56 protein-coding genes (2 of these 56 running past the window's edge) are annotated in these 54905 nt (G+C 62.1%); 29 read left to right on the top strand and 27 right to left on the bottom strand.

The annotated features are described in order from the left end of the window. From B5M07_RS13630 to B5M07_RS13620, 3 genes are all read left to right on the top strand, one after another. Positions 1-254 carry the 3' portion of an Hsp20 family protein gene (locus B5M07_RS13630; RefSeq protein WP_067267324.1) on the top strand. Its footprint begins 160 nt before the window's first position, so only the last 254 of its 414 coding nucleotides appear in the window; the start codon falls outside the window, past its left edge; its stop codon occupies positions 252-254. A gap of 4 nt (positions 255-258) precedes the next feature. Then, positions 259-477, top strand: a complete 219-nt coding sequence (locus B5M07_RS13625) for a DUF1150 family protein (protein WP_007119022.1) — start codon at positions 259-261, stop codon at positions 475-477. A gap of 79 nt (positions 478-556) precedes the next feature. Continuing rightward, positions 557-1435: a PhzF family phenazine biosynthesis protein gene (locus B5M07_RS13620; RefSeq protein ID WP_120351713.1), complete on the top strand. Its 879-nt coding sequence runs from the start codon at positions 557-559 to the stop codon at positions 1433-1435. Positions 1436-1494: 59 nt separating this feature from the next. Here the strand turns inward: B5M07_RS13620 and B5M07_RS13615 are convergent, their stop codons facing one another. Further along, a complete protein-coding gene (locus tag B5M07_RS13615; protein WP_120351712.1) occupies positions 1495-3207 on the bottom strand; it encodes a bifunctional sulfate adenylyltransferase/adenylylsulfate kinase in 1713 nt (570 codons plus the stop codon). A gap of 193 nt (positions 3208-3400) precedes the next feature. Next, positions 3401-4405 (bottom strand): thioredoxin-disulfide reductase, encoded by a 1005-nt coding sequence (gene trxB / locus B5M07_RS13610; RefSeq protein ID WP_120351711.1) that lies wholly within the window; start codon positions 4403-4405, stop codon positions 3401-3403. Between the two features lie 216 nt (positions 4406-4621). On the opposite strand from trxB, the gene B5M07_RS13605 reads away from it, so the two are divergent. Further along, positions 4622-5122 (top strand): Lrp/AsnC family transcriptional regulator, encoded by a 501-nt coding sequence (locus tag B5M07_RS13605; RefSeq protein ID WP_040700523.1) that lies wholly within the window; start codon positions 4622-4624, stop codon positions 5120-5122. A gap of 1 nt (position 5123) precedes the next feature. Here B5M07_RS13605 and B5M07_RS13600 read toward each other — a convergent pair whose 3' ends face one another. The 5 genes from B5M07_RS13600 to lgt form a co-directional block, all read right to left on the bottom strand. Next, positions 5124-5843, bottom strand: a complete 720-nt coding sequence (locus tag B5M07_RS13600) for a Hint domain-containing protein (protein WP_120351710.1) — start codon at positions 5841-5843, stop codon at positions 5124-5126. A 272-nt stretch (positions 5844-6115) separates the two neighbouring features. Continuing rightward, positions 6116-6259 carry a hypothetical protein gene (locus tag B5M07_RS19485; protein ID WP_162931872.1) on the bottom strand — a complete coding sequence of 48 codons (144 nt, stop codon included), beginning with the start codon at positions 6257-6259 and terminating at the stop codon, positions 6116-6118. A 270-nt stretch (positions 6260-6529) separates the two neighbouring features. Beyond that, entirely contained in the window at positions 6530-7285 is a 756-nt protein-coding gene (gene pgeF, locus B5M07_RS13595) for a peptidoglycan editing factor PgeF (protein WP_120351709.1), read from the bottom strand. After that, positions 7282-8340, bottom strand: a complete 1059-nt coding sequence (locus B5M07_RS13590; RefSeq protein WP_120351708.1) for a class I SAM-dependent methyltransferase — start codon at positions 8338-8340, stop codon at positions 7282-7284. The genes pgeF and B5M07_RS13590 overlap by 4 nt, the downstream gene beginning before the upstream one ends. Further along, positions 8337-9221: a prolipoprotein diacylglyceryl transferase gene (gene lgt, locus B5M07_RS13585; RefSeq protein ID WP_120351707.1), complete on the bottom strand. Its 885-nt coding sequence runs from the start codon at positions 9219-9221 to the stop codon at positions 8337-8339. Before lgt ends, B5M07_RS13590 begins: the two co-directional genes overlap by 4 nt. Before the next feature lie 94 nt (positions 9222-9315). On the opposite strand from lgt, the gene B5M07_RS13580 reads away from it, so the two are divergent. From B5M07_RS13580 to B5M07_RS13560, 5 genes are all read left to right on the top strand, one after another. Continuing rightward, positions 9316-9558 (top strand): accessory factor UbiK family protein, encoded by a 243-nt coding sequence (locus B5M07_RS13580; protein WP_067622764.1) that lies wholly within the window; start codon positions 9316-9318, stop codon positions 9556-9558. Between the two features lie 311 nt (positions 9559-9869). Next, on the top strand, positions 9870-10370 hold the full coding sequence (locus tag B5M07_RS13575) for a YbjN domain-containing protein (protein ID WP_120351706.1): 501 nt from the start codon (positions 9870-9872) through the stop codon (positions 10368-10370). A gap of 31 nt (positions 10371-10401) precedes the next feature. After that, positions 10402-11217: a pyrroline-5-carboxylate reductase gene (proC, locus tag B5M07_RS13570; protein ID WP_120351705.1), complete on the top strand. Its 816-nt coding sequence runs from the start codon at positions 10402-10404 to the stop codon at positions 11215-11217. Next, a complete protein-coding gene (locus tag B5M07_RS13565) occupies positions 11210-11548 on the top strand; it encodes a tRNA-binding protein (RefSeq protein WP_067935119.1) in 339 nt (112 codons plus the stop codon). Before proC ends, B5M07_RS13565 begins: the two co-directional genes overlap by 8 nt. Then, positions 11545-12495, top strand: coding sequence for a 2-hydroxyacid dehydrogenase (locus B5M07_RS13560; RefSeq protein WP_120351704.1), 951 nt, complete (start codon positions 11545-11547; stop codon positions 12493-12495). Before B5M07_RS13565 ends, B5M07_RS13560 begins: the two co-directional genes overlap by 4 nt. Here B5M07_RS13560 and B5M07_RS13555 read toward each other — a convergent pair. Further along, entirely contained in the window at positions 12492-13073 is a 582-nt protein-coding gene (locus tag B5M07_RS13555; protein ID WP_120351703.1) for a thymidine kinase, read from the bottom strand. The two genes, B5M07_RS13560 and B5M07_RS13555, sit on opposite strands and share 4 nt — an antisense overlap. A gap of 87 nt (positions 13074-13160) precedes the next feature. Then, positions 13161-14285: a beta-ketoacyl-ACP synthase III gene (locus B5M07_RS13550; protein ID WP_120351702.1), complete on the bottom strand. Its 1125-nt coding sequence runs from the start codon at positions 14283-14285 to the stop codon at positions 13161-13163. 418 nt (positions 14286-14703) lie between these two features. Here B5M07_RS13550 and B5M07_RS13545 point away from each other — a divergent pair, with 418 nt between their 5' ends. From B5M07_RS13545 to B5M07_RS13535, 3 genes are read left to right on the top strand one after another with little or no spacing between them, the layout of a single operon-like run. Continuing rightward, on the top strand, positions 14704-16407 hold the full coding sequence (locus tag B5M07_RS13545) for a TadE/TadG family type IV pilus assembly protein (RefSeq protein ID WP_120351701.1): 1704 nt from the start codon (positions 14704-14706) through the stop codon (positions 16405-16407). Then, positions 16404-16934, top strand: coding sequence for a TadE/TadG family type IV pilus assembly protein (locus B5M07_RS13540; RefSeq protein ID WP_120351700.1), 531 nt, complete (start codon positions 16404-16406; stop codon positions 16932-16934). The genes B5M07_RS13545 and B5M07_RS13540 overlap by 4 nt, the downstream gene beginning before the upstream one ends. Further along, positions 16931-17494, top strand: coding sequence for a hypothetical protein (locus tag B5M07_RS13535; protein WP_120351699.1), 564 nt, complete (start codon positions 16931-16933; stop codon positions 17492-17494). Before B5M07_RS13540 ends, B5M07_RS13535 begins: the two co-directional genes overlap by 4 nt. 54 nt (positions 17495-17548) lie before the next feature. On the opposite strand, the gene carB is transcribed toward B5M07_RS13535, so the two are convergent. Then, the gene (gene carB / locus B5M07_RS13530) at positions 17549-20908 is read right to left on the bottom strand and encodes a carbamoyl-phosphate synthase large subunit (RefSeq protein WP_120351698.1); all 3360 of its coding nucleotides are present in this window, start codon (positions 20906-20908) and stop codon (positions 17549-17551) included. A gap of 168 nt (positions 20909-21076) precedes the next feature. Next, positions 21077-21853: an alpha/beta fold hydrolase gene (locus tag B5M07_RS13525; RefSeq protein ID WP_120351697.1), complete on the bottom strand. Its 777-nt coding sequence runs from the start codon at positions 21851-21853 to the stop codon at positions 21077-21079. Positions 21854-21906: 53 nt separating this feature from the next. Between B5M07_RS13525 and B5M07_RS13520 the strand changes: the two genes are divergently transcribed. Further along, positions 21907-22281, top strand: coding sequence for a hypothetical protein (locus B5M07_RS13520; protein ID WP_120351696.1), 375 nt, complete (start codon positions 21907-21909; stop codon positions 22279-22281). An 18-nt stretch (positions 22282-22299) separates the two neighbouring features. Here B5M07_RS13520 and B5M07_RS13515 read toward each other — a convergent pair whose 3' ends face one another. After that, on the bottom strand, positions 22300-22698 hold the full coding sequence (locus tag B5M07_RS13515) for a (R)-mandelonitrile lyase (protein ID WP_067916484.1): 399 nt from the start codon (positions 22696-22698) through the stop codon (positions 22300-22302). A 176-nt stretch (positions 22699-22874) separates the two neighbouring features. After that, positions 22875-24152: a serine hydroxymethyltransferase gene (gene glyA, locus B5M07_RS13510; RefSeq protein WP_067940144.1), complete on the bottom strand. Its 1278-nt coding sequence runs from the start codon at positions 24150-24152 to the stop codon at positions 22875-22877. A 181-nt stretch (positions 24153-24333) separates the two neighbouring features. On the opposite strand from glyA, the gene B5M07_RS13505 reads away from it, so the two are divergent. Continuing rightward, positions 24334-25095, top strand: coding sequence for an NAD kinase (locus tag B5M07_RS13505; RefSeq protein WP_120351695.1), 762 nt, complete (start codon positions 24334-24336; stop codon positions 25093-25095). A 142-nt stretch (positions 25096-25237) separates the two neighbouring features. Beyond that, a complete protein-coding gene (locus B5M07_RS13500) occupies positions 25238-25435 on the top strand; it encodes a CsbD family protein (RefSeq protein WP_067937510.1) in 198 nt (65 codons plus the stop codon). Positions 25436-25501: 66 nt separating this feature from the next. On the opposite strand, the gene B5M07_RS13495 is transcribed toward B5M07_RS13500, so the two are convergent. The 3 genes from B5M07_RS13495 to B5M07_RS13485 form a co-directional block, all read right to left on the bottom strand. Continuing rightward, positions 25502-26743 carry a saccharopine dehydrogenase family protein gene (locus B5M07_RS13495; protein ID WP_120351694.1) on the bottom strand — a complete coding sequence of 414 codons (1242 nt, stop codon included), beginning with the start codon at positions 26741-26743 and terminating at the stop codon, positions 25502-25504. A 19-nt stretch (positions 26744-26762) separates the two neighbouring features. Next, on the bottom strand, positions 26763-27857 hold the full coding sequence (locus B5M07_RS13490) for a carboxynorspermidine decarboxylase (protein ID WP_120351693.1): 1095 nt from the start codon (positions 27855-27857) through the stop codon (positions 26763-26765). 227 nt (positions 27858-28084) lie between these two features. After that, positions 28085-29977 (bottom strand): propionyl-CoA synthetase, encoded by a 1893-nt coding sequence (locus B5M07_RS13485; RefSeq protein WP_120351692.1) that lies wholly within the window; start codon positions 29975-29977, stop codon positions 28085-28087. A gap of 189 nt (positions 29978-30166) precedes the next feature. On the opposite strand from B5M07_RS13485, the gene B5M07_RS13480 reads away from it, so the two are divergent. Together B5M07_RS13480 and B5M07_RS13475 are read left to right on the top strand one after the other, a co-directional pair. Further along, on the top strand, positions 30167-30928 hold the full coding sequence (locus B5M07_RS13480; protein ID WP_120351691.1) for a MipA/OmpV family protein: 762 nt from the start codon (positions 30167-30169) through the stop codon (positions 30926-30928). Between the two features lie 142 nt (positions 30929-31070). Further along, complete coding sequence (locus B5M07_RS13475; RefSeq protein ID WP_120351690.1) at positions 31071-31181, top strand: malic enzyme; 111 nt, start codon at positions 31071-31073, stop codon at positions 31179-31181. Between the two features lie 58 nt (positions 31182-31239). Here B5M07_RS13475 and B5M07_RS13470 read toward each other — a convergent pair whose 3' ends face one another. After that, positions 31240-33513 carry an NADP-dependent malic enzyme gene (locus B5M07_RS13470; RefSeq protein WP_067940135.1) on the bottom strand — a complete coding sequence of 758 codons (2274 nt, stop codon included), beginning with the start codon at positions 33511-33513 and terminating at the stop codon, positions 31240-31242. A 221-nt stretch (positions 33514-33734) separates the two neighbouring features. Between B5M07_RS13470 and B5M07_RS13465 the strand changes: the two genes are divergently transcribed. From B5M07_RS13465 to B5M07_RS13445, 5 genes are all read left to right on the top strand, one after another. Beyond that, entirely contained in the window at positions 33735-34127 is a 393-nt protein-coding gene (locus B5M07_RS13465) for a cytidine deaminase (protein WP_120351689.1), read from the top strand. A 4-nt stretch (positions 34128-34131) separates the two neighbouring features. Beyond that, positions 34132-35436: a thymidine phosphorylase gene (locus tag B5M07_RS13460; RefSeq protein WP_120351688.1), complete on the top strand. Its 1305-nt coding sequence runs from the start codon at positions 34132-34134 to the stop codon at positions 35434-35436. After that, positions 35436-36626: a phosphopentomutase gene (locus tag B5M07_RS13455; RefSeq protein ID WP_120351687.1), complete on the top strand. Its 1191-nt coding sequence runs from the start codon at positions 35436-35438 to the stop codon at positions 36624-36626. The genes B5M07_RS13460 and B5M07_RS13455 overlap by 1 nt, the downstream gene beginning before the upstream one ends. Before the next feature lie 70 nt (positions 36627-36696). Beyond that, positions 36697-37338 (top strand): uracil phosphoribosyltransferase, encoded by a 642-nt coding sequence (upp, locus tag B5M07_RS13450; RefSeq protein ID WP_067626049.1) that lies wholly within the window; start codon positions 36697-36699, stop codon positions 37336-37338. Positions 37339-37425: 87 nt separating this feature from the next. After that, on the top strand, positions 37426-38892 hold the full coding sequence (locus B5M07_RS13445) for an SPOR domain-containing protein (protein ID WP_120351686.1): 1467 nt from the start codon (positions 37426-37428) through the stop codon (positions 38890-38892). Between the two features lie 76 nt (positions 38893-38968). Here B5M07_RS13445 and B5M07_RS13440 read toward each other — a convergent pair whose 3' ends face one another. Then, positions 38969-39982 carry a hypothetical protein gene (locus tag B5M07_RS13440; protein WP_120351685.1) on the bottom strand — a complete coding sequence of 338 codons (1014 nt, stop codon included), beginning with the start codon at positions 39980-39982 and terminating at the stop codon, positions 38969-38971. Positions 39983-40066: 84 nt separating this feature from the next. Beyond that, complete coding sequence (locus B5M07_RS13435; protein ID WP_120351684.1) at positions 40067-41692, bottom strand: AMP-binding protein; 1626 nt, start codon at positions 41690-41692, stop codon at positions 40067-40069. A 94-nt stretch (positions 41693-41786) separates the two neighbouring features. Between B5M07_RS13435 and B5M07_RS13430 the strand changes: the two genes are divergently transcribed. After that, positions 41787-42719 carry a DMT family transporter gene (locus B5M07_RS13430; RefSeq protein ID WP_120351683.1) on the top strand — a complete coding sequence of 311 codons (933 nt, stop codon included), beginning with the start codon at positions 41787-41789 and terminating at the stop codon, positions 42717-42719. Then, complete coding sequence (locus B5M07_RS13425; RefSeq protein ID WP_120351682.1) at positions 42716-43357, top strand: sulfotransferase family 2 domain-containing protein; 642 nt, start codon at positions 42716-42718, stop codon at positions 43355-43357. The genes B5M07_RS13430 and B5M07_RS13425 overlap by 4 nt, the downstream gene beginning before the upstream one ends. 201 nt (positions 43358-43558) lie before the next feature. Here B5M07_RS13425 and B5M07_RS13420 read toward each other — a convergent pair whose 3' ends face one another. The 7 genes from B5M07_RS13420 to B5M07_RS13390 form a co-directional block, all read right to left on the bottom strand. After that, positions 43559-45763: a 3-hydroxyacyl-CoA dehydrogenase NAD-binding domain-containing protein gene (locus tag B5M07_RS13420; protein WP_120351681.1), complete on the bottom strand. Its 2205-nt coding sequence runs from the start codon at positions 45761-45763 to the stop codon at positions 43559-43561. A gap of 21 nt (positions 45764-45784) precedes the next feature. Then, positions 45785-46999 carry an acetyl-CoA C-acetyltransferase gene (locus B5M07_RS13415; RefSeq protein WP_120351680.1) on the bottom strand — a complete coding sequence of 405 codons (1215 nt, stop codon included), beginning with the start codon at positions 46997-46999 and terminating at the stop codon, positions 45785-45787. An 18-nt stretch (positions 47000-47017) separates the two neighbouring features. Further along, positions 47018-47656, bottom strand: a complete 639-nt coding sequence (locus B5M07_RS13410; RefSeq protein ID WP_067940122.1) for a glutathione S-transferase family protein — start codon at positions 47654-47656, stop codon at positions 47018-47020. 138 nt (positions 47657-47794) lie between these two features. After that, positions 47795-48946 carry an acyl-CoA dehydrogenase family protein gene (locus B5M07_RS13405; RefSeq protein WP_120351679.1) on the bottom strand — a complete coding sequence of 384 codons (1152 nt, stop codon included), beginning with the start codon at positions 48944-48946 and terminating at the stop codon, positions 47795-47797. A gap of 17 nt (positions 48947-48963) precedes the next feature. After that, positions 48964-49176, bottom strand: coding sequence for a hypothetical protein (locus B5M07_RS13400; protein WP_067630099.1), 213 nt, complete (start codon positions 49174-49176; stop codon positions 48964-48966). Positions 49177-49226: 50 nt separating this feature from the next. Next, positions 49227-51008: an acyl-CoA dehydrogenase C-terminal domain-containing protein gene (locus tag B5M07_RS13395; RefSeq protein ID WP_120351678.1), complete on the bottom strand. Its 1782-nt coding sequence runs from the start codon at positions 51006-51008 to the stop codon at positions 49227-49229. Positions 51009-51077: 69 nt separating this feature from the next. Continuing rightward, positions 51078-51479 (bottom strand): MerR family transcriptional regulator, encoded by a 402-nt coding sequence (locus B5M07_RS13390; RefSeq protein ID WP_067630105.1) that lies wholly within the window; start codon positions 51477-51479, stop codon positions 51078-51080. 183 nt (positions 51480-51662) lie between these two features. On the opposite strand from B5M07_RS13390, the gene B5M07_RS13385 reads away from it, so the two are divergent. Both B5M07_RS13385 and B5M07_RS13380 read left to right on the top strand, forming a co-directional pair. Further along, positions 51663-52424, top strand: a complete 762-nt coding sequence (locus B5M07_RS13385; RefSeq protein ID WP_120351677.1) for a helix-turn-helix transcriptional regulator — start codon at positions 51663-51665, stop codon at positions 52422-52424. A 100-nt stretch (positions 52425-52524) separates the two neighbouring features. Then, positions 52525-52749: a hypothetical protein gene (locus tag B5M07_RS13380; RefSeq protein WP_120351676.1), complete on the top strand. Its 225-nt coding sequence runs from the start codon at positions 52525-52527 to the stop codon at positions 52747-52749. A 9-nt stretch (positions 52750-52758) separates the two neighbouring features. Here B5M07_RS13380 and B5M07_RS13375 read toward each other — a convergent pair whose 3' ends face one another. Then, positions 52759-53139 (bottom strand): MerR family transcriptional regulator, encoded by a 381-nt coding sequence (locus B5M07_RS13375; RefSeq protein ID WP_067630178.1) that lies wholly within the window; start codon positions 53137-53139, stop codon positions 52759-52761. A 118-nt stretch (positions 53140-53257) separates the two neighbouring features. Between B5M07_RS13375 and B5M07_RS13370 the strand changes: the two genes are divergently transcribed. The 3 genes in view from B5M07_RS13370 to B5M07_RS13360 are tightly spaced (at most 37 nt apart) and all read left to right on the top strand, a layout consistent with a single transcriptional unit that may run on beyond the window. After that, positions 53258-53680, top strand: a complete 423-nt coding sequence (locus B5M07_RS13370; RefSeq protein WP_067938691.1) for a PaaI family thioesterase — start codon at positions 53258-53260, stop codon at positions 53678-53680. Next, positions 53677-54189, top strand: a complete 513-nt coding sequence (locus tag B5M07_RS13365) for a PaaI family thioesterase (RefSeq protein ID WP_067938682.1) — start codon at positions 53677-53679, stop codon at positions 54187-54189. Before B5M07_RS13370 ends, B5M07_RS13365 begins: the two co-directional genes overlap by 4 nt. A 37-nt stretch (positions 54190-54226) precedes the next feature. Further along, a protein-coding gene (locus tag B5M07_RS13360; RefSeq protein ID WP_205570933.1) for an MATE family efflux transporter crosses the window boundary here: on the top strand, positions 54227-54905 show its 5' portion. 659 nt of this gene lie beyond the right edge of the window; the window shows 679 of its 1338 coding nt (coding positions 1-679); the start codon lies at positions 54227-54229; its stop codon lies beyond the right edge, outside the window.

Genomic DNA, 54905 nt, shown 5'->3' with positions numbered 1-54905 from the left:
GTTTTTCGGAACAGGATCTCTCGATAACAGTTGAGGATAGACAGCTCGTGATCCGTGGGCGTCAGTCTGACGATGGCGAAGACCGGGTGTTCTTGCACCGTGGGATCGCTGCGCGACAGTTTCAGCGCTCGTTCGTACTGGCCGATGGGGTCGATGTGGGCGAAGCCGTTATGGAGAATGGTCTGCTGCATGTCGACCTGACCCGCGCCAAGCCTGAAACAGTGGTTCAAACCATCAAGATCAAGAAGGGGTAACATCATGCAAGACGCAATCACCCACGGAAATGACCGTATGGTCTATGTCAAAACCATCGCTGTCGCTGATCTGCCGCGCGAAGTGCGTGATCAAGCCGAGGGGCTTGAACTTCTCTATGCGGTCCATGATGCCGAAGGGCAGCAATTGGCGCTGGTTGGCGATCAGAAGCTCGCATTTTCGCTGGCACGTGAACACGACTACCGCCCGGTTATGGTGCATTGACGCCGACATTCACGACGATACGCTAAGTCCGATGCAAGGCCGCAGTCCGCTGCGGCCTTTTGTTATTGGGAGCGGGCGTATGGATTTCGATTTCGACTGGGTGGATGCTTTCACCGATCAGGTCTTTGGGGGCAACGGCTGTGCCGTGGTGCATGGCGGGGCGGTGCTGCCTGATGCCATTTGCACGGCCTATGTGCGTGAGACATCTTTGGTAGAATGCACCTTTACAGGGCCGTCCGAGATCGCAGACTTCAAGGTGAAATACTACCTCGCCAGCCGAGAGATACCCTTTGCCGGCCATCCGACCATCGCCACCGTCGCGGCCCTGCGCCATCGCGGGCTGATCGGTGAAGGGCCGCTGCGGCTGGAGACGGGCGCGGGTATCGTGGAGATAGAGGTCCGCGGTGCCCAGATCGCAATGACCCAGATCGCGCCGGTTTTCGGGGTCGAAGTGCCTGTTGATCTCGTCGCAGACGTGGGCGGTTTGGAACCGGCCGATATCATCGGGCAGCCGCAGGTGGTCTCTACCGGGTTGCCCTTTTGCATCACGGTCTTGCGCAGCCGCAGGGCGCTGGAAAGGCTGAAACTCGATCCCCGGGCGCTGGCGGATTACAACACCCATCTGGGGCAAGACAGCGATATGATGGAGCCTTTTTGGGTAACACTCGACGGCGCAACTTCGGCGGGCGATACCTATGCGCGGCTGCTATTGGCCCCGCCCAGCCCCGCCGAAGACCCTTTCACCGGATCGGCAACAGGCGCGATGGCGGCCTATCTCTGGGCGCGGGGGCTGATCGATAGCCCCCGATTTGTCGCCGAACAGGGGCACCTCATGGGCCGTCCGGGGCGGGCAGAGGTCGAAGTGCTGGGCCCCCGCGATGCGATCTCCGGGGTGCGCGTCGCGGGGCAGGGGCGTGTGGTGATGTCGGGGCAGGTCTTCATGCCGGAAACGGCCTGACCCAAACGCAAAACGCAGCCCCGAGGGGCTGCGTTTCCATTCTAGGAAGGCCGAGCGGTTTAACCCGCGATCAGCCCCATGTTTTCGAGCTTCAGCAACACCTGATGCGCGCAGTTGTCGACCTCGACGTTCTCGGTTTCCAACACCAGTTCGGCGTTCTGCGGCACGTCGTAGGGGTCAGAAATGCCGGTGAACTCTTTGATCTTGCCTTCGCGCGCCAGCTTGTAGAGCCCCTTGCGGTCGCGGCGCTCGCACTCTTCGATGGAGGTCGCGACATGGACCTCTACGAAGGCGCCGAAGTTCTCCACATCCTCACGCACCGCGCGACGGGTGGTGGCATAGGGCGCGATCGGCGCACAGATGGCGATGCCGCCGTTCTTGGTGATCTCTGACGCGACATAGCCGATGCGGCGGATGTTCAGATCGCGGTGCTCTTTGGAGAAGCCCAACTCAGAGGAAAGGTTTTTCCGCACGATGTCACCGTCCAGCAGCGTCACAGGGCGGCCGCCCATCTCCATCAGCTTGACCATCAGCGCGTTGGCGATGGTGGATTTGCCCGAGCCGGAGAAACCGGTGAAGAAGACGGTGAACCCCTGTTTGGAGCGCGGCGGCGAGGTGCGGCGCAGTTCCTTGACGACCTCGGGGAAGGAGAACCATTCGGGGATCTCCAGCCCTTCGCGCAGGCGGCGGCGCAACTCGGTGCCTGAGATGTTCAGGATGGTGACATCGTCTTTGTCCTTGATCTCATCCATGGCCTCATATTGGGCGCGTTCCTGCACCCAGACCATATGTTTGAAATCGACCATTTCGATGCCCATTTCCTCCTGATGCGCGCGGAACAGATCCTGCGCATCATAGGGGCCATAGAAATCTTCGCCGGCGGAGTTCTTGCCGGGGCCAGCGTGGTCGCGGCCGACGATGAAGTGTGTACAGCCGTGGTTCTTGCGGATCAGCCCGTGCCAGACGGCCTCACGCGGGCCAGCCATGCGCATGGCGAGGTTCAAGAGGCTCATCGAGGTGGTGGCGGCAGGGTATTTATCGAGCACCGCCTCATAGCAGCGCACGCGGGTGAAGTGATCGACGTCGCCGGGCTTGGTCATGCCGACGACCGGATGGATCAGCAGGTTGGCCTGCGCCTCACGGGCGGCACGGAAGGTGAGTTCCTGATGCGCGCGGTGCAGCGGGTTGCGGGTTTGGAAGGCCACGACGCGGCGCCAGCCCAGCTTGCGGAAATAGGCGCGCAGCTCGTTAGGCGTGTCGCGGCGCGCGCGGAAATCATAGTGCACGGGCTGCTGGATGCCGGTCACCGGGCCGCCGAGATAGACGTTACCGGCCTGATTGTGCAGGTAGTTCACCGCCGGATGCGCATCGTCATCCGCGCCAAAGACCTTCTCGGCCTCGCGTGCCTTATTGGGGGTCCAACGGTCGGTGATGGTCATGGTCGCAAGGATCACGCCCTCTTGGTCGCGCAGGGCGATGTCCTGACCCAGTTCCAGCTTTTCGGCGAAGGCTTCGCTGACGTCGAGGTTGATCGGCATGGGCCAAAGCGCGCCATCCGCCAGGCGCATATTCTCGACCACGCCGTCATAGTCTTCCTCGGTCAGGAAACCTTTGAGCGGGTTGAAGCCGCCGTTCATCAAAAGCTCCAGATCGCAGATCTGACGCGGGGTGAGATCAAGGCTCACCAGATTGCCGGCTTCGATCTTCAGTTTCTGCGCAGACTCGTAAGAGACATAGAGTTCGGGGATCGGCGTCAGGTTGCTAGGCATCATAACTATCACTTTTCTTCAGGGGGCAGGCGGCTTCGGTATTGGCTGCCATAGCTGCAAAAGGCGTAAAAAGTCTATAGTTCTAGGGGGAATCGTATCGTTAAAGGCTGTTATCCCGCGATCTCGGGATGGCCTGCAATTCGGGTGTGCAAGGGCGGCGGAAACCAGAATTATCTCCGCCGCGCCTTCGGTTGACTTAAACGTCTTCCTTCACTTCGGCCCCATAGCCAAGCGGAAGGGAGGTGTCTTTGCCCTCAACATCGCCCACTTCGGCCAGAAAACGCTCAGCTTCCAGCGCGGCCATGCAGCCCATGCCAGCGCTTGTCACCGCTTGGCGATACTTGTGGTCCGTCAGATCGCCCGCGGCAAAGACGCCGGGAATAGAGGTTTCGGTGCTGTCCGGTTTGGTCACGACATAGCCGCCCATGTGGGTTTCCAACGTGTCCTTAACCAACTCATTCGAGGGCGCGTGACCGATGGCCACAAAGACACCTTTGGCCGGGATATCAGTGATTTCGCCGGTCTTAACGTGTTTAACCTTCACACCTTCGACGCCCAGCGGGCTGTCGGTGCCATAGACTTCCTCAAGCTCGTGGAACCACAGCGGCTCGATCTTGGGGTTCTTCATCAGCCGGTCGATCAGGATTTTCTCAGCGCGCAGCTCATCACGGCGGTGGATCAACGTGACCTTGGAGGCGAAGTTGGTCAGAAACAGCGCCTCTTCCACGGCGGTGTTGCCGCCGCCGATCACCACAATCTCTTGGCCCCGGTAGAAAAAGCCGTCACAAGTGGCGCAGGCCGAGACGCCGAACCCTTTGAACTTTTCCTCGCTCTCCAGCCCCAGCCATTTGGCCCGCGCACCGGTGGCAAGGATCACAGCGTCGGCGACATAGGTCGTGCCGCTGTCGCCTTTGGCGTGGAACGGGCGGCTTGAGAGGTCAAGATCGGTGATGATGTCGCCGATGATCTCGGTGCCCATCGCCTTGGCGTGGTCCTGCATGCGGATCATCAGGTCGGGGCCTTGCACCTCGCTGTCGCCGGGCCAGTTCTCGACCTCGGTGGTGGTGGTCAGCTGGCCGCCGGGCTCAATCCCTTGAACGAGGATCGGCTCCAGCATGGCGCGGCTCGCGTAGACCCCGGCGGTGTAGCCCGCAGGGCCGGAGCCGATGATCAGTACCTTGGTTTTACGTGTCTCGGCCATCTGGCGCCCCCGGGCTGTCATTGATATTGCCCGCCTCATATAGCGATAGCGGGGAAGCCGTTAAACCCCCACCGTCACCGCCCTGCCATTACGCTTGCGTGAGCAGGCGGCTGGATCGGCTGGATGGTGTGAGACAAAGAATATTGCGCCTGCGTGAAACTTTATTGCGCGTACCACGCAGGCTGCTATAAGAATCGAAAATTCACTGAGGATGATATGGCGGGTACACGACTAGATCCGATCGACCGGATGATCTTGGCCGAATTGCAATCGGATGGCCGGATGACGAATGTCGAACTGGCCAAGCGCGTGGGCATCTCTGCGCCGCCCTGTTTGCGCCGGGTCCGCACCTTGGAAGAACAAGGCTACATCAAAGGCTATCACGCCGATGTTGATGCGCGCGAACTGGGCTTTGAGGTGCAGGTTTTCGCCATGGTCGGACTTGCCAGTCAGGCCGAGGCCGATCTGAGCGCTTTTGAAGAGAAATGTCGCGGTTGGCCGTTGGTGCGCGAGTGCCATATGCTCAACGGTGAGGTTGATTTCATCCTGAAATGCGTGGCGCCGGACCTGTCGAGTTTTCAAAGCTTCCTCACGGGGCAATTGCTGACGACGCCGAATGTGGAAAGCGTAAAGACGAGCCTTGTGATCCGTGGGGCCAAGGATGATCCCGGCGTGCCCTTCGACGTGCTGGAAGCGCGGCTGTCGACCGCGCCCTGAATCAGTCCTTTGGGCTGTCTTCTGTGGTTTCAGGCGCGCGGGGATGGGCGAGGGGGCCGAAATCCGTCGCATGCGCGATCTGCGGAAACATTGACAGAAACCGATCCCGAAGGTTGGGCGCGGCGTCGCGCAGAGCCTGTGCACCGGGGTGAAAGGTCTCCATCTCCAACCCGCCTGCCTTGATCGCCGCATGGCGCGACAGGCAGATATGGAACAGGCGCACCGGGGTCGGCGGGGCGACCTCAATCACGTTGACCCCATCCAAAAACGCGCGAACCGGGGTCAGCATACGGGTGCTGCCCGCCTCTGCCCGCAGGTGAGGCGGCGTTTGTAGCACCCGTGCGGCGGGACCAAGGGTGAGGAACGAGCTGGGGCGCCCCTCTCCGAAACTGTCGGGCATGATGCGGAGCAGCGAAAGCCGCCGCCCGCTGTCCGCCGGGATGAAGCTGCTGGACCCGATCCAGATCAATCGCGCCGGTTCCCCCGATGAGGTATTGATCATGTCGCCGGGCTGAAGGTCCTCAATGGCGATGTCGCCCTGCACCGTCTGGATCAGCGTCCCACGGGCGAAGGCCGCAAAGGCGGATTCGAAAAGCGGCGCGGCGGGCGCAGTGTCTTGCCCGATATAGAGCGAACCATCGGCGCGCAGGGCGGCAACTTCATAGCTGCGCATTGGCGCAGGCGGCGGAACTTCAAGATCGGTGGCGGCGGTCTGTGTCATGCAAAACCCCTTATCTACCCGGCGCAGCGGGGCGGAACGCGGCCCTTTTGGGCGCGGACTGACAGGTAATTCGCCATGTTCTGCCGGAATTGTCAAAATATCCGGGATATTCACAGCCCATCCCGCGCCAATTTCCGCTAAAACCGCGGTATGTTTCTTGGCTCGGCTCTTGGCTGCCATATTTGCATGAAAACGCCCCCCGAGACGAATCAACGTCCAGAGGGGCGTTCATTTGTACCGAACGCTTTGGCGCCGGTACCGGGGGAAACTTTTCAGGCGGTCTTGCGGACCGGGGCGTTGCCAGCGCGCTTTGCGATAAAGGCGGCGCGGCGCGCGCCACGCGCCCATGGCATGACGGTGTCCGTCTTTGCAGCAGTCTCGACGACGGACTTGATGAAGCGCGGGTTCTTTTTCATGGCTCGGTTCCTCTTCGGTCATGCGGGCATCGTTCCATTCACTATCGCAGCGCAATCGGGCCGGTTTTTGACGATTGGTGAGAAACTTGCGCGAATTTGACGGCTAAGTTGGGCGCTTTGGGGCGCGTAGGCCACAATCTATAAAGTGTTTAAAATCCTACAGTTATCGCCAGCTCAGGAAACAATTGAGCAAACCGGATGCGATTACGTCCAGTCTGGCGACAGTAATGCGGCATGAAACTGGCGACCCTCGCCCCAATCTCGCCCCGTTCAGAGCGTGATGGCCGAGAGCAGGCGGCCATAGTCAGCCTCTTTGGCGTGGGTCGTGCGCCGGTAGGAATAGAATCGCGAGGCGTCGGCATAGGTGCAATGCCGCGTCCATTCCGCATGGCCCACACCCGCCGCGCGCAGACGGTTCAGGCCAAAGCCCGGCAAGTCGAAATGCAGACGGTCACCTTCGCCTTGGGCAAAGTAACGGGCAAACTCTGGGTCGGCGCTCATGAAGTTGTCAAGAAACTCTGGCCCGACCTCATAGGCGCGCTGGCTGATCGAGGGGCCGATCACCGCAGTGATCTTTTCGCGCGTGGCGCCCAGATCAACCATCGCATCGACGGTCGCCTCAAGTATCCCATCAAGCGCGCCGCGCCAGCCCGCATGGGCCGCGCCGACCACACCGGCCTGCGCATCCGCAAAGAGCACGGGCTGGCAGTCGGCGGTCAGGATCGACAGGGCGATGCCGGGGGTTTTGGTCACCAGCGCATCGGCGCGGGGCTTGTCGTCGCGAGGTTCTGTCACGGTGACGACGGTGGCAGAGTGGACCTGATGCACCCCGACAAGGTGGTCAGCGGGCAGGCCCATCGCCTCGGCAGCGCGGGCGCGGTTGATGCGCACAATCTCGGACTGGTCCGAGCTGCCGCTGCCGCAGTTCAGCCCGGAAAACACTCCCGATGACGCGCCGCCACGGCGGGTGAAGAACCCGTGCCGCAGAGGGGCAAGCGCATCGGATGTGAGAATTTCGAGCGTCATACTTCTGTCCCCGGGGGCGGGGTCTGACCTTTTTGGTAGAGCCCCATTACTTTGAACAGGTTTCCCATTTCCGCCGGGTGCGTCAACCGCCGATGTGCGGCAATGTGGCTGCCAAGCGCGTCACCGGTCAGGAGTTCGGCCAATTTCTGCGCGCGGGGGGTGATGCCCAAACGCTCAAGAAAAACGCCTTGGGTGACGACGCGGCTATGGGGGCAGGGGCAGGCGAGGGCGAGCGCCTCGAAATCGACATGAGCGGTCAGATCGGCATGGCCCGGGCTGGCCAGCGGGTCTACGGGGGCGTGATTCTGCAAGGCTTGCAGGGTGTCGCCCAAGGCCCGCCAATCGCCATAGTCGACGATCAGTGCGGCGCCGCCATGGGCTGCGATGCGGCTGCCGATCTGTTGCATGATCTCTGCCGCTGGGGCGCAACGCTCGACCAGATCGCCGTCCTTCGTATCCTCCAGCCGGTGCGTGAGGGCGGGCTGCGGGGTCACGGGCCCAAGGCCGAAGGCCAGCGCGCCCTCTGCCGCGCCGACCCGCCGCTCCGCCCAGCCTGCGCCTTGGCGGATGAACTGGCGGATCGGGAGCGCGTCAAAAAACTCGTTCGCAATCAGGAAAAGCGGCGCATCGGGCAAGTCTGCAGCGCTATCCAACCAAGTGATGTCATGGCCTTGCAACGTCTCACGCTGCACGTCGCGCAGAGCGGGGGAGGCTTCGACCAGCGTAATCTTCGCAGCGGCCAGAAATCCCGGCACCTGCGCGCAGGCGCGCAGCATATCGGCCATCAATGTGCCGCGCCCCGGCCCAAGCTCGGCCAACGTGAAAGGCGCGGGCGCACCCTGATCCAGCCAGCTTTGCGCCAGCGACAGGCCGATCAACTCGCCAAACATCTGGCTGATCTCCGGCGCCGTTATGAAATCCCCCTCTGCGCCAAAGGGCGCGCGGGTCGTGTAATAGCCCCAGTCGGGATGCAGCAGGCAGGACTGCATATAGTCGTCCAGCCGCATCGGCCCTTCCAAGGCAATCCGCGCCAGCAGATGGTCCTTCAGGCTCATGCCTGCCGCCGCGCCCGAATGATCAAAAAGATGCCTACGGCGATCATCGGCAGCGACAGGATCTGCCCCATGGTCAGCCCCCAGCCGCCGATATGCCACGCCAGCCCCAGTGGGTTGCCGGGGGTGACGAATTGCGCATCTGGCTGGCGCAGGAACTCAACCGCGAAACGTGCCGCGCCATAGCCCGCGAGGAAGGTGCCGCCGATCAGGCCGGGCATTTTCAGCGCACCGCGTTTCCATGCCATCCAGATCAGCACGCCGCCCAAGACCAGCCCCTCCAGCAGCGCCTCATAGAGTTGCGAGGGGTGCCGGGCGCAGATGCCGGCCACGTCGGGGCAGAACTGCGCTGCCTCGCCGGGGAAGGCCACGCCCCAAGGCAGATCGGTCGGACGGCCCCAGAGCTCGGCGTTGATGAAATTCGCCAGCCGCCCCAGAAACAGGCCCGGCGCCAACCCCAAACACACCATATCTCCGGTCGAGATCACCGGGATGCGATGCCGCCAAGTATAGAAGAGCCCGGCCAGAATGACCCCAAGCGCCCCACCATGGAAGGACATGCCGCCCTCCCAGAGCTGCAAGATGGCGGCGGGGTTCGACAGGTAATAGGCCGGTTGGTAAAACAGCACATAGCCCAACCGTCCGCCAAGAATGACGCCCAGAATGACCCAAAAGAGCAGGTCCTCGACCTGACCGGGCTTCATGACGGGCGTGTCATTCTTCCACAGTTGTGGGCGTTTGACCGCCGCGGTGGCGATGCGCCAGCCCAGCAGAATGCCCACGATATAGGCCAGCGCATACCAGCGCAGCGCGAAGGTGGCACCAAACAGGTTAACCGAAAAAATTTCCGGCGCGATATCGGGGAAGGGGAGCATGGCTATCATGGTGCTGATTGAGCAAGGCCACGCGGGGAAGTCAACCTTGCGAGTAAGAGCTTCGCGCCCCATATAGAGGCTAACAAACCTCCGGAGGCCAGACATGCAGACCCGTAACAAGTTTTTCGATGACGTCTCACAGATGATGACAAACGCGATGGGCGTCGCCCAAGGTGCCAAGGATGAGGCCGAGACTGCCATGAAGGGCATGCTCGACCGTTGGCTCGCTGATCGTGATTTTGTCACCCGCGAAGAATTCGACGCGGTGCGTGCCATGGCGCAAAAGGCCCGCGAAGAGAACGAAGCGCTGAAAGCGCGGCTCGACAAGCTCGAAACCAAGGGCTGAGGCCCGAGCCCAGGCCACATCTGATCTGCCGCCCCCAAGGTTGGGGCGGCGATCCTCCGCGCCGACTGAGGCTAATTATGCCCCGGCGCAGCACCTCTCTCCAAATTGTAGACGTTTTCCACGATTTACCCACAAGTTATTGCGGTTATCCCCTATCAATTGTGGTTATCCCCAAGAAAAACCTTGCCAGACTGTTCCGCTGGAAGCACCATATCTTGTATAGGTGATGTGAACCTACACGCCTATTTGTGCAGGCTTCCATGAATGGTGGGCCACGTCCCGCCCCGTGGAACAGATTGAGAGGTGGCGAAATGGCCCTGTCCGAGCATTACCTTGAAGAAGACGTTCACCCGATTGATATCGTTGAAAATATCGCGGCGCACCATGATTGGGAGTTTGACCGCGTGGCGGATGACCAGATCGCCATGGCTGTCGAAGGCCAATGGCGAACCTATTCGATCACGCTGGCATGGTCTGCCTATGACGAAACGCTGCGCCTGATTTGCACCTTCGAGATGGAGCCGCCTGCCGAAAAACTGCCTCAGCTTTACGAATTGTTAAACCTCGTCAACGATCAATGCTGGGCGGGGGCGTTCAGTTTCTGGCCGGATCAGCAGTTGATGGTCTACCGTTACGGCTTGGTGCTGGCCGGTGGGCAGGTCGCGGGGCCAGAGCAGATTGATACGATGATCGGTGTCGCTGTCATGAGCGCCGAACGCTATTACCCGGCGCTGCAATTGCTCGTCTGGGGCGATCAAACCCCCAAGGCCGCGATGGACGTCGCCATTGCAGAGGCTTACGGCCGGGCGTAACAAAGTCCCCGAACAACTTCGGGGGATGAAGATGAAAGACGGCAGAGTGGCGCGCGACGGCTTGGTTTTGCTGGGCTGTGGCAAAATGGGATCGGCCATGTTGGAAGGCTGGCTGGCAAAGGGACTGCCTGCAAGCTCGGTTTGGGTGGTGGACCCCAAGCCCTCCGATTGGCTGCAAAGCGCGGGCGTGAACCTTAACGCCACGCTGCCTGCCGCTCCGGCCGTGGTGCTGGTGGCGGTCAAGCCGCAGATGATGGCGGATGCGCTGCCGACGCTTCAGGCGATGGGCAACGGCGAGACGCTATTCGTCAGCGTCGCAGCGGGCACCACCATCGGCTATTTCGAAAGCGTCCTTGGCGGCGACACACCCATCGTGCGGGCCATGCCCAATACCCCCGCCGCCATCTCCAAAGGGATCACCGCCATCGTTGGCAACGCCAAGGCGGGCAGCCGGTCTTTGGATGAGGCCGAGACCCTGCTCAGCGCCGTGGGTGAAGTCGTGCGTCTGACCGAAGAGGCGCAGATCGACGCGGTCACGGGGGTCAGCGGCTCGGGCCCAGCCTATGTCTTTCACATGATCGAATGCATGGCCGCCGCCGGTGTGGCCCAAGGCTTGCCCGAAGAACTGGCCATGCAATTGGCCAAGGCGACCGTGGCCGGGGCAGGGGCGCTGGCGATGCAGGCCGAAGAAGACCCCGCCCAGCTTCGCGTCAACGTGACCAGCCCCAATGGCACCACCCAAGCGGCGCTTGAGGTGCTGATGGATGAGGCCGAGGGCTTCCCGCCTTTGTTGAAACGCGCCGTGGCCGCTGCCGCAGACAGATCGCGGGAGTTGGCCAATGGCTGAGATCACTTTCGACGATTTTCTGAAGGTCGACATTCGCGTCGGCACCGTGACCCGGGCCGAAGCCTTCCCCGAAGCGCGCAAACCGGCGATCAAACTCTGGGTGGATTTCGGCGCTGAGATCGGGGAGCGTAAGACCTCTGCCCAGATCACGGCGCATTATACACCCGAAACGCTGGTGGGGCGGCAGGTCATGGCCGTGGTGAACTTCCCCGCGCGCCAGATCGGGCCTTTCATGTCCGAAGTGCTGGTGCTTGGCCTGCCGGATAAGGACGGAGAGATCGTGCTGTTGTCGCCCGATCAAAAGGTGCCCGAAGGAGGGCGGATGCATTGAAAAAGATACTGATTGCCAGACCCTTGCCCAAAGAGGTCACCGTCACCTTGACGGGCTGCGAAGTAACCGTTCGCGAGGAAACCGCCCCCCTCTCGGCCGATGAAATGCGCGCGGCTTTGCGCGACTATGACGGGGTAATGCCGACCTTGGGGGATGTATTCTCGGCCGAAGTCTTTGCCGATGTGCCCGTTCCGCGCTGCAAGATCCTCGCCAATTTTGGCGTCGGCTATAACCACATCGACGCGGCAGCGGCCCGCGCGGCGGGGGTGGAGGTAACTAACACCCCCGGCGCGGTCACCGATGCGACGGCGGATGTCGCCATGACGCTGATGCTGATGTCCGCCCGCCGCGCCGGCGAAGGGGAGCGGTTGGTCCGCTCGGGCGCGTGGGAAGGGTGGCACCCGACCCAGATGCTGGGGCTGCACCTGACCGGCAAGCGGGTCGGCATCGTCGGCATGGGCCGGATCGGGCAGGCCATCGCGCGGCGGTGTCACTATGGGTTCGAGATGCAGGTCAGTTATTTTAACCGCAGCGCGAAGGAGTTGGATTTCTCGGCCACCCGTGTCGAAAGCCTGACTGCGCTGGCCGAGGCCGTGGATGTGCTTGTCGTTGCCGTGCCCGGCGGCGGTGCCACGCGGCATTTGATCGATGAGACCGTGCTCGGCGCGATGCAGCCCCATGCGCATCTGATCAACATCGCCCGCGGCGATGTGGTGCAGGAGGCGGCGTTGATCGCGGCCTTGCAAGCGGGGCGCATCGGTGGCGCCGGGCTGGATGTCTATGAATTCGAGCCCAAAGTGCCGCAGGCGCTGCGGGATCTCGACAATGCTGTGCTGCTGCCGCATCTGGGCACGGCGGCGCATGAGGTCCGCGTCGATATGGGGCTGATGGCTGTGGCCAATCTACAAGCCTTCATTGACGGAAGCACCCCGCCGAACCGGGTTTAGCCATCGCCCACGGCGGCGCGCCAGTGCTTGCGGCAGAGTGAGACATAGGTCTCGTTCCCGCCGATCTGCACCTGCGCGCCGTCGCGCATCGCTTGCCCTTCGGCGTCGCGGCGCACGACCATTGTGGCCTTCTTGCCGCAATGGCAAATGGTGCGCACTTCGCGCATCTCATCGGCCAGCGCGAGCAGCGTGGCAGAGCCGGGGAAAAGCTCACCACGGAAATCGACCCGCAGCCCAAAGCACATGATCGGCACGCCCAGATCATCCACCGCGCGGGCCAGTTGCCAGACCTGCTCGACCTCAAGAAACTGCGCCTCATCGACAAAGATACAGGCGCAGGGGCCTTGCTCTAACCGGCTTTCGATCTTGGCCAAAAGGTCTTCGCCCGGGGCAAAAGTATCGGCCTCTTGCCCGATGCCGATGCGCGAGGCGATGCGCCCTTCGCCTGCGCGATTGTCGAACTGCGCGGTCAGCAAAAAGGGCACCATCCCGCGCTCCACATAGTTATGCGCCGCCTGTAGCAGCACAGTGGATTTGCCAGCGTTCATGGTGGAGTAATTGAAGTAGAGCTTTGCCATGGGCAGGGTGTTACGCCGCCCATGACAGCGGATCAAGATAGAAACCCCGCCTCGATCTCGCTGGCGGGCGGGGCAAGGCGCGGGCGGTTAACCGCGCTTTTTGACGATGACCGATCCGACGGAATAGCCCGCGCCGAAAGAGCAGATCAGCCCCGTGTCCCCGTCTTGCAGGTCATCGGAATTCTTTGCGAAAGCGATGATCGACCCAGCGGAGGAGGTATTGGCGTAGTCTTGCAGAATGTTGGGCTGTTCGCCTAGCTCAGGCTCCCGGCCCAGCACCTTGCGCCCAATGAAATCGTTCATCGATTTGTTCGCCTGATGCAGCCAAATGCGTTTAAGGTCGTCGGACTCCAGCCCATTGTCGGCCATATGCCCGCCGATATGATCGGCCACCATGGGCAACACTTCCTTAAACACTTTGCGCCCATTCTGCATGAACTGCATATCGCGTCGGTCGCTCAGCCCGTCGGGGCGGGACCGGCGGAGGAAGCCGTTGTTGTTGCGGATGTTGTTGGAGTACTCAGTCGCGCAGCGGGTTGAGATGACTTCGAAACAGGGGCCTTCGACATCTTCGGCACGCTCCAGCAGCGTGGCGGTGGCGACATCGCCAAAGATGAAGTGGCAATCCCGGTCGCGCCATTCGAGGTGGGCGGAACAGATTTCCGGGTTCACCACGAGGGCAGAGCGGATGGAGCCGGAGCGGATCATATCGGCCGCCGCCTGAATGCCGAATGTGGCCGAAGAACAGGCCACGTTCATGTCGAAGGCAAAGCCCTTCACGCCCAGAAGCTCTTGAATTTCGATGGCCACGGCGGGGTAGGCGCGCTCAAGATTGGAGGCCGCGCAGATCACCGCATCCACATCATCGGCGGTCTTTCCAGCGGCGGCGAGCGCCTTTTGCGCAGCATCAACGGCCATTTCCGCCATCAGGGAGGGTTCCTCATCCGCGCGCTGGCGCAGCAGGGGATGCATGACATTGGGGTCCAACACGCCGGATTTGTCCATGACATAGCGCTGCTCGATACCGCTGGCCTTGACGATGAACTCTTCCGAAGAATGCGCCTTGGCCTCTAGGGTGCCCGCGCCGATCGCCTCGGCATTCTCGGCGTTGTAGAGGTCGGCATAGGCGTTGAAGGCTTCGACCAGTTCGGCGTTGGTAATGGTTTGCTGAGGCGTGAAAACGCCCGTGCCGGTGATAGCGGCTTGATACATCGGTGTGATCCCTTTCTCTCCAACGGCGTGGCTGGTCTACTAAAGCTGAGCAGCCCCGGTGGAATTGCAAGGGGCCGTTGTCATGGTCGGCGCACGCTGACGCAGGGGGCAGCAAGGTGCAGGTTCCATACTTTAGCGAAACCGCGCGGGACTTGCCACGGCTTTGAGGTGGCAGGCGTGTGAATGCCGCTACAGTTGAAAAATTTGGTCGCCTATGACGATACGCGCTGGCTTGACTATGCAACCGGCAGGGCGCAGTGATCGCTCGTTAGCAATCATTAATTGAACGAGAACAGACAGATTTTTTTAAGGGCGGCGGCCATTTCGGCGCGTGATTTACAGGTCCATCAATGACGGATGCCGCAGCCTAGAGCACAGAATTTGCTCACGAATTCAACCTCCGAAAAAGAGAGGTGTCATGAGGCGCAAAGTTATTAGTCGAATGCTTTTCGATCGAGTGAAGCGTTTTTCCAAGGACGAGGCCGGCGGGATGCTGGTCCTCATGTTGGTCGTGTTTTTCGGCATTACGATCTTTGGCGGTCTGGCCGTGGATCTGGCGAACCACGAGCGGACGCGGACCACATTTCAGACCCACCTCGACAATGCCGTGCTGGCCGCGGCCAGCCTGTCGCAAAACCTCGACCCCGAAGAGGTCGTGCGCAGCTACCTGACGTCTGCGGGGCTTGACCCCTCCGAGGTGGCGATCGACACGAGCGAAGAAAAGATCGGCGGCATTCTGGTGGGGCGGACGGTCGAAGCCTCGCTTCCCGCCGGGCTGAACACTTATTTCTTCCGGTTTTTCGACATCGACACGCTCGGCATGACGATCACGTCAGAGGCGACCGAGCGGGTGGAAGATATCGAGATTTCGCTCGTGCTCGACGTGTCGGGGTCGATGGGGGAGGAAACCAGCGACCGAAGCGGGATTAAGCTGACCCTGCTTAAGCGCGCGGCCATCGATTTCGTGGAGACAATCCTAAGCGATTCCGAAGAGGGGCGTGTGTCGATTTCGATTGTTCCCTATTCGACGAAGGTTAACGCAGGGGAGGCTCTGCTGGGCCAATATGCAGCAACCACAGAGCATAACTATTCGCATTGCGTAGATTTTGACGCGAATGATTACGGCTCCTTATCAATCGATCCCGACCAACAGATCCAGCGGACCGGACACTTTCAGTTCCAGAGCATGTCGACTTCTGATCGGGATCGTGGCCAGTGGGTTTGCCGTAAAGACGGGGGCTTTGCGATCACGCCACTGTCGGACTCGGTATCGGTACTGAGATCGCAAATTCTTGCCTTGACCGCCGAAGGGTCAACGTCGATCGATGTTGGTGCGAAATGGGGGTTGGCGTTGCTTGACCCCTCCGCGCAAGAGCCAGTGAACGGATTGATCAACGCCGGTTTGGTGGAACCTGAGTTCCAAGGCCGTCCACATCCGCATGGCGCTGAGAACAGCATGAAAGTACTGGTGCTGATGACGGATGGTGAGAACTATCCGGAATATCGACTTGAGCCCGAATATGCATCTGGCGAGTCCGACGTTATCCGCACTGATTACGGTTCGGTCGTGTTTTATACAACGGATTCGGCGGAACGCTCAAACGAGTACGACGGGGATAATTCCTATCCCGAAGCCTACTTTTACGCGACCCATCCTTGGGGGTCCGACCGGATGTGGCATGACACCACACTGCTTAATCATCCTAGTTTAGAGAAATATAAGAGTCAGGGAGAGGAAGAGCGGCTCGACTGGCCCGAGGTTTGGGCAGAGATGTCCCCCTACTACTACGGATATAATCTCTATGGTCGGCGGCGATCGGTGACCTGGTGGGGCGGATCGCAGGTTTGGAGCTCCCTTGCGAGCAGCTTCTGGGCCAACATGCATAACACAATCAGTGCGAGCGAGAAGGACCGGCGGCTGCGTCAAATCTGCGGTGTCGCGAATACCGCTGGGGTCGTGGTCTATTCCATCGGCATGGATGTCGAAAGTACCAACTCACTCAACCTCCTGAAAGATTGCGCCTCATCCGAGGCCCATTACTTCGACGTTCAGGGTTTGGAAATCCAAACCGCATTCGACATGATCGCCGCGTCCATCTCTATGCTGAGGCTGACGAAATGATCCGCTTTCTCAAAGACCGCTTTCGCCGATCCGAGGCGGGCGGGGTCACCGTTGAGTTCGTCATCCTGTTGCCGCTGGTCTTTTACTTCTTCTTCCTCGCGCTTGAGACCGGTCTGTGGAGCGCGCGTGAGATCATGCTGCGCCGTGCCACGAATTTGGCCGTGCGGGACGTGCGTTTGGCGACTGGCGCCACGCCGGGCTATGACGCGATGAAAGCGCTGATTTGCGAGCGTTCGGTATTTGATGCGGGCTGCCTAGAGAATATCCGGATCGAGATGCGCGCCTTGCCGATTGCCGATTGGGCTGACTTGGGCGGCCCTGCGCCTTGCGTGGACCGGGACGAAGATTTCGACCCGGCAAACGGCTTTCTGCCCGGCCAGCAGAACAATCTGATGATGATGCGCGTATGTCGTCTTTTTGAGCCACTTTTGCCGGGGACCGGTTTAGGCCGTCAACTGCCCGAAGGCTCCGACGGGCAATACGGCGTGCGGGTCACCACCGCTTTCGTAACGGAGCCACGCGGATGAGGGCGATTTCTTTAAAGCGTTTTTTCCAGTCCGAAGAGGGCAGCCAGACGCTTGCCTTCTTGGTGCTGCTGCCTTTGCTGGTTTGGTCGATCATGGCGATGCTGACCTTCACGGATGCCTTTCGGGTGCGCGGGATGGCGACCGATGCCACCGCCGTCATCGCCGACAGCCTGTCGCGCCAGACGACGCCAATCACCGCCAATGACCTCTTGGGGCTGCAATCGGTCGCAGAGCAACTCACCGGGTATGAGGTCTCTTTGCGGATCACTCAGGTGCGCTGCATTCTGGACTGTGACAGTCTGGGCCGTCGGATCCTCGCGGTGGATTTCTCGCAGGGGATCGGTCTGGACAGCCTGCTTGATCTCGACTTTATCGCCGGTCTCTCGCGTGAGCGCGTGCCGCTGATGGCCGATGGCGACCGTCTGGTGCTGGTCGAGACAAGTTTTACCCACGAACCGATTGCGCAGATCGGCTTGGAAGCCAAAGAGGTCAGCGTGTCGCATGCCACAAGGATGCGTTTCGCGCCCCAGCTTTGCTGGATAAGGTGCGTCATCAGCTAAGCGGGCACTGCGCCGCCTGAAAAAAGGGGCTGCCCAATGGACAGCCCCGATTTCTTACCCCTGAAGCGCTTTCACACCGATTGCATCCTCGGCCTGCGCCTTGATCGCCAGTGCCGCGGCATGGGCACCTGCGGCGGTGGTGAAGTAGGGGATCTTGTCGTAAAGCGCGATAGAGCGGATCGACTTGCTGTCTTCGACCGCCTGCGCGCCTTCGGTGGTATTCATCACCAGATGTACATCGCCGTTTTTCATCATGTCGGTGATGTCGGGGCGTCCCTCGTAGACCTTGTTCACCACATTGCAGGCATGGCCATTGGCGGTGAGCCATTCCGCGGTGCCGCGGGTGCCGATCAGGGTAAAGCCTTGGTCCAGCAGGATTTCCGCGGCCTCCAGCATGTTTTGGCCCTTGTCGGCGTCCTTGACCGAGAGGAAGGCACAGCCGTTGCGCGGCAGTGGGTTGCCAGCGCCCATCTGCGCCTTGAGGAAGGCGCGGGGGAAGTCGCGGTCCCAGCCCATGACCTCGCCGGTGGAGCGCATTTCCGGCCCCAAAAGCGTGTCGACGCCGGGGAAGCGGGCGAAGGGCAGCACCGCTTCTTTGACGGAGAACCACGGCATGTTCGGGTCGGCCAGTGTCATCGGATCGCCCAGCGGAAGGGTGTCTTCATATGCGGCCTGATCGGGGTAGGGCGGGCGCTGCGGGAAGTTGCTGAGCGGCTCCCCGGCCATGATCCGCGCGGCGATGGAGGCGATGGCGCTGTCCGTCGCTTTGGCCACGAAGGGCACGGTGCGCGAGGCGCGGGGGTTGACCTCAATGAGGTAAATCTCGCCGTCTTTCACCGCGAACTGGATGTTCATCAGGCCCACGACGTTGAGCGCTTTTGCCAGCGCGCGGGTCTGCTCTTCGACCTCTGCGATGATCTCGCGCGGGAGCGAGTAGGGCGGCAGGGAGCAGGCGCTGTCGCCGGAGTGAACGCCCGCCTCTTCGATATGCTGCATGATGCCCGCGACATGCACATTCTCGCCGTCGCAGAGGGCGTCGACATCCAGCTCGACCGCGCCCGACAGGTAGCTGTCGAGCAACACCGGGCTGTCGCCGGACACGACCACCGCATTGGTGATGTAGCGCTCGAGGCTGGCCTGATCGCGGACGATCTCCATCGCGCGGCCACCCAGAACGTAGGAGGGGCGGATCACCAGCGGAAAGCCGATTTCCTTGGCGATTTCCATCGCTTCGGCGTCGGAATGGGCGATGCCGTTGTGTGGTTGTTTCAAGCCAAGGTTCAGCACAAGCTGCTGGAAACGCTCGCGGTCTTCGGCCAGATCGATCATGTCGGGCGTGGTGCCGAGGATCGGGATGCCGGCCTCTTGCAGGCCATTGGCAAGCTTCAAGGGGGTCTGGCCGCCGAACTGAACGATGACGCCGTGCAGCGTGCCGTTCTCCTGCTCGACGCGCAGGATTTCCATCACGTGTTCAAAGGTCAGCGGCTCAAAGTACAGGCGATCCGAGGTGTCATAGTCGGTCGAGACCGTCTCGGGGTTGCAGTTGACCATGATGGTCTCATAGCCCGCGTCGGTGAGCGCATAGCAGGCGTGGCAGCAGCAGTAGTCAAACTCGATGCCTTGGCCGATGCGGTTCGGGCCACCGCCAAGGATGACGACCTTCTTGCGGTCTGATGGCCGCGCTTCGCATTCCGCCTCGCCCATCAGCGGGCTTTCGTAGGTGGAGTACATGTAGGGGGTCTGCGCTTCGAATTCGGCGGCGCAGGTGTCGATGCGTTTGAAGACGGCTTTGACGCCGAGAGCCAGCCGCGCGTCGCGAACCTGCGCCTCGCGGCTGTCAGTCAGCATGGCGAGCCGGGCATCGGTGAAGCCCATCATTTTCAACTCGCGGAAGGTATCTGCATCGTCGGGCAGACCGCTGGCGCGGATGCCCTCTTCGGCTTCGATGATCTCGCGGATCCGGGCAAGGAACCACGGGTCGAACATGGTATGCGCGTGCAGATCGTCGTCGGACATGCCGTGACGCATCGCTTGGGCAATGGTGCGCATCCGGTCAGGGGTCGGGGCCGACACGGCTTTGATCAGCGCCGCCATATTCTCTGGCGCGTCGCCGGGCAGGTCGCTGTTGAGACCGGTGATGGCCACTTCGTCAAAGCCGGTGAGGCCCGATTCCATCGACGCCAGCGCCTTTTGCAGGCTTTCGTGGATGGTGCGGCCGATGGCCATGGTCTCGCCCACCGATTTCATCGCGGTGGTGAGGTAAGGCTCGGCTCCGGGGAATTTCTCAAAGGCGAATTTGGGGATCTTGGTGACCACATAGTCGATGGTCGGCTCGAAAGACGCGGGCGTGACGCCGGTGATGTCGTTGTCGAGCTCGTCCAGCGTAAAGCCCACGGCCAACTTCGCCGCAATCTTGGCGATGGGGAAGCCGGTGGCCTTGGACGCCAGCGCCGAGGAGCGCGAAACGCGCGGGTTCATCTCGATCACGACCATGCGGCCATCGGCGGGGTTCACGGCCCATTGCACGTTGGAGCCGCCGGTCTCTACTCCGATCTCGCGCAGCACGGCGATGGAGTGGTTGCGCATGATCTGGTACTCTTTGTCCGTGAGCGTCAGGGCCGGGGCCACGGTGATGCTGTCGCCGGTATGCACGCCCATCGGGTCGATGTTCTCGATCGAGCAGACGATGATGGCGTTGTCGGCGGTGTCGCGCACCACTTCCATCTCGTATTCTTTCCAGCCCAGCAGCGACTCATCGACGAGGATTTGCCCCATCGGCGAGGCATCCATGCCCGAGCGGCAGTAGAATTCGTAATCCTCGCGGTTGTAGGCCACGCCGCCGCCGGTGCCGCCCATGGTAAAGGCGGGGCGGATGATCGCGGGAAGGCCGACGTATTCCAGCGCCTCAAGGGCGAGGTTCACGCCAGCGGCGAGGTCTTTCTTGCCGTCCTCGCGCTTGGGCGCGGTGACGATGGTGGCTTTGGGGTTTTCGATGCCCAAACGGTCCATCGCCTCGCGGAAGAGCTTGCGGTCTTCGGCCATTTCGATGGCTTCGCGCTTGGCCCCGATCATCTCGACGCCGAATTTCTCAAGCACGCCCATCTCTTCGAGCGCGAGCGAGGTGTTCAGCCCGGTTTGGCCGCCCATGGTGGGCAGCAGCGCATCGGGGCGCTCTTTTTCGATGATCTTGGCGACGATTTCAGGTGTGATGGGCTCGATATAGGTGGCATCGGCGAGCCCGGGATCGGTCATGATCGTGGCCGGGTTGGAGTTGACGAGGATGACGCGGTAGCCTTCCTCTTTCAGCGCCTTACAGGCTTGAGCGCCGGAATAGTCAAACTCGCAGGCTTGTCCGATGACAATCGGCCCCGCACCAATGATCATGATCGACTGGATGTCGGTACGTTTCGGCATGGCGGCCCCCTAAATTTGCAAATTGTCCTGCCTTATAGGCAAGGCGGCTCTGGCTGCAAGGGGGGAATGGCCATCACGGCCCGAGAAATAAGGGTGGCGCTGTGGCTTCACCCCCTCAAGGGCAGCGATCCGGGGGGCCTTAGGGGGCTGCTGAAGGGATCAGCTTGGCTAGTCAGACCCTTCGGTATTAAGGAAGATGCGCAGCGTCGCCTCGAACTCGCGCGGTTTTTCCGCGTGGAGCCAATGCCCCGCGCCGGGAATTTTGGCAAAGCGCGCTTGCGGGAAAAGCGCCTTGATCGCCTCGCGGTGTTCGGGCTGAACATAGTCCGAGGCCCCCCCCGAGAGGAACAGGGTCGGTCCCTCGAACTGCCCGCTCACATCATCGGGCCAGCCGATGATCTTGGGCATCTCAGCCTCGAGTGCGTCAAGGTTCAGCCGCCAGCGTTTTCCGGGCACGTCGAGCGATTGGGTAAAGAAGCTCTGCAACGCGCGCTCTACCCCGGCTGTGGCCAGTTGCGCTTCGGCGTCCGAGCGGCGTTCGATCTGGGTGAGGTCCACGCCGCGCATGGCGTCGATGAACATCTGCTGTGTGTGCCCATAGGTGACGGGCGCGATATCGGCGACGATCACCCGGCGGAGCAGATCGGGCTGGGTCAGCGCCAGCATCATCACCGCCTTGCCGCCCATGGAGTGACCGCAGATGTCCACCGGGCCGCCCAGATGCGTGATAACCTCGGCCAGGTCCTGCGCCATCTCGGGATAGCTATGGGTGTCGTGATGCGGGCTGCTGCCGTGGTTGCGCATGTCCACCGTGACGACGTGGCGATTGTCGGAAAGACGTTTCGCGATGACGCCCCAGTTGCGGCCAGAGCCATAGAGGCCATGAACGATAAACAGGGACGGACGGTCGGCGGCGGCTTCGCCATATTCGGTGTAATTCAACATGCGGTCAAATTACGGGCATTGCAGCCCGGGGACCAGAGCGATTAGATGCGCGCATGATTGACCGCCAAGATTTCAACACCCGCGCCGAGGCGCTGCGCCCCCTGTTCGAGGATCGGCTGCGCATCAAAGCCCGCGATCTGCGCGAGGCGTTTCACCGCGCCGGACCGGAACTGCCGCGCGGCATTCGCGGCGATGGGGTGTTGCTGAGCAAGACCGAGCATCTGGTCGCAAACCCTCATATCGCCCGCCAGCTGGAGGATGCCCCCGTTTGGGCGGCCTTCAACCGGGTCACGGCGCATCTGCGTGAGATCGACCCCAAGGCCCGGCGGCGCGGGATCATTCTGGATCGTTTGGCGGGAGTGGCCTTTAACATTCTCGTGGTTTTCGTGGGCTTCGTGATCTGGCTTTGGTGGCGCGGCTACGTTTAAGCCGCCGCGCCCAAGGGCTTAGGCCGGGTCGTAATCCGCGTCCGTCACCTTTTCCATCCATTCGACAGCCTCGCCGACCTGCGCCTCTTGCAGGGCGATATGGGTCATGGCGCTGTCTGGCGCGGCGCCGTGCCAGTGTTTCTCTCCGGGGCCGAACCAGACGACATCGCCTTTGTTAAGCGTTTGCACCGGGCTGCCCTCGGTCTGGGCGCGGCCGGTGCCTTCGGTGACGATCAGGGTCTGGCCCAAGGGGTGGACATGCCACGCCGTGCGCGCTCCGGGTTGGAAGGTCACCGTCACCCCGCGCAGGCGGGCGGGGGCCGGGGCAGAGATCAGCGGGGCCATCTCGACCTCTCCGGTGAAGTAATCTTCGGGGCCGGGTTCAGAGGGGCGGCTGCCTTTGGGGTGAATGATCATGCGGTTCTCCTTTGCAGAAGAATGTGGCGCGGGGGGAGGGGATCGGCAAGGGGGAGCGTGACAGAGCATCAGAGGGCAGCGCCCGCCCATGGGGCGGTCGGGCGCTGCCCGGCGGCGCAGGGCGCCTTGATTCCGGGCAAAGAAAGGCCCCCGCATCGCTGCGAGGGCCAAACTTCTCAGAGGTTCGGATACATCGGGAAACGCTGGCACAGCGCTTCGACTTCGGCGGCGACTTTCGCCTCAACCTCGGCATTGCCTTCAGCACCATTGGCCGCAAGCCCGTCGACCACTTCGATGATCCAATCGGCGATCTGGCGGAACTCGGCCTCACCGAAGCCGCGCGTCGTGCCCGCGGGGGAGCCGAGACGGATGCCAGAGGTTACCATCGGCTTTTCGGGGTCAAACGGCACGCCGTTCTTGTTGCAGGTGATATGCGCCCGGCCCAGAGCCTTCTCGGTGTCATTGCCCTTCACGCCTTTGGGGCGCAGATCGACCAGCACCACATGGGTGTCGGTGCCATGTGTCACGGTGTCGAGGCCGCCTTTGATCAACTGATCCGACAGCGCTTGCGCGTTGGCGATGACCTGCTTGGCGTAGGTTTTGAACTCGGGGCGCTGTGCTTCGCCAAAGGCCACGGCCTTGGCTGCGATCACATGCATCAGGGGGCCACCCTGAATGCCGGGAAAAATCGCCGAGTTGATCTTTTTCGAGATCGCTTCGTCATTGGTCAAGATCATGCCGCCGCGCGGGCCGCGCAGGGTTTTGTGGGTGGTTGTGGTGGCCACATGCGCATGCGGGAAGGGGGAGGGGTGCTCACCCGCCGCCACGAGGCCCGCGAAATGCGCCATGTCGACCAGCAGGTAGGCGCCGACGCTGTCGGCAATCTCACGCATTTTGGCAAAGTCGATCTGGCGTGGAATGGCGGAGCCACCGGCGATGATCATCTTGGGCTTATGCTCAGCCGCCAGTTCGGCAACTTGATCGTAATCCAGCAGGTTGTCCTGCTTGCGCACGCCGTATTGTACAGCGTTGAACCATTTGCCGGATTGGTTCGGCTTGGCCCCGTGGGTCAGGTGACCCCCGGCATCAAGGCTCATACCCAGAATGGTGTCGCCGGGTTGCAGCAGCGCGGTAAAGACACCTTGGTTTGCTTGGCTGCCCGAGTTCGGCTGGACGTTGGCGAATGCGCAGTCGAACAGCGCGCAGGCGCGTTCGATAGCAAGGTTCTCGGCCACGTCGACATGCTCGCACCCGCCATAATACCGACGGCCCGGATAGCCTTCGGCGTATTTGTTGGTCATGATGCTGCCCTGCGCCTCAAGCACCGCAGCAGAGACGATGTTCTCGCTGGCGATCAACTCGATCTCGTCGCGCTGGCGGCCCAGTTCGGCATCAATCGCAGCGGCGAGGGCCGGGTCGGAATCAGCAAGAGATTTGGTGAAGAAATCGGACATCAGGGGATCCTCATTGGGGCTGGTTTCGCGTGTTGCCTATCGGAAACGCGGGCCGAGGTGAAGGCTGTAAACCGACAGGTTGCAAGATATGTGCGTCAACACTGGTGGCGCGCGGAATAATGTGATTGTTTTGGCCCCAAACGCCGATGATCGGAAACTTCGCCGGAATGAGCCTGCTGACATGTCTCTAAAGATCGCTTTTGTGGCTAGCCGGGCCAGCGTGGCCCAAACGGCGCGGGCCGCTTTGATCGGACGCTATGGTGACGTATCCCTGCGTCAGGCTGAGGTGATCGTGGCCTTGGGGGGTGACGGTTTCATGCTGCACACGCTGCACAGCACCCAAGACATGGACGCACCGGTCTATGGGATGAACCGCGGCACCATCGGCTTTTTGATGAACGCTTACCGCGAGGGCGACCTGCAAGCGCGGCTGGCGGCGGCGGAAGAGGCGGTGATCAACCCTCTGGTCATGCGCGCCACCCATATCGACGGGACCATCTCGACCGCGCTGGCGATCAACGAGGTGTCCCTGCTGCGCGCCGGGCCGCAGGCGGCCAAGTTGCGCATCACGATAGACGGGCGGCAGCGGATGGAGGAACTGGTCTGTGATGGGGCGCTGGTGGCGACGCCTGCGGGCTCCACCGCCTATAACTATTCCGCGCATGGGCCGATCCTGCCAATTGGTTCGGATGTGCTGGCCTTGACCCCGATCGCCGCCTTCCGCCCACGCCGCTGGCGCGGGGCGTTGCTGCCGAAACGGGCGACGGTGCGCTTTGACGTGCAAGAACCGCAAAAACGCCCCGTGATGGCGGATGCCGACGGGCAATCGCACCGCGATGTGACCACGGTTGAGGTCTCTTCGGATCCAAGCGTAAGCCATCGGATCCTCTTCGATCCCGGTCATGGGTTGGAAGAGCGGTTGATCTCGGAACAGTTCAACTAACGTCCCCCGTCACTGCGGCCCTGCAGACGGCGTCTTTCCGCCTCTGCGCTCCTCGGACAGGGAACCCTGACTTCGCGCCAGCGTTGTACCTGCAAGAGCGGGACAATCCCGCATCTTCACAGCCTGTGAAAGGAGACCTGACATGAATTGGGACCGTATCGAAGGCAATTGGAATCAGATGACCGGCGCGGTGAAATCGCAATGGGGTGATCTGACCGATGATGAAATCACCGAAGCGCGCGGCAACCGCGAGCAGCTGGTGGGTAAGATTCAAGAACGCTATGGCATCGCCAAAGATGAGGCCGAGCGTCAAGTCGATGACTTCGCTGCGAAATACTGATTTTCGTAGCTGGCATTAAAAAAAGGCGACCCCCTCGGGGGTCGCCTTTTGCGTTTCAAGAGAGGCTCAGGCCTCGTGCCAAGCGCGGTCGCCCTTGTCGTCTTTCACGCGGGTCGGCAGGCCAATGTCATCCAGCAGACCGAACAGCGGCTTGGGGTCCAGTTCTTCGACATTGACCATGGTGCCGCCATCATAGGTGCCATCGGCGATCAGCATCGCAAAGGCCACGGGCGGCACGCCTGCGGTGTAGGAAATGCCTTGGCTGCCGACCTCGTTATAGGCTTCCTTGTGATCGGCGACGTTGTAGACAAAAACCTCAACCTCTTCGCCGTCCTTCACGCCTTTCACCAGATCACCGATGCAGGTTTTGCCGGTGTAGTTCGGCGCAAGGCTCGACGGGTCGGGGAGTACGGCCTTCACCACTTTCAGCGGCACGACCTCAAGCCCTTCGGCGGTGGTCACAGGCTGTTCGGAGAGCAAGCCGAGGTTTTGCAGCACGGTGAACACATTGATGTAGTGATCGCCAAAGCCCATCCAGAAGCGCACGTCGGCATGGGGGTAGTTCGCGGCCAGCGAATGCACCTCATCATGGCCCGACATATAGGCTTTCTGCTTGCCGACGACGGGCAGATCCCATTCGCGGCCCACTTCGAACATCTTGTTCTCTTGCCACTCGCCTTCTTGCCAGCTGTAAACGGTGCCGGTGAATTCGCGGAAGTTGATTTCGGGGTCGAAGTTGGTCGAGAAATACTTGCCGTGGTCGCCTGCGTTGATGTCGACGATGTCGATGGATTTGACCTCGTCCATGAACTCATCAACTGCGAAACGGGCGAAGGCGTTGACCATACCCGGATCAAAGCCAGCGCCTAGAATCGCGGTCACACCCGCCTCGGCGCAGGCCTCGCGGCGCTTCCATTCGTAGTTGCCATACCACGGCGGGGTCTCGCAGATCTTGCGGGGGTCTTCGTGGATCGCGGTGTCGATATAGGCGGCACCGGTGTCGATGCAGGCCTGCAGCACGGTCATGTTCACGAAAGGCGAGCCCACGTTGATCACGATCTGGCAGCCGGTTTCCTTGATCAGGGCGGCGACAGCGGCGGTGTCCATGCCATCGACTTCGTGCGCCTTGAACACGCCGTCCTGTTTCATCGCGTTTTTCTCATGCACGCTGGCGATGATCGCCTCGCATTTGGAAACCGTGCGGCTGGCGATATGAAGCTCACCCAAACGATCATTATTCTGAGCGCATTTATGCGCCACAACCTGTGCGACGCCGCCCGCGCCGATGATAAGAACATTGCGTTTCATAGTTTTGACCTCTTTCTTGTCACGACAGGGCGGCGGCGAAATCGTCATAGTCGAAATCGCGCACCATTCGGGTGGTTCCGTCCAACTCGCGTACTGCGATGCCGGGCATTTTGACGCCGTTGAACCAGTTTTTCTTGACCATCGTGTAACCGGCAGCGTCTTGGAACGAGAGGCGGTCGCCCGCCTTTAGCGGCGCGTCAAAACGGAACTCGCCAAAGATATCGCCGGCAAGGCAGGACTTGCCGCAGATCATCCATTCGTGGTCGCCGGTGTCGGGCGCGATCTTGGCCGGTTCGCGGTAGATCAGCAGGTCAAGCATATGTGCCTCGATCGAGCTGTCGACGATGGCGAGGTTCTTGCCGTTGTGCATCGTGTCGAGCACGGTGACCTCCAGCGTCGCAGCCCCGGTAATCGCGGCCTCGCCCGGCTCCAGATAGACCTGCACGCCAAAGGCTTCGGCGAAGGATTTCAGCCGCAGCGCCAGATCATCAAGTGGGTAGTCCGCGCCGGTGAAATGGATGCCGCCGCCAAGGCTGATCCAGTCCATCTTGTGCAGCACAGCGCCAAAGCGGTCTTCGATCAGGGTCAGCATCTCGTCGAAACGCGCGAAGTCATCATTCTCGCAATTGTTGTGGAACATCAGCCCGGCGATCCGGTCTGCGACCGCGTCGATCGCCGCAGGGTCGTGTTCACCCAGACGGCTAAAGGGCCGCGCGGGGTCGGCCAGATCGAAGTCGGAGGTGGAGACGCCGGGGTTCACCCGCAGCCCCCGGATATGCCCGCGCGACTGCGCGTCGAATTTATCGAGCTGGCCGATGGAGTTGAAGATGATCTTGTCGGCGTGGCCCAGCACCTCGTCGATCTCATGCTCGGCATAGGCGACGGAATAGGCGTGGGTCTCACCGGGGAATTTCTCGGCCCCCAGCCGCACTTCGTAGAGCGATGAGGAGGTCGAGCCGTCCATATACTCCGACATGAAGTCGAAGACCGACCAAGTGGCGAAACACTTCAGCGCCAGCAGGCAACGCGCGCCCGAAAGCGCGCGGAGGCGGGCGATCTTCTCCATATTGTCGCGGAGATTGGCCTTGTCGATCAGGTAATAAGGTGTCTGCACGTCGAAAACCTTTCTGCGCGGCCGGAGGGCATGCTCCGGGAGGGAAAAGACCCACTGGATGTGCTGTCGTGGTTGGCCCCGCTGCGGGGCATTTCCGAGGGCGCTTCGCATATTTCGCGCAAGCAGCGCAATTGTAAAAAAACGCGCGGGCAGGCAAGCCCGTGCGTTTCCTTGGGTGAGAGTTTAGCGCCAGACCTGCGCAGGTCCACCGCCTTGAGGTTTATTGGTCAGGCCTGCGGGTAGCCGATGCCTTTCAGCGCGTCACGAATCTCGTCCAAGATTGCCGGGTCGTCGATGGTTGCGGGCGGCTTGAAATCCTCTCCATCGGCGATTTTCACGATGGTCGCGCGGAGGATTTTGCCCGATCGGGTCTTGGGCAGGCGGTCCACCACAATGGCCTGTTTAAAGGCGGCGACGGGGCCAATCTGCTCGCGCATCCGGGTGACGCATTCCGCGACGATTTCTTCATGCGGGCGGTCGACGCCCTTGGTAAGGCACAAAAAGCCCACGGGCGACTGGCCCTTGAGGTCATCGCTGACCCCCACCACGGCGCATTCGGCCACATCGGGGTGGCCCGCCAAGACCTCTTCCATCGCCCCGGTCGACAGCCGGTGGCCTGCCACGTTGATCACGTCATCGGTGCGCGCCATAATCCAGACATAGCCGTCTTCATCAATCCGGCCTGCATCGCCGGTCTCATAATAGCCGGGGAAGGTGGTGAGATAGGATTTGCGAAACCGGTCTTCGGCGTTCCACAGGCCGGGCAGGGTGCCGGGGGGCAGGGGGAGCTTGATGGCAATCGCGCCCAACTCTCCAGCAGGCAGGGGTTCGCCGCGCTCATCAAGAATTTCCACGTCATAGCCGGGCATCGGCACGGTGGGCGAGCCGACCTTGACCGGCAGCGCCTCAAGCCCCGCCGGGTTGCCGACAATGGTATAGCCGGTTTCAGTCTGCCACCAATGATCGTAGACCGGCTTGCCCAGCTTTTCTTGCGCCCATTCGACGGTATCCGGATCGGCCCGTTCCCCCGCGAGGTAAAGCGCACGCAGGCTCGATAGATCGTATTTCTTGATCTCCTCGCCCTTGGGGTCTTCGCGTTTTACGGCGCGGATCGCGGTGGGGGCGGTGAAGAAACTCGACACGCCATGCTCTTCGATCACCCGCCAGAAGGTGCCTGCATCGGGGGTGCCCACGGGCTTGCCCTCGAACACAACGGTGGTGTTTCCCGCAATCAGCGGCGCATAGCAGATGTAGCTGTGGCCCACGACCCAGCCCACGTCTGACGCGGCCCAGAAAACCTCGCCCGGATTGACGTTATAGATGTTTTTCATCGTCCAGTTCAGCGCCACCAGATGCCCCGCCGTGGGGCGCACCACGCCTTTGGGCGCGCCGGTGGTGCCGGAGGTGTAAAGGATATAGGCCGGGTGGTTCCCCTCAACGGGGACGCAAGGCGCGGGGCGCACGCCGTCTTGGGCGGCATACCAGTCAATGTCCCGCTCGGGGTTCAACTCACAGGGTTTCTGGCCGCGTTGCAGGATGATGCAGGTGTCGGGCTTATGCGTGGCCTGTTCGATAGCCCCGTCGAGCAGGGGCTTGTAATCCACCACCCGCGATGGCTCCACCCCGCAAGAGGCGGCGATGATCGCCTTGGGTTTGCAATCGTCGATCCGCACCGCCAGCTCGCTTGAGGCAAAGCCGCCGAACACCACCGAATGGATCGCGCCAATCCGTGCGCAGGCCAGCATCGCCTCCACCGCTTCGGGGACCATGGGCATATAGATCACCACGCGGTCGCCTTTTTCCACACCTTGCGCCACCAGCGCGCCGGCGAGCGAGGCGACATGGGCCTGCAACTCGCTATAGGTCAGGGTCGATTTATTGCCGGTGATCGGGCTGTCATAGATGATCGCCACACGCTTGCCGTTGCCCTGTTCGACATGGCGGTCCACAGCGTTGTAGCAGGTGTTTACACTGGCATCCGCGAACCACTCATAGATATGGTCGCCCCGGTCATACAGCGCGCGCGTCGGCGCGATGTCCCAATCGATCGTCTCTGCCTGCTCCAGCCAATAGGCTTCCGGATCGGCCTGCCAGCGGTCATAGGTGTCACGGTATCCCATGGTGTTCCTCCTCCTGTTGCACTGTGCGGCAAACCCGCGGGCCGGGTATAGCTGTACTGACGCGCAAATATTTCCAGCCACTCTGGCCGCTTAGAAAGATTTCGGCAAGCGGATCGCTATTGTTCCTGTCAGTTGCGGCGCGTCATGCTAGATTGCCCCGAAACCCTATTACCTTTGGAGCCTGCCCACATGCGTCTCGCCCTTTCTCTGCCCCTTGCTTCCTGCCTCGCCATGGTTGCCGCGCTGCCGGTTGCGGCGCAGGACCGTTCCTTCAACTTTGCCCTGCGCGGCGGGGTGGGGGCGGCACCTGATTATCCGGGCGCCAGCAGCTACCGCGCGACGCCGGATTTGGCCTTTACCTTTGGCTCGTTGGAATGGGGCGGGCGCAAGATCGGTACCAACATCGGCGAAGCGCCCAAAACCGGTTTCGGCTTTACTGGCGCGTTCCGCTATCTGGGCGAGCGTGACAGTTCCGATCACCCCGAACTGGCGGGGCTTGAGGACATCGATGCGGCGGTCGAACTGGGCTTTGGCGTGGTCTACCGCGAGGTGAACTGGCAGGTCTTCGGCAAAGTGCGCCAAGGGTTTGGCGGGCATGAAGGCGTGACCGGCGACATCGGCGCTGACGTGATTTTCCGCCCCGATGAGCGTTGGACCATCACCGCAGGCCCGCGTTTCAGCCTTGGCAATGACACCTATGCCGACACTTATTTCGGCGTCGACACGGCCACACCGACCTTGGCGGCCTATGAGGCCGAAGGCGGCCTGCTGGGGGCGGGCGTCGAAGTGCAGGCGACCTACCGTCTGGACGAGGCATGGGCGCTTGAGGGGGCCGTGGCCTATCAGCATCTGCTGAATGACGCCGCCGACAGCCCGATCACGCAGGCCGGTTCTGATGATCAATGGACCATGCGCATCGGCGTGAGCCGCGCGTTCAACTGGCGGTTCTAAGCGGCATTGCGCCGCCTCTCGGGGCGGCGCGTTGTTTGCGACATCTCGGTCGAAAACGGATCAGTTTGCGGCAGGATTCTTGTCATGATGAGGTTAGGCGCGGCATGAGGCCAGCGCCCCTCGCATGACAAAGGGCCCGACCATGGGTGACAAAATCAGCAACAAGAAGAAGCAAGCCAAGGCCGCGGCAAAACCCGCCGCCAAGGCCCCGTCCTCCGTCGCGGACATCAAACCCGCCACGCCCCGTAAATAAACTTATCCCCGACCACGCAGCGCCGTCCCCCGAAGGGGGCGGCGTTTTGCTTGGGGGCTTAGCCGTAATGCGCGACCGGGGTGCCCGCGATGGCGCCCACATTGAGCAGCCCGCGCGCGGTGATCGAGGGCGATACGATATGCGCCCGGTTGCCCATCCCCATCAGGATCGGCCCGACCTCAAGCCCATCGCCCTTCATTTTCAGGATGTTACGCACGCCCGAGGCGGCATCGGCATGGGCGAAGACCAGCACATTGGCGGCCCCTTCCATCCGGTTGCAAGGCAGCAGCCGCGCGCGCAATTCTGGATCAAGCGCGGTGTCGATGTTCATCTCGCCTTCATAGACGAAATCGTGGTTGCCTGCGTCGAGGATTTGCAGCGCCGCGCGCAGACGTTTGCCCGACCCTTCGCCCTGATTGCCAAACTGGCTTTGCGAACACAGCGCGACTTTCGGCTCAATCCCAAAGCGCCGGACGTGGCGGGCAGCCCCGATGGCGATCTCGGCGATCTGTTCGGGGGTGGGGTGTAGGTTCACCTGCGTATCCGCGATGAAAAGCGGCCCGTCTTCGAGAATCATCATCGAAAGCGCGCCATGCGGGCGGAAACCGTCGCGGCCCAGCACCTGATTGACGTAGTTCAGATGCCAGCCAAACTCGCCAAAAGTGCCGCAGATCAGGCTGTCGGCCTCTCCGCGATGCACCATGACCGCGCCGATGGCGGTGGTGTTGGTGCGCATGATCGCCCGCGCGATGTCGGGACTGACGCCGCGGCGGCACATCAGGCTGTGATAGGTCTCCCAATAGTCGCGGTAGCGCGGGTCGTTTTCGGGGTTCACCAGATCGACGTTCTGACCCAGTTGCAGGTTCAGCCCGGCCTTTTCGATGCGCCGTTCGATCACCTCGGGGCGGCCAATGAGGATGGGCCGTTCCACCGTCTCTTCGATGATCGCTTGCGCTGCGCGCAGCACGCGCTCGTCCTCGCCTTCGGCAAAGACCAGACGGCGGGGGGAGGAGCGGGCGGATTCAAAGACCGGGCGCATGATCAGCGCGGATTTGAACACCGACCCGTCGAGTTTGCGTTTATAGGCGTCGAGGTCTTCGATGGGCCGCGCCGCCACGCCCGTCTCCATCGCGGCCTTGGCCACGGCAGAGGATACCACACCGATGAGGCGCGGATCGAAGGGTTTCGGGATCAGGTATTCCGCGCCAAAAGTCAGTTGCTCGCCCTGATAGGCTGCTGCCGCCTCGGCACTTGTCGTCGCGCGGGCGAGGGCGGCGATACCATCGATACAGGCGATCTTCATCTCGTCGTTGATCGTGGTCGCGCCCACATCCAGCGCGCCCCGGAAGATGAAGGGGAAGCAGAGCACGTTGTTGACTTGGTTGGGAAAATCGCTGCGCCCTGTGGCGATAATCGCGTCGGGTGCCACGGCGCGGGCAAGATCGGGTAGAATTTCGGGCGTCGGGTTCGCCAGCGCAAAGATGATCGGGCGTTTGGCCATCTTCGCGACCATTTCAGGCGACAGCACGCCGGGGCCCGACAGGCCAAGAAAAAGGTCCGCCCCGTCGATCACATCGTCCAGCGTGCGCAGATCGGACTTCTGCGCATATTCCGCTTTGCTGGGGTTCATGTCCTCGGTCCGGCCTTCATAGACCAGCCCGTTGATGTCACACAGCCAGACGTTCTCGCGCTTCACGCCCAGCTTTAGCAGCATGTTGAGGCAGGCGATCCCCGCCGCCCCGCCACCGGTCGAGACGATCTTGATGTCCTCGAACTTCTTACCCGCCACATGTAGCGCGTTTTTCGCAGCCGCGCCGACGACGATGGCGGTGCCGTGTTGGTCATCGTGGAAAACGGGGATGTTCATTCGCTCACGGCAGATTTTCTCGACGACGAAACAATCGGGGGCTTTGATGTCTTCGAGGTTGATCGCGCCGAAACTCGGCTCCATCGCGCAGACGATCTCGGCCAATTTTTCGGGGTCGGCTTGGTCCAGCTCGATGTCGAAACAGTCGATATTGGCGAATTTCTTGAAGAGCACGGCCTTGCCCTCCATCACCGGTTTCGAGGCCAGCGCGCCGATATTGCCCAGCCCCAGCACCGCGGTGCCATTGGTGACCACGGCCACCAGATTGCCGCGCGAGGTATAGCGGGCGGCGGTGTCGGGGTCGTTCTTGATCTCGATGCAGGCCTCGGCCACGCCGGGCGAATAGGCGCGCGCCAGATCGCGGCCATTGGCCAGCGGTTTGGTCGCGCGGACCTCCAGCTTACCGGGCCGGGGGTGTTCGTGGTAGTCCAATGCTGCTTGGCGCAAGTTGGGGGTGTCGGACATCGTTCATGCTCCTCCCGAATAATGGTTTAGCGTTAAACTAATTTTTGCGCGCAAGCAAAGCGGCATTTGGGCGGGTCGGTCTTGGCGGCGGGTGGCTTTGCCCCAGCGTCGTCCTTGCAGGTCATTTTACGCAGGCTTTATGAGGCGATTGAGGTGACATGTGGTTTTGCATCGCACAGGGCGGGGCAATTTCCTATAGTCCGAGAAAAGGGGAGAGCCTAATGACTGATTTGCGCGAAGCGGCTGTGATGGTGCGGGAAAATGCCCATGCGCCCTATTCGAATTTCAAGGTCGGTGCGGCGATCCGCACGGCGTCGGGCGCGGTATTCAGCGGCTGCAATGTCGAAAACGTCGCCTACCCGCAGGGCACCTGTGCCGAGGCTGGGGCGATTGCCGCCATGGTCGCAGCGGGCGAGCGTGACATCGCCGAGGTCTATGTGGTGGCGGGCAGCGATCTGCCGGTGACCCCCTGCGGCGGCTGCCGTCAGAAACTGGCCGAGTTTTCGGGCGACAAGGTGTCGGTGACCATGGCGACCGTGGCGGGCAAAGAGCAGCAGATGACCATGGGCGACCTGCTTCCGGGGGCCTTTGGCGCCGCCCATATGCAGGGTTAACCTCATGAGCGCGCGGGACATTCTGGCGCGGCTGCGCCATGGAGAGGCATTGGACGCAGAGGCGCTGACGTGGATGGCCCGAGCGCTGGCCGACGGCCGTGTCAGCGACGCGCAGGCCGGGGCCTTTGCCATGGGCATCTGCCTCAATGGATTGGACCAGCAGGGCCGGGTGGCCTTGACCCTTGCGATGCGCGATTCGGGGCAGGTGTTGGACTGGGATTTGGACGGTCCGGTGCTCGACAAACATTCCACAGGCGGCGTGGGCGATTGCGTGTCGCTGATCCTTGCCCCGGCGCTGGCGGCTTGCGGCGCTTACGTGCCGATGATCTCGGGCCGGGGTTTGGGGCACACGGGCGGCACGCTGGATAAGCTGGAGGCGATCCCCGGCGTTAGCACGCAATTGGAAGAGGCACAGTTTCGCGCGGTCGTGCGGGAGGTGGGCTGCGCCATCGTCAGCGCCAGCGGCGACATCGCCCCGGCGGATCGGCGGCTTTATGCGGTGCGGGATGTGACTTCGACCGTGGATTCGCTCGATCTGATCACCGCCTCGATCCTGTCGAAAAAGCTCGCCGCTGGGCTGGATGGGCTGGTGCTGGATGTAAAGGTCGGCTCGGGCGCTTTCATGAAAGAACTGTCGCAGGCGCGCGCCTTGGCCGAAGCGCTGAGCGGCACCGCCACGGCGGCGGGTTGCCCCACAACGGCGGTGATCAGCGACATGAACCAGCCGCTGGTGCCGAGCCTTGGCAACGCGCTGGAAGTGGCCGAGGTGATGCGGGTGTTAACCGGAGCGGCCACCGGGCCAATCCTTGATGTAACGGCTGAACTGGGGGGCGGTCTGCTCGCCAATGGCGGACTGGCCGCGAGTGCCGAGGCCGGGGCCGATGCCCTGCGCGCGGCGGTCCGCGATGGCCGCGCATTGGAACATTTCACTCGGATGCTGAGCGCCATGGGCGCGCCCGCCGATTTCGCCGAAAACTGGGGGCGCATCCTGCCCAAAGCTCCGGTGATCCGCGCTGTGCCTGCGCCGCGCGGCGGCACCGTCAGCGAGATCGACGGCGCGGCGCTTGGGATGGCGGTGGTCAATCTTGGCGGTGGCCGGGTGATTGAAGCGGACCAGATCGACCCGGCAGTGGGCCTGTCGGAAGTGCTGCGCTTGGGCGATGAGGTCCCTGCGGGCCAGCCCTTGGCACTGATCCATGCGGCGGGGCCAGAGGCGGCGGATGCGGCAGAGGCGGCGGTTTTGGCGGCAATTACGCTGGGCGATACGCCGATCAAAGCGCCGGAATTGATTTTGGAAAGGATCGGCTGATGGGACGTGCATTCTTGGTCGTGATCGATTCCGTGGGCATCGGCGGCGCGCCGGACGCCGGGGATTTCTTTAACGGCGATCTGCCCGATACCGGGGCCAACACGCTGGGCCATATCGCGCAGTCCTGTGCCGCGGGAGAGGCCGAAGAGGGCCGCAGCGGACCGCTTGTCCTGCCGCATCTTGACCGGTTGGGGCTGGGTGCCGCGCTGACGCTCGCCAGCGGGATGGAAGCGCCGGGTTTGGGAGCGACCCCAGAGGGCCGCTGGGGTGCTGCGACGGAGGTTTCGCAGGGCAAGGATACCCCTTCGGGTCATTGGGAATTGGCGGGGTTGCCGGTGCCTTGGGCTTGGCAATACTTCCCGGATGAAACACCGGCCTTTCCGGCCGACCTGACCGAAGAGGTCGCGCGGCTGGCGGGCACCGATGGCATCTTGGGCAATTGTCATGCCTCGGGCACGGCGATCATTGAGCGGCTGGGGGCGGCGCATTGCGAAAGCGGCTGGCCGATCTGCTATACCTCAGCCGACAGTGTTTTCCAGATCGCCGCGCATGAAGAGACCTTTGGCCTCGACCGTTTGCTGAAGCTTTGCGAAGACATCGCACCCCGCCTGCATGAGATGAAGGTGGGCCGTGTCATCGCGCGGCCTTTCACCGGCGAACCGGGCGCATTCCAGCGCACCGCGAACCGCCGCGACTATGCCATCATGCCGCCGAAACCAGTGCTGACCAATTGGGTGCAAAACGCCGGTGGGCGGGTCTACGCGGTGGGCAAGATCGGCGACATCTTTACCATGCAAGGCATTGATGAATTGCGCAAAGGGCCGGATGCCAAGCTGATGGAACACCTGCATGATCTGGTGGAAGAGGCCGAAGACGGCAGCCTGACCTTTGCCAATTTCGTGGAGTTCGACAGCCTTTATGGTCACCGCCGCGATGTGTCGGGCTATGCCCGCGCGTTGGAGTGGTTCGACACCGAGATCGGCAAGGTGATCGCCGCGCTGCGCGAGGGGGACATGCTGGTCGTGACGGCGGATCACGGGAATGATCCGACATGGGCAGGCAGCGATCACACGCGCGAAAGGGTGCCGGTGCTGGTCGCCGGGACCGGGGCAGGGGAGCTGGGTCAGATCGGCTTTGCCGATGTGGCGGCGCTTGTCGCCGGGCATCTGGGGGTAAAGGTGCCCGCCTAGCCGCGCAGCCTTTGCTTGCGAGCGGGGCGCTTGTGCGGCTAGAAGCGAGGCAAATAAAGGAGCCTGCCGCATGACCGATACCCCCAATCATCTGACGATCGTTGACCATCCGCTGGTGCAGCACAAACTGACCATCATGCGCGACAAAACCACCTCGACCGCCGCCTTCCGGCAATTGCTGCGCGAGATCAGCCAGCTTTTGGCCTATGAGGTGACGCGCGGCCTGCCGATGACGACCAAACGGGTCGAGACCCCGATGCAGGAGATGGACGCGCCGACGCTCGACGGCAAGAAGCTTGCGCTGATCTCGATCCTGCGGGCGGGTAACGGGCTGATGGACGGGGTTCTGGAGCTGATCCCCTCGGCACGGGTCGGTTTTGTCGGTCTCTACCGTGACGAAGAGACACTGCAGCCGGTGCAGTATTACTTCAAGGTGCCCGAGGCGATGGAAGATCGTCTGGTCATTGCCGTGGATCCGATGCTGGCCACCGGCAACTCCTCGGTCGCGGCGATCAACCTGCTGAAAGAGGCCGGGGCCACCAACATCATCTTCCTTTGCCTGCTCGCCTCGCCCGAAGGTGTGGCCACGATGAAGGCCGCGCATCCGGACGTGCGCATCGTCACGGCCTCGCTGGATGAGGCGCTGAACGAGAAGGGCTATATCATTCCGGGTCTGGGCGACGCGGGCGACCGGATGTTCGGCACAAAGTGATCCGGTAAGTTTCGCTATTCAGCGCGTGGTGCTTTACTCAGGCCGCGCGCTGAGGCATCGTTCTACTAGATAGTGTGGGGGCATTAGATGACACTTACCAAAAGTATTGCCATGGCAGTGATCGTGGCCGCTTTGGGCGTCGGCGGATCGCAGACCCAAGCGCAAGACAGCCGCAGCCAGCCAGCGGAGTTTCCGCCGTCTTCCTACAAGGGCAAGCAATATGTCGACAGCGCGGGATGTGTGTTCATCCGTGCGGGCATCGACGGCGATGTGTCATGGGTCCCCCGCATGAGCCGCGCGCGCCAGCAGATCTGTGGTTTCCAGCCCACGAACGGCGTGCAAGTGGCGGCTGCACAGGCGACAACAGCAGCGAAGACCAAGGTCGAAGCCGCCCCCGCCAAAACGCCGCCGACCCGCGTCGCCGAAGTGCAAGCGCCCAAGGTGAAACCGCAAGCCCCCGTGGCCCGGCCCGCACCGCAAAAGGTGGTGCGCCGTGTGGCTCCGGCCCCGGTTCGCGCATCCGCCCCCAAAGTCGTGCGCGAAACCGCACCGCGCCCCGTGCCCGTGGTGCCGAGCAAACCCGTCGCTCTGGCTGCTCCGGCACCGGCTGGGTTCGTCACCGCTTGCCCCGGCGCTTCGCCTCTGTCGCAGCGCTATATGCGGCGCGGGGATGGCTATAGCGTGCGTTGTGGCCCGCAGGCCGAACCTATCGTGACAGGCCGTCTTGCGCCCACCACCCCACAGCGCGGCACGGCCCCTCAGCCTTACCGTAGCGCAGGGATGATGCCCGGCGTGGCCGCAGCGCCCGCACGTGTCGTCGCCCCCGCCGTGGTTGCGGCGCCGGTGGTCAGCGCGCCGCCTGCCCGGGCCGTGGGCACCCAAACACGGATCGTGCCGAAACATGTGGCGATCAACCGATTGAACACGACAAACGTCAAAGTTCCCCACGGCTATCGTAAGGTCTGGGAGGACGACCGTCTGAACCCGCACCGCGCCGAGCAGACCTTGGAAGGCCGCGCCGATATGCTGCTGGTCTGGACCCAGACCGTGCCGCGCCGTTTGGTGAACAAGGCCACCGGCGAAGATGTGACCGCCAAAGTGCCGCTGATCTACCCCTATCTTGATATCGAAACTCAGCGCCGCAAACTGGGGGTGGTCAAGATTGTTGAACGGGACGGCCAAGTGGTGAAACGTGTTCTGCGCTACCGCAATGCCGCGCCGATCCACCGCGATGCCCGCCCCGTCAAGAGAGCGCCGGTGAAGACCGCGCCGGTTAAGGCTGCACCGGTCTATTCCAGCCGGTCGGCCCCGGCGGCGCAGGTCAGCACCAAGGCAGGCTATGTGCAGGTTGGTGTCTTTGGTAGCCCAGCCAATGCGCAGCGCGCGGCGCGTCAGATCGCATCCATGGGCATGCCTGCCCGCATCGGCAAACAGACACGCGGCGGCAAGACCTATCACAGCGTTCAGGCGGGCCCCATCGCAGGTGGCTCGGCCCAAGCGGCGCTTGGTCAGCTGCGCCGGGCGGGATACCGGGACGCCTATCTGCGCCGCTAAGCGCATTGCAAGGACAAGCAAAAAGGCCAGCCGTGGTGTCCCCCCGGCTGGCCTTTTTCTTTGGCGGATCGTTCAGTCAGCCGCCGCAGATGCTTTGCAGTCGCAGCCAATCGGCATCCAACATCAGCGGCGCGGTCAGCCTGCCGTTCATCGGGTCGCCTTCGATTAGGGGCAGGGTGCTTTCGCCGGTGATGTCGCGGGCAAATGCATAGGGTTTGCTGCGCAACTCGGCCTTGGCAAAACGTGCCAACTGGGCGTCGACTTTCGGTGTCGCGGCGGGGCGCATCAGCAGTTGCTCGGCATAGGCGTCCAGCGCTTCCGAAGAGATATCGCCGGTGGTCAGCAGGCGGAAGTTTTCGCGCAGGCCCACGGCCTCTAGCAGCGCGCGCAGCGGGTCATGTTCGCTGCGTGCCACATCTTCGGTGAGCACATAGCCCGCAGCAACATCGGGTTCTTCGTAATCCTCCAGCACCGCGCGGTCGAGTACGATAAGACGCCCCGGCAGATGCAGGCTGGCGCGGGTCATATCGGGCAGGATCGCCACGCGCCCCACCTCCAAGCGTTTGGTGAGCCGCGACAGCGCGGCACTGCCGCCGGGGCTTTCGCAGGCGGGGCCGGACACCCGTTCAAGCCGCTTCAGCAGCGCCGTGCCCAATGAGACGCGCTTGACCTCTGGGACCACTTTGATCGCGTGATCGCGCAGCGCGCCGGGCATCCAAAAGACCGCCAGCGCCGCCACCACGGCGACAGAGGCGACCATGCCCACCCACCGCAAGCGGCCCGGCTTCGGGCGGCTGCGGTTAATGGCGCGGCGCAGCTTTTCGATGGCCTCAATCATCTCGGTTTCATTGTCGGGCAGTTCCAGCGTCTCTCCCGGATCGCCGTCCGGATGATAGAGCGCGGGGGTCTGGCCGGGATTGGTCCTGTCGACGGCAGCCAGCGACCAATGGGTCAGCGCCTGATCTTTGAGATCGCTGATCACCAGTGTCGCATCACCGATAGAGACGATCACCTCGCGCCGCTGCGCATCGGGCGTGGCGCGCCAAAGGCCCGTCGCTTCGAGCCGGGCGTATTTTGTCAAGGCGGTCATGGGGTTCTGCTGCGGGCCTGTCAGTTTTCGCCACTCTACCACGCGCTGCGGGATCAGCAATGGCAGGTGACATAATGCCCCGCCTTAGAGGTCCGCCGCCTGCTTGCGCAGTTCAAACTTCTGGATCTTCCCGGTGGAGGTCTTGGGCAACTCCCCGAAAATCACCCGCTTGGGCGTTTTGAACCCGGCAAGACGTTCGCGGGCAAAGGCGATCAGCGCCTCTTGGCTGGCCTCCGACCCCGGCTTCAACTCGACAAAGGCGCAGGGCACCTCGCCCCATTTTTCATGCGGTTGGGCCACCACGGCAGCCAGATTGACCGCGCCGTGGCCCATCAGCACGCCTTCGACTTCAACGCTTGAGATATTCTCTCCGCCGGAGATGATGATGTCCTTGGCGCGGTCGGCGATCTGGATATAGCCGTCGGGATGCTGCACCGCGATGTCGCCGGAATGGAAGTAACCGCCCGCAAAGGCTTCGGCGGTGGCCTCGGGGTTCTTGAAGTAGCCTTTCATTACCGCATTGCCGCGGATCATGATTTCGCCCTGTGCGGTGCCGTCGCGCGGGGTCTGGGCCATCTCGGCGTCCATCACCGTGATCTCTTCCATCATCGGCATGGCGATGCCTTGGCGGGCTTTGATCCCGGCGCGCTCAGCCTCGGGCAGCCCGTCCCAATCGCCTTGCCACAGACATTCGGTGACATGGCCAAAGGTCTCGGTCAGCCCGTAGACCTGCGTGACGTTAAAACCCAGTTTCTCGATCTTCGACAAGGTCGCGGGGGCAGGGGGCGCGCCTGCGGTGAAGACTTCGACGGGGTGATCGAAGGCGCGTCGGTTTTCCTCACCCGCGTTGACCAGCATGTTCAGCACGATGGGCGCACCGCCGAAATGGGTGACCCCGTGATCCGCGATGGCGTCATAGATCGCGCCCGCTGTGATGTCGCGGCAGCAGACCAGCGTGCCGCCCAGCAGTGGCATCATCCAAGTGTGGTTCCAGCCGTTGCAGTGAAACAGCGGCACGATCTGCATGAAAACCGGGCGCAGCACCATCTGCCAAGAGACGACCGTGCCCATGGTCATCAGATAGGCCCCGCGGTGGTGATAGACCACGCCCTTGGGCCGCCCGGTGGTGCCGGAGGTATAGTTCAGCGCGAGGCTCTCCCATTCGTCGTCGGGCATGATCCAGCTAAAGTTCGGATTGGCCTCAGCCAGCAGGTCTTCGTATTGCGGATGCCGCCCGCTGGGAGGGAGGCCGACGGCGGGGTCGGGCACTTCGATGATCGCAGGGCATGTGCCGTCCATCCGCGCGCAAGCGTCTTCGGCCAGCGGCAGGAATTCGGTATCGACGAGCAGCACCTTGGCCCCACCGTGGTCGAGGATATAGGCCACCGTTTTAGGGTCGAGGCGGATGTTGATGGTGTTGAGCACGGCCCCGCAGGCCGGCACGCCAAAATGCGCCTCGGCCTGCGCGGGCAGGTTGGGGATCAGGGTCGCGACCACGTCGCCCGGAGCCACGCCGATCTCGGCCAACAAGGCGGCAAGGCGGGTGCAGCGGTCATGGTACTGGGCATAGGTGACGCGGTGGTCACCGTAGATCACCGCGGTTTGCCCGGCGAAGACCTCTGCCGCCCGGCGCAGATGCGACAGTGGCGTTAGCGCCACAAAATTCGCTGCGCATTTTTCAAGCCCGCGCTCATCCGTCATCCACCCCATGTGACCCCTCCCAAGGCATTGGTTGCGATTTGGGGTTGAGTATTGCTGCCGCGACGTGACTTTGAAAAGAGGGCAGGAGCGAAAAGGAGGGCAGATGCAAGACGCAGCGGTGAAATCAGGCTTGGCGGCGCTTTGCGCCGTAAGCGGTATGGCGGCTTTGGGGCTTACGGATAACTTCGTCCCCTTCATAACCGAGCGCGGCTCGCTCTGGCAGTTTCATTTTGTGCGCGGTGTTATGGCGGTGGCCATTCTGATGGTGCTGGCGGCCCTTGGTTTCGGCATCCTGCGGCCAAAGCGGTTCTGGGCCGTGGCGGGCCGCAGCCTGTTTCAGGCCGGAGCCATGTTGATCTATTTCGGCTGTCTGGCCTTTTTGCCCATCGGCGTGGTGGTGGCCGGGCTTTTCACCTCGCCGCTCTTCGTGCTGATGATCTCGGCCCTGTTCCAAGGCAAGCGTGTTGGGCCATGGCGGTGGGGGGCCGTGGCGGTGGGCTTTGCCGGAGCGTTGATGGTGATCCGCCCCGACCCGAGCGATCTTGACCCCGTGGCCTTTCTGCCGCTCTTGGCCGGGGCGCTCTATGCGATCGGCGCCGTGGCGACGCGGGCATGGTGCGAAGGGGAGAGCACGATGGTCATGACCGCAGGCTTTTTCGGCATGTTGGCGGTCATGGGCGGCATCGGTGTCATGGTTTTGCCGGGTGCGGAGGTGGCAGGGCCCGAAGGTTTCGTCAGCCGCACATGGGGGCCGCTGGATGGCGCGATGTGGTTCTGGATTGCGGTGCAAGCGGTAGGCTCGCTCATCGGCATCGGGTTTCTGGTGCGCGGCTACCAATTGGGCGAGGCCGGACATGTCGCCATTTTCGAATACTCCCTGCTGATTTTCGCCAGCTTTTGGGCCTATGTCCTATGGGACCAGCAGGTGCCGCCCATGGGCTTTGCGGGCATGGCGTTGATTGCACTGGCGGGGGCGGTCATCGCGCTGCGCAGTGATGAGCCGTCTACCCTACGCGCGCCGGAGGCGGTGGAGTGATCATCAGCCGGGGCCGTCGCTATGTCTTTGTGCATATCCCCAAAACGGGGGGCACCTCGCTCGCGCTGGCTTTGGAAGGGCGGGCGATGAAGGACGACCTGATGCTGGGTGACACGCCGAAGGCGCTGAAACGGCGGCGGCGGTTGCAAGGCGTGCAGGCGGCGGGGCGGCTCTGGAAACACTCAACGCTGGCGGATGTCGACGGGCTGCTGCGGCCTGAGGAGTTGGATGGGCTGTTTTGCTTCACGCTGGTGCGCAACCCTTGGGACCGGGTGGCGAGCTATTACCGCTGGCTGCGCGGGCAGGGGTTTGATCATCCGGCGGTGGGACTGGCGAAGCAGTCGGATTTCGCGGGGTTTTTGCGGCATCCGCAGACGCAGGCCAGCCTGCGCGCCTGGCCCGCGCGGCGCTATATGGCGGATGCGGCGGGGCGGGAGCGTTGTGATCTCTATATTCGGTTGGAGCATTTCCCAGCGGATGCGCAGCCGTTGTTCGAGCATCTGGGTTTTGAATTGGAATTGCCGCGAGTGAATGCCTCTGAGGGAGCTGCGGCCTATACGCCTGAGTTGCGCGATATTGTGGCGGAGGTTTGCGCCGAGGATATCGCGCGATTTGGCTACGCTGACGACGGCCCCTAGGCCCGGAATCAAGCCGCAGGCGCCGGGCCATCGCCTGCCCGCCCCCCGGTTAGGCGATTTGGCGAGGCTGGGCGGTACTTTGCGGGCACACATCACTGCTGCGCCATAAAGTGGCACGAGGCCACCTTGGATCGCCGACCCGCGGGCAGGCGATGGCCCTCATACCTCTACGAAAAAGGGGCGCCGAAGCGCCCCGATCTCTTATGCTGCCTTGCTGGCGCCCGGGTTGAACCGCCCGTAGAACGACTGGTTCTTCTGGGCCATCTCGCGCAGCAACTCGGGGCATGCAAACCGCTCACCGAACTTCTCGGTCAACTGATCACAACGCTCCGCCGCATAGGGCGCGCCGATCATGTCAAGCCAGCTCAGCGGCCCACCGGACCAAGGCGCAAAGCCCCAGCCAAGGATCGCACCGACGTCACCCTCACGGATGTCCATCAACACGCCTTCTTCCAGCGCGCGCACGGCTTCCAGCGTCTGCGAGAACAGCAGACGGTGCTGCACTTCGATCAGATCGGGCTGTTCCTCGGCCACGGGGTATTTGTCGCCCATGCCCTGCCACAGACCGATCCGCTTGCCCTTGGCGTCATAGCTGTAGAAACCGGCATTCGCCTTGCGGCCCAGACGGCCCTCTTTCTCCATCCAGAACACCAGCGGGTCGATATCGTCGTTGGGATAGTCTGCCCCCATCGCCGCCTTGGTGGCACGGGCAATCTTGGCGCCCAGATCGATCGAGGTCTCATCCATCAACTGCAATGGCCCAAGCGGCATGCCGACGAGCTTGGCCGCATTCTCGATCAGCGCAGGCTCAACACCCTCCTGCACCATGCGCACACCTTCGTTGATGTAGGGAATGATGCAGCGGTTGGCGTAGAAAAAGCGCGCGTCGTTGACCACGATTGGGGTCTTGCGGATCTGGCGCACATAGTCGAGCGCCTTGGCCACGGCCCGGTCGCCGGTCTCAGCGCCCTTGATGATTTCCACCAGCAACATCTTCTCGACCGGAGAGAAGAAGTGGATGCCGATGAACTGCTCCTGACGGCTCGACGCCTTCGCCAGATCGGTGATCGGCAGGGTCGAAGTGTTGGAGGCAAAGATGCAATCCTCGGGGATCACGGCTTCGACCTTCTGGGTCATCTCGGCCTTGACCTTGGGGTCTTCAAACACCGCTTCGATGATCAGGTCGCAGCCCTTGAGCGCATCCAGATCGGTGGTCGCGGTGATCAAGTCGAGCGCTTTGGCCTTCTTCTCTTCGGTCGATTTCTTCCGGGCGATGCCCTTGTCGAAATAGCTCGCGGAATAGGCCTTGCCCTTGTCGGCGGCTTCTTGGGTTTGGTCGATCAGCACGACCTCGATGCCCGCCTGAACCGACACCAGCGTAATGCCCGCGCCCATCATGCCCGCACCCAGCACGCCCAGTTTCTTCACGCGCTGGTCCGGCACGCCTTCGGGGCGCACGGCACCTTTCTCAAGCGCTTCTTTGTTAAGGAAGAGCGAGCGGATCATATTGCCCGAGGAGGGGTTCATCAGCACATTGGTGAACCAACGCGCTTCGATTTTCAGAGCCGTGTCGAAAGGCACCAGCGCGCCTTCGTAGACCGCCGACAAAAGCGCCTTGGCCGCCGGATAGACACCCTGCGTCTTGCCGTTCACCATCGCACTGGCGCCAACAAAGGTCATGAAACCCGCCGGATGATAAGGCGCGCCGCCGGGCATTTTATAACCCTTGGCATCCCACGGCTTCACCATATCGGCGTCCTTGGCATTCAGCACCCAGTCGCGTGCCGCGGCCATCGGGTCTTCGCTGACCTCATCAATAATGCCGGCCTTCTGGGCAGCAGCAGGGGCGACCATTTTGCCTTCCAAGAGGAAGGGCGAGGCCGCCATCGCGCCGAGCTTGCGCACCATCCGCGTGGTGCCACCGGCCCCGGGGAAGATGCCCACAAGGATTTCGGGCAGGCCAATCCGCGCCTTCGGGTTATCCGCCGCAAAGGTGCGATGCGTGGCCAGCGGCAGTTCCAGCCCGATGCCCGCGGCGGTGCCGGGGATCACGCAGGCCACGGGCTTGCCGCCCTTGTTGGTCTTGGGGTCCATGCCCGCGCGCTCGATCTTGCGCAGCAGAGCGTGCATCTGCATCGTGCCCTCGAAAAGCCCCTTGGCCGGATCGTCGCCCGCGTCTTCCTTCATCTTGGCCAGCAGGTTCAGGTCCATCCCCCCGGCGAAAGACCCTTCCTTGCCCGAGGTGATGACGATGCCCTTCACGGCGTCATCGGCCAGCGCGTCGTCGATATGTTTTTCCAGATCGCGCAACCCGTCAAAGGACATCACGTTCATGCTTTTGTCCGGCACGTCCCATGTGATCGTGGCGATGCCGTCGGCGTCTTTATTCAATGTAAAATCGGTCATTCTCTTGCTCCCTTACGCGGCTTACACGCGCTCGATGATGGTGGCGGCACCCATGCCGGAGGCGATGCAGAGCGTGGCGAGCCCCACTTCCTTGTCAGCGCGCTCCATCTCATCGAGCAGAATGCCGATGATCATGGCACCGGTGGCGCCCAGAGGGTGGCCCATGGCGATGCCGCCGCCATTCACGTTCACTTTGCTGTCGTCCACATCAAAGGCCTGCATGAAGCGCAGGACCACGGCGGCAAAAGCCTCGTTGACCTCAAACAGATCGATGTCGCCGATGGTCATGCCGTTGTCCTTCAGGATCTTCTCGGTCACCGGCACCGGGCCGGTCAGCATGATGGTCGGATCGGTGCCGATCTTGGCGGTGGCGCGGATGCGGGCGCGGGGCTTAAGCCCGTGCTGCTCGCCGAACTCTTTGTTGCCGATCAAAACAGCCGCAGCACCGTCGACGATGCCCGACGAGTTGCCCGCGTGGTGGATGTGGTCGATCCGCTCCAGATGCGGGTATTTCATCAGCGCGACCTTGTCGAAGCCGGGCATGACCTCACCCATCTGCTGGAACGCCGGGTTCAAGCCGCCAAGCGACTGCATGTCGGTTTGCGGGCGCATGTATTCGTCACGGTCAAGGATCGCGAGGCCGTTCTGATCACGTACGGTGATGACGGATTTGTCAAAGCGGCCCTCTTCCCAAGCCCGCGCCGCGCGCTGCTGGGACTGCATGGCCAACTGGTCGGCCTCGTCACGGGTGAAACCGAATTCGGTGGCAATGATATCGGCCGAAATACCCTGCGGCACGAAGTATTTCTCCATCGCCAGCGTCGGGTCCACGGCAATCGCGGCACCGTCAGCGCCCATCGCGACACGGCCCATCATCTCGACACCGCCAGCGATATAACCATTGCCCGCGCCGCCTTTGACTTGGTTGGCAGCAAGGTTCACGGCCTCCATGCCGGAGGCACAGAAACGGTTGATGGCCAAACCGGGGATACGCTCGTCCAAATCGGACGCCAGCACCGCTGAGCGTGCCAGACAGCCGCCCTGTTCCATCACTTGCGTGACGTTGCCCCAGATCACGTCCTCAACGGCATGACCTTCAAGGTTGTTGCGCTCTTTCAGCGCGTTCAATGTCTGTGCCGACAACCGCAGCGAGGTGACTTCATGCAGCGCGCCGTCCTTGCGGCCCTTGCCGCGTGGGGTGCGGATCGCGTCGTAGATGTAAACGTCTTGGGTCATGTTCATGTCCTCCGAGGGTCAGGCGCGGTCAGCAGGGCTGCCGGGCATCAGGTCGTATGGGGCCTTCCAGCCCGGTGTTTCGCTCAAACGCGTGAGCCACGCGTCGATATGGGGCCAGTCGCTGCGGTCAAAGCCAAAAGGCTCGGGGTAATAAAGATACCCGCAGCAGCTGAGGTCTGCGTTGGTCAATTCGTCGCCCACGATCCAGTCGCGGCCGTCGAGATGGTCGTTCAGCACGCCGTAGGCTGCCTTGAGCCGCCCTTGGCTAAAGGCAATAACCTCGGCGGGGCGTTTGTCTTCGGGCAGGAAATTCATCAAGAAACGGGTCATCCCAGCAACACCACTCAGCTTGTGGTTATCCCATAGCACCCAACGCATTATTTCACGCCGTTCCGTCGCGTCGCCGCCGCCGAATTTGCCCGCCTTTTCCGCGACGTAATCCTGAATCACGCCCGATTGCGTGAGCCGGAGATCGCCGTCGATCATCACCGGGGCCTCGCCCATGTTGTTGATCTGCGCGCGATAGTCGGGCTGCCGCGTCTGGCCGCCGAAAAAGTCGACCTTCACCGGCTTCCAGTCCAAGCCTGAGAGTTCCAAGGCAAGCGCGGCCTTATAGGCGTTGCCGGATTCGCCAAAGCAGTAAAGCTGGATGGTCACGTATCATTCCTCCTCAATCTGTCATCGTTCGCGGCACGGTCGGACGGTATTTGGTAAAAGGATGAAGAGGGGGTCTTGCGCCCTTATTTTCATCCTTTCTTAAATACCTCTGCGCGGCGGCCGGGGCTGGGCGCGCGGTCAGAGATTGCGCGCGATCAGTTCCTTCATGATCTCGTTGGTGCCGCCGTAGATGCGCTGCACCCGCGCGTCGGCCCACATTTCGCCGACCGCATATTCCTGCATGAAGCCGTAGCCACCGTGCAGTTGCAAGCAGGCATCAAGCACTTCGCCTTGGGTGTCGGTCAGCCAGTATTTTTGCATCGCGGCCTTATCGACGGTTAGCTCCCCGCGCAGATGTTCGCTGATGCATTCGTCGAGGAAGGCGCGGGCCACCATGGTTTTGGTTTTCACTTCGGCCAGTTGGAAGCGGGTGTTCTGGAACTGGGTCAGCGGGCCGCCGAAGGCTTCGCGTTCTTTGCAGTATTGAATCGTGCGCGCCACGGCGCCTTCCATCGCGCCGACCGCACCGCAGCCGATGATCAGGCGTTCTTGCGGGAGTTGTTGCATCATTTGGTAGAAGCCTTGGCCTTCGTCTTGGCCAAGGATGTTTTCTGGTGGGATTTCGACGTTGTCGAAGAACAGTTCTGAGGTGTCCGCCGCATGCAGGCCGATCTTGTCGAGGTTGCGGCCGCGTTGAAAACCCTGTGCGCCGTCGGTTTCGACGACAACGAGCGAGACGCCTTTGGAACCTTCCTTGGGGTCGGTTTTGGCCGCGACGATGATCAGATTGGCGTGCTGGCCGTTGGTGATGAAGGTCTTTTGGCCAGAGAGCTTATAGGCGTTGCCGTCGCGGATCGCCTTGGTTTTGATCCGCTGCACGTCCGATCCGGTGGAAGGTTCGGTCATCGCCAGCGCGCCGACCAACTCGCCCGAGACCATCTTGGGCAGCCAGCGTTTTTTCTGGTCTTCGGTGCCATAGGCGAGGATGTAATGCGCGACGATGCCCGAGTGGATGCCATGGCCCCAAGAGGCGAGGTTGGCGCGCGAGCCTTCGATCAGAATCGCGGCTTCGTGGCCGAAATCACCGCCGGCCCCGCCATATTCTTCGGGCACCGAGGGGCAGAGCAGGCCGAGCTCACCCGCCTGTGCCCAAGTCTCGCGGTCCATTTGGCCTTGTTTGCGCCATTTCTCGAACTTGGGCGCCCATTCGGCGTCGATGAATTGCGCCGTCATATCGGCGATCATCTGGTGTTCGTCGGTCATCCAGCTGGATGTCTTGCCTTGCGTCATCCGCCCCTCCCCAGGGTTCAGCGTTTGCGGCTTTCCAGTTCGGCGTTGAACAGGCGCAGCCGCGCGGTCAGGTTTTCTTCGTTCATGACCGAGTTGAAATTCTCGAACAGGAACGACAGTGCTTCCCCTTCATCAAGACCTGCATCCGTGCTGAACTTCTTCAGCCTGCGGTAGCCCTCTTCGGTCATGGCGACGGGGAAGCGGCGGGTCAGGCGGAAGCGTTTTGGCATGGTCTCTCCGGGTGTTGGGCAGGGTGGGGGACAGGCCCCCACCACCCGTTTTAGAAGTTTGCGGCCTCCAGCGCCATGACAGTATCCGCGCCCGATTGGATGCGGGTCAGGTGCAGCGCCGTGGCGGGCAGTTGCCGTGCCATATAGTAGCGCCCGGTGGCCAACTTCGTCTCATAGAACGTGGCGTCGCCGCTGCCGTTCTTCAACGCCTCTTTTGCCGCGAGACCCATTTTGGCCCACATCAGGCCAAGGCAGACATGGCCGAACATATGCATGAAGTCGTTGGAGCCTGCGAGCGCGTGGTTGGGGTTCTTCATGCCGTTCTGCATGAAGTACATGCCCGCCGATTGAAGGTCTTTGCTGGCCGCCTTTAGCGGGTCGAGGAAGGCTGCGTCGAACTCGGCATCTTGGCCCGCGTTGTCCTTGATGAAGCCTTTGATCAGATCGAAGAACGCCATCACATGTTTGCCGCCGTCTTGGGCCAGTTTGCGGCCCACGAGGTCGAGCGCCTGGACGCCGTTGGCACCTTCGTAGATTTGGGCGATGCGGGCGTCGCGGGTGAACTGGGACATGCCCCATTCTTCGATATAGCCGTGGCCGCCGTAGACCTGCTGGGCCTTCACGGTCATATCGTAGCCTTGATCGGTCAAGAAACCTTTGATCACCGGGGTCAGCAGCGACACGAGGCCGTCGGCGTCTTTATCCTCGGCGCGGTGGGCGGCGTCGATCATTGTCGCACCCCAAAGGATGAAGGCGCGGGCGGCTTCGACAAAGCTTTTTTGGTCCATCAGCGAGCGGCGGATGTCGGGGTGGACGATCAGCGGATCGGCGGGCTTTTCAGGCGCCACGGCACCGGTCACGGCGCGGCCCTGCAGGCGGTCGTTGGCGTAGATCACAGCGTTCTGATAGGCGACTTCGGCCTGTGCCAGACCCTGCATGCCGACGCCGACGCGGGCTTCGTTCATCATGGTGAACATGGCGCGCATGCCCTTGTGCTCGGTCCCCAGCAGATAGCCGGTGGCACCGTCGTAGTTCATCACGCAGGTGGAGTTGCCGTGGATGCCCATCTTCTCTTCGATGGAGCCGACGGAGACGCCGTTGCGCTCACCCAAGGAGCCGTCTTCGTTCACCATGAACTTGGGCACGATGAAGAGCGACACGCCTTTGATGCCTTCGGGGCCGCCTTCGATCTTGGCCAGCACCAGATGGATGATGTTGTCGGCCATGTCGTGTTCACCCGACGAGATGAAGATTTTCTGGCCGGAGATCTTGTAGCTGCCATCGTCCTGCGGCGCGGCTTTGGTGCGCATTAGGCCCAGATCGGTGCCGCAATGCGGCTCGGTCAGGTTCATCGTGCCGGTCCACTCGCAGGACACCATCTTGGGCAGATAGGTATCTTTCTGCGCGTCGGTGCCATGGGCGAGGATCGCCGAGGCCGCGCCGTGGGTCAGGCCCTGATACATGGTGAAGGCTTGGTTCGCGGCAGAGAACATCTCGCCCACAGCGGTGCCGAGGACATAGGGCATGTTTTGCCCGCCATAAGCTTCGGGCATGTCGAGGCCCGTCCAGCCGCCTTCTTTCACCTTTTCAAAGGCTTCCTTGAAGCCTTTGGGCGTATAGACCACGCCATTCTCCAAGCGGCAGCCTTCTTGGTCACCCACGGCGTTCAGCGGGGCGAGGACTTCGGAGGTCAGCTTGCCTGCTTCTTCAAGAATGGCGGAGGTGAAATCAGGCTCCAGCTCATCATAGCCGGGGGTCTTGCTTTCGGTCACTTTCAGCACGTCGTGCAGAACGAATTGCAGGTCTTTGGTGGGGGCTGTGTAACTGGGCATCTTTGCTCTCCGGGTCGTCTTTTTATGGATGTGGGTGCAGGCATTGCCGCCGGGGTTGTTCGGCTGCGTTTATTCAGCGGCGCGGCGGGGTTGGTTCATGGAGGAAATCATCTTTTCCCCCCATTTTAACTGGTCTTTAAGGTCTTCGATTGCTTCATTCAGCTCTTCGCGGCGCGATTCGAGGTCGGCCAGACGGGCGCGGGCGATTTCATAGGCTGCGGCGATTTGCGTCTGCTGCTGGTCACCCATGTGATAGAGGTCGAGCAACTGACGGATCTCTTCGAGGCTGAAACCAAAGCGTTTGCCGCGCAGGATCAGCTTGAGCCGGGCACGGTCGCTTTTGGTAAAAAGGCGTTTTTGGCCCTCGCGCAACGGAAAGAGCAGCTCTTTCGCTTCGTAGAACCGCAGGGTCCGCGGGGTCACTTCAAAAGCGTCGCACATCTGGCGAATGGTCAGCGTGTCGGCGGTCATCTCTTCACTCTCCAATCGTCGTTTCGAGACTTCAGTTGGGGGCTGACCTTGCTGATACAACGGGAGTTGACGTTGACGTAAGCGATACGTTGCGTCACTTTATACGCGGGGGGATTTCCTGTAGGTTGGGACAGGTGGGGCGCCCCCGCCCCCGATGGGCTTGAGCATCAAAGTGGGTAGGAGATGGCAAACCTCGATCAAAACGGGCCGAAAACGCTGGACGAACTGGTTCACTGCGCGCAGAACGCCACCTCCGCTGCGGGTATTTTGGCCTGCGGTCTAGGCTATTATCAAGGGCTTGGGATCGATCTGGTCAGCTATCACGGGGACAGCCCCGGCGCACCTGCGATCCTCTATAAGTTCAACGGCAATGGCGCGGAGGGGCCGCAGTGGCATTCGCAATTTCTGGATGTAGAGAAGCTGCGCGAAAGCCCTGTCGAAGCGCTGGCCCGACAACAGGTGATGCCGCTCTATTGGTCGGATGTGGCGGGCGCGGCGCGGCTGACCCCTGCGGAAAGCGTCTATATGAAAGGGTTGATGCGGCGCTACCCGAATGACGGCATCTCCCTCAAAGTGCATGGCCCGGGCGGGGATTCCGCCGTTGTGGGGCTGGGGTTTGCCGCCAAACAGGCGCGTCTGTCGCCGGGGGCGTTGTACAAACTTCTCAGCGCGGCCCAAATCGCGCATCTGCGCTATTGCGCCTTGGCCGAAAGCCAATCGGCACGCGATTTCGGCCTTTCTCCGCGTGAAGTTGAGGTGCTGGAGTGGATCGCCACCGGCAAGAGCAACAGCGTCATTGCCGAAATACTGGGGATTTCGCCTCATACGGTCGATACGATCGTGCGGCGGATCTTTTCCAAGCTTGACGTGAATGACCGCACCACCGCCGCCATCCGGGGTCTGGGCGCGGGGCTGCTGCGCCGTCCAAAAGAAGGGCCGCCCTAGGCGGTATGCTGACCCCGCGTCATTGTCGCGTGACTGCGTGACATGACCCTGCGTCGGACCGGCTGTAGGTGCGGGTCCTTCACCCAAAGAGGTTCGAAGCATGTCACAAAAACAAGAACAGACTGGTAATGGGGCTGGCAACGGTTCCGACGCGCAGACCCGCGTACGCGTGGTCGCGGATTTGAAAGCCGCATCTGAAACCATCGAGAACAGCGCATTCGATTTGGCGGGCGATGCGAGCCCAGATGTGGTTTCAGACCTCATCCGCATCACCGCGGATTTGCAGATGCTGATCGCGCAGTTGTCGCAGTCCGGCGGCCGCTGAGGCTGCGGGTCAGCCCTCGTTCGAAGCGATTGCCGCGGCGGTGTCGTCGCGCAGCTTTTGCAGTTCCGCCATGGCTTCGTCCAACTGGCGGCGCTGCTCGGCCAGTTCTTCTAGCTGACCATCTGCCATGGTGACCCACGTACGCATCTGCGCCTCGGTCCCCTCTTTTTCATAGATCAACAGCCACTGCCGGATGTCTTCCAGCGCAAAGCCGAACTTGCGGCCGCGCAGGATCAGCTTCATCCGCGCCCGTTCACGCGGGCCATAGAAGCGCGAGCGCCCCTCGCGGTGCGGTTGCAGCAATTCGATATACTCGTAATAGCGCAACGTCCGTGGCGTCACGTCAAATGCCGCGCACATCTCTTTGAATGTCAGGCGTTCATCGTCCAAAGCATCTACTCCCTTCAGGCAAACTATGGTCACGCGCGGGGATGCGCAACAGGTGGTCTTGCCCTTTCGCCATCCCCCCATGATAAAGGTCAAAACCAGACGCAAAGGGGTGGGCTGCATGTCGGATAAGTTGAAAATGGCGCGACAGTTCATTCAGGCGCTGCCCCATTCCATGGCGCTCGGGATGGAGCTGCAGGAGTTGGGCGATGGCTCTGCCGTGATCACCATGCCCTATGATGACAAACTGGTGGGCGACCCCAAAACCGGAGTGATCAGCGGCGGGGCGGTCTCGGCCTTGATGGACACTTGCTGTGGCGCGGCGGTGATGAGCCACCCCAGCAATCCCTCGGCTACCGCCACCATGGATCTGCGGATCGAATACCTGCGCGCCGCCACGCCGGGCCAAACGATCACCACCCGCGCGACCTGCTATCACGTCACCCGCTCGGTCGCCTTTGTGCGCGCCACGGCGACGGATGAGGACGCCGAGAATTTCGTGGCCACCGCCACAGGAACCTTCACCGTGGAGGGCCACAAATGACCAAACATCGCAAGCCAGAGCCGGTTCAGGTGATCAAGCAACGCCGCGACGGGGTGCTGCGCGCCATGGTCGAAGGTGTGCCCTATATCCGCTTTCTGGGCATCGAGTTTGAGCGCCGTGGGGATGAGCTGACAGGCATCATGCCCTTTTCCGAACAGTTGATCGGCAACCCGATCCTGCCTGCGTTGCATGGCGGTGCAACGGCGGCCTTCTTGGAGGTGACCGCGATCATCACCCTAAGCTGGGGACTGATCTGGGAGGACATGGAAAGCGGCGCGCTTGATCTGGACAATCTGGATGCCGATCATTTGCCCCGGCTGCCCAAAACGATCGATTTCACCGTGGATTACCTGCGCTCCGGTCTGCCGCGCGATGCCTATGCACGGGCGCGGATCAACCGGTCGGGGCGGCGCTATGCCTCTGTGCATGTTGAGGCGTGGCAGGACAACCGCAGCCGCATTTTTGCTCAGGCCACGGGCCATTTCCTGATGCCGCAGCGGCGTGGCTGACCTTAAAGCCGAAGCCGAGCCGCTCAGCGAGGCAGAAGTGCGCGCGGTTAAGCGTGGCACGCTGGTGGCGCGCGATGTGGTGACCCATCGCCGCGTGCTTAAGATCGCCGTTCCCATTGTCATTTCCAACGCCACCGTCCCGATCCTTGGCGCGGTCGATACCGGCGTGGTCGGGCAGATGGGGGCCGCGGCACCCATCGGCGCGGTGGGGCTGGGGGCGATCATCCTGTCGGCGCTTTACTGGATTTTCGGCTTTCTGCGGATGGGCACCGTGGGCCTGACCGCGCAGGCGGCGGGCAATGGCGAAGAGGGCGAGGTCGCGGCGCTGCTGACACGCGGGCTGCTGATCGGCGCGGGCGCCGGACTGGTGCTGATGGCGCTGCAACTGCCGCTCTTTTGGGCGTCGTTTCAACTCGCCCCCGGATCACCGGAGGTAGAGGGGCTGGCGCGGCAATATATGGCGATCCGCATCTGGTCCGCGCCTGCTGCCATCTCGATCTATGCGATCACCGGCTGGCTCATCGCGCAGGAACGCAGCCGTGCCGTGCTGGTGTTGCAGGTCTGGATGAACGGGCTGAACATCCTGCTGGATCTGTGGTTCGTGCTGGGCCTCGGCTGGGGTGTCGAGGGCGTGGCCATCGCCACCTTCCTCGCGGAGTGGAGCGGGGCGGTCTTGGGGCTGTGGTTCTGCCGGGCGGCCTTTGCCGGGGTAGCCT

This window comes from Sulfitobacter sp. D7 (assembly GCF_003611275.1).
GTDB classification, from domain to species: domain Bacteria; phylum Pseudomonadota; class Alphaproteobacteria; order Rhodobacterales; family Rhodobacteraceae; genus Sulfitobacter; species Sulfitobacter profundi.
The sequence above is the reverse complement of the archived record's forward strand: the minus strand, read 5'-3'. Positions and strand labels throughout refer to the sequence as shown.

Bases quoted from the DNA above. Each gene is read 5' to 3' on its own strand.
- B5M07_RS13625 (WP_007119022.1), top strand. From the start codon at position 259: ATGCAAGACGCAATCACCCACGGAAATGACCGTATGGTCTATGTCAAA.
- B5M07_RS13620 (WP_120351713.1), top strand. From the start codon at position 557: ATGGATTTCGATTTCGACTGGGTGGATGCTTTCACCGATCAGGTCTTT.
- B5M07_RS13615 (WP_120351712.1), bottom strand. From the start codon at position 3,207: ATGATGCCTAGCAACCTGACGCCGATCCCCGAACTCTATGTCTCTTAC.
- trxB (WP_120351711.1), bottom strand. From the start codon at position 4,405: ATGGCCGAGACACGTAAAACCAAGGTACTGATCATCGGCTCCGGCCCT.
- B5M07_RS13605 (WP_040700523.1), top strand. From the start codon at position 4,622: ATGGCGGGTACACGACTAGATCCGATCGACCGGATGATCTTGGCCGAA.
- B5M07_RS13600 (WP_120351710.1), bottom strand. From the start codon at position 5,843: ATGACACAGACCGCCGCCACCGATCTTGAAGTTCCGCCGCCTGCGCCA.
- B5M07_RS19485 (WP_162931872.1), bottom strand. From the start codon at position 6,259: ATGAAAAAGAACCCGCGCTTCATCAAGTCCGTCGTCGAGACTGCTGCA.
- pgeF (WP_120351709.1), bottom strand. From the start codon at position 7,285: ATGACGCTCGAAATTCTCACATCCGATGCGCTTGCCCCTCTGCGGCAC.
- B5M07_RS13590 (WP_120351708.1), bottom strand. From the start codon at position 8,340: ATGAGCCTGAAGGACCATCTGCTGGCGCGGATTGCCTTGGAAGGGCCG.
- lgt (WP_120351707.1), bottom strand. From the start codon at position 9,221: ATGATAGCCATGCTCCCCTTCCCCGATATCGCGCCGGAAATTTTTTCG.
- B5M07_RS13580 (WP_067622764.1), top strand. From the start codon at position 9,316: ATGCAGACCCGTAACAAGTTTTTCGATGACGTCTCACAGATGATGACA.
- B5M07_RS13575 (WP_120351706.1), top strand. From the start codon at position 9,870: ATGGCCCTGTCCGAGCATTACCTTGAAGAAGACGTTCACCCGATTGAT.
- proC (WP_120351705.1), top strand. From the start codon at position 10,402: ATGAAAGACGGCAGAGTGGCGCGCGACGGCTTGGTTTTGCTGGGCTGT.
- B5M07_RS13565 (WP_067935119.1), top strand. From the start codon at position 11,210: ATGGCTGAGATCACTTTCGACGATTTTCTGAAGGTCGACATTCGCGTC.
- B5M07_RS13555 (WP_120351703.1), bottom strand. From the start codon at position 13,073: ATGGCAAAGCTCTACTTCAATTACTCCACCATGAACGCTGGCAAATCC.
- B5M07_RS13550 (WP_120351702.1), bottom strand. From the start codon at position 14,285: ATGTATCAAGCCGCTATCACCGGCACGGGCGTTTTCACGCCTCAGCAA.
- B5M07_RS13545 (WP_120351701.1), top strand. From the start codon at position 14,704: ATGAGGCGCAAAGTTATTAGTCGAATGCTTTTCGATCGAGTGAAGCGT.
- B5M07_RS13540 (WP_120351700.1), top strand. From the start codon at position 16,404: ATGATCCGCTTTCTCAAAGACCGCTTTCGCCGATCCGAGGCGGGCGGG.
- B5M07_RS13535 (WP_120351699.1), top strand. From the start codon at position 16,931: ATGAGGGCGATTTCTTTAAAGCGTTTTTTCCAGTCCGAAGAGGGCAGC.
- carB (WP_120351698.1), bottom strand. From the start codon at position 20,908: ATGCCGAAACGTACCGACATCCAGTCGATCATGATCATTGGTGCGGGG.
- B5M07_RS13525 (WP_120351697.1), bottom strand. From the start codon at position 21,853: ATGTTGAATTACACCGAATATGGCGAAGCCGCCGCCGACCGTCCGTCC.
- B5M07_RS13520 (WP_120351696.1), top strand. From the start codon at position 21,907: ATGATTGACCGCCAAGATTTCAACACCCGCGCCGAGGCGCTGCGCCCC.
- B5M07_RS13515 (WP_067916484.1), bottom strand. From the start codon at position 22,698: ATGATCATTCACCCCAAAGGCAGCCGCCCCTCTGAACCCGGCCCCGAA.
- glyA (WP_067940144.1), bottom strand. From the start codon at position 24,152: ATGTCCGATTTCTTCACCAAATCTCTTGCTGATTCCGACCCGGCCCTC.
- B5M07_RS13505 (WP_120351695.1), top strand. From the start codon at position 24,334: ATGTCTCTAAAGATCGCTTTTGTGGCTAGCCGGGCCAGCGTGGCCCAA.
- B5M07_RS13500 (WP_067937510.1), top strand. From the start codon at position 25,238: ATGAATTGGGACCGTATCGAAGGCAATTGGAATCAGATGACCGGCGCG.
- B5M07_RS13495 (WP_120351694.1), bottom strand. From the start codon at position 26,743: ATGAAACGCAATGTTCTTATCATCGGCGCGGGCGGCGTCGCACAGGTT.
- B5M07_RS13485 (WP_120351692.1), bottom strand. From the start codon at position 29,977: ATGGGATACCGTGACACCTATGACCGCTGGCAGGCCGATCCGGAAGCC.
- B5M07_RS13480 (WP_120351691.1), top strand. From the start codon at position 30,167: ATGCGTCTCGCCCTTTCTCTGCCCCTTGCTTCCTGCCTCGCCATGGTT.
- B5M07_RS13475 (WP_120351690.1), top strand. From the start codon at position 31,071: ATGGGTGACAAAATCAGCAACAAGAAGAAGCAAGCCAAGGCCGCGGCA.
- B5M07_RS13470 (WP_067940135.1), bottom strand. From the start codon at position 33,513: ATGTCCGACACCCCCAACTTGCGCCAAGCAGCATTGGACTACCACGAA.
- B5M07_RS13465 (WP_120351689.1), top strand. From the start codon at position 33,735: ATGACTGATTTGCGCGAAGCGGCTGTGATGGTGCGGGAAAATGCCCAT.
- B5M07_RS13460 (WP_120351688.1), top strand. From the start codon at position 34,132: ATGAGCGCGCGGGACATTCTGGCGCGGCTGCGCCATGGAGAGGCATTG.
- B5M07_RS13455 (WP_120351687.1), top strand. From the start codon at position 35,436: ATGGGACGTGCATTCTTGGTCGTGATCGATTCCGTGGGCATCGGCGGC.
- upp (WP_067626049.1), top strand. From the start codon at position 36,697: ATGACCGATACCCCCAATCATCTGACGATCGTTGACCATCCGCTGGTG.
- B5M07_RS13445 (WP_120351686.1), top strand. From the start codon at position 37,426: ATGACACTTACCAAAAGTATTGCCATGGCAGTGATCGTGGCCGCTTTG.
- B5M07_RS13440 (WP_120351685.1), bottom strand. From the start codon at position 39,982: ATGACCGCCTTGACAAAATACGCCCGGCTCGAAGCGACGGGCCTTTGG.
- B5M07_RS13435 (WP_120351684.1), bottom strand. From the start codon at position 41,692: ATGGGGTGGATGACGGATGAGCGCGGGCTTGAAAAATGCGCAGCGAAT.
- B5M07_RS13430 (WP_120351683.1), top strand. From the start codon at position 41,787: ATGCAAGACGCAGCGGTGAAATCAGGCTTGGCGGCGCTTTGCGCCGTA.
- B5M07_RS13420 (WP_120351681.1), bottom strand. From the start codon at position 45,763: ATGACCGATTTTACATTGAATAAAGACGCCGACGGCATCGCCACGATC.
- B5M07_RS13415 (WP_120351680.1), bottom strand. From the start codon at position 46,999: ATGACCCAAGACGTTTACATCTACGACGCGATCCGCACCCCACGCGGC.
- B5M07_RS13405 (WP_120351679.1), bottom strand. From the start codon at position 48,946: ATGACGCAAGGCAAGACATCCAGCTGGATGACCGACGAACACCAGATG.
- B5M07_RS13400 (WP_067630099.1), bottom strand. From the start codon at position 49,176: ATGCCAAAACGCTTCCGCCTGACCCGCCGCTTCCCCGTCGCCATGACC.
- B5M07_RS13395 (WP_120351678.1), bottom strand. From the start codon at position 51,008: ATGCCCAGTTACACAGCCCCCACCAAAGACCTGCAATTCGTTCTGCAC.
- B5M07_RS13390 (WP_067630105.1), bottom strand. From the start codon at position 51,479: ATGACCGCCGACACGCTGACCATTCGCCAGATGTGCGACGCTTTTGAA.
- B5M07_RS13385 (WP_120351677.1), top strand. From the start codon at position 51,663: ATGGCAAACCTCGATCAAAACGGGCCGAAAACGCTGGACGAACTGGTT.
- B5M07_RS13380 (WP_120351676.1), top strand. From the start codon at position 52,525: ATGTCACAAAAACAAGAACAGACTGGTAATGGGGCTGGCAACGGTTCC.
- B5M07_RS13370 (WP_067938691.1), top strand. From the start codon at position 53,258: ATGTCGGATAAGTTGAAAATGGCGCGACAGTTCATTCAGGCGCTGCCC.
- B5M07_RS13365 (WP_067938682.1), top strand. From the start codon at position 53,677: ATGACCAAACATCGCAAGCCAGAGCCGGTTCAGGTGATCAAGCAACGC.